This is a genomic window from Leisingera sp. ANG-DT (assembly GCF_000813785.1).
GTDB lineage: Bacteria > Pseudomonadota > Alphaproteobacteria > Rhodobacterales > Rhodobacteraceae > Leisingera.
This window is the reverse complement of sequence record NZ_JWLE01000013.1, coordinates 57,672-112,512: the sequence shown is the minus strand read 5'-3', so window position 1 is coordinate 112,512 and position 54,841 is coordinate 57,672. Positions and strand designations below refer to the sequence as shown.

Genomic DNA, 54,841 nt, shown 5'->3' with positions numbered 1-54,841 from the left:
CGCCTACCGATTTCTGATTAACGGAAAAACATGAACAGCGGAGCGGCGCCTCTGCTGTTCGTGCCCGCAGGCCGCCAAGGGGAAACCGCCGGAGCGGCGCAGCGGCGCATCTGCGGGTGTGTCTCTGCGGGGTGGCCCCTGCAGCTGGGCAACCAGAACCCTCCTTACAGCTGCAAGCGCGTTGATGCGAACCTGGCCGGTCCGTGCCAGAAGTGATTGGCCAGCGGGCCGGTTGGCATATAATGACCGGGCGGTATGCAATTGTGTTGGCTGACGCTGAGGGTGCAGGTTTCGTGCTAGGGGAAGAAAAAGCGGGAATAATGCGCGCTATTTACCCGGCGCGCGTGCTTTGTTGGGCCTTTATTAACCAGCTGGCGTCAAGACTGTGCCATGGGCAAAGAGGGGCCACTGCATGCACGGTCTGATCAACAGGGCGATTCAGGCTTTTGTGACGAGTACCTACGGGGCTGACCGCTGGGAAGAGGTCATGGAAGAGGCCGGACTCGGTTTTACCGAGTTCGAGGCGATGCTGTATTATACTGAAGAGCAATCGGGCCAGATGCTGGCTGCGATGGAGAGAGTCCTGGCCCGCCCGCTGCCGGAAATGCTGGAGGACATGGGCACTTTTCTGGTGTCCAATCCGCAGGTAGAGGCGTTGCGCCGGCTGTTGCGCTTTGGCGGTGTGAACTACGTTGAATTTCTGCATTCCCTGGATGATCTGCCGGACCGCGCGCGGCTTGCGGTATCGGATCTGCACCTTCCCGGGCTTGAATTGCTGGAACAGGCACCCGACCAGTTCGAACTTGTCTGCCAGCCAGGGCTGCCCGGCTATGCACATGTTCTGATGGGGGTTCTGCGGGCCATGGCGGACGATTACGGCGATCTGGTGTTTCTGGACCACAGCGGGACACTTGGTGGTTCGGAAGTGATTTCAATCACCCTGGTGGAAACCAAATTTGCTGCCGGCCGTGAATTTGACCTGGGGGCGCATTCATTATGATGACACTCCAGCAGCTGACCGGAATGGCAGATGTCGTCTGCCCCATGTTTGTGATTGTCGACAACAAGGGCCGGATCGTTTCGGCGGGTCCGACGCTGAAGAAGCTGCGCCCCAATCTGAAATGGGAGGGGCGCCGGTTTTTCCGCATCTTTGATCTTTCACGGCCGCGCTCGGTGCGTTCGGTGGAGGATCTGGTGGCCTCTGCCGGCAGCAAGCTTCACCTGCAGTTCCGTGACACGCCGCAGACCGGACTCAAAGGTGTGAGCACGCCGCTGCCCGACGGGCAGGGGGCGTTTGTAAATCTGTCATTCGGCATTTCCGTGCTGGAGGCAGTGCGTGACTACGATTTGACCAGCGCCGACTTTTCCCCGACCGATCTGACGATCGAAATGCTGTACCTTGTGGAAGCGAAATCTGCCGCGATGGAAGCCTCCCGTCAGCTGAACCTGCGTCTGCAGGGGGCCAAGATCGCCGCGGAGGAACAGGCCTTTACCGATACGCTGACCGGCCTGAAGAACCGCCGGGCGATGGATCATGTGCTGGCGCGGCTGATAAGCAGCGGCCGGGAATTTGCGCTGATGCACCTGGATCTGGATTTCTTCAAACAGGTCAATGATACGCTGGGCCATGCGGCAGGTGATGCGGTGCTGCAGCAGGCGGCGCGGCTCATGGTGGAATGCACCAGGCAGTCGGACACGGTTGCCCGTGTCGGCGGCGATGAATTCGTGATGATCCTTGAGGGGGTTCTGGACACGGGCAGGCTGGCAGCGATTGCAAAACGCCTGATCCAGCGGCTGGAAGAACCGATTCCCTTCGGCGGCCAGACCTGCCGGATTTCTGCCAGCGCCGGCACCACTCTGTCGACCTGGCAGAAAGTGCCTGATGCCCAGGAACTGCTGAACCAGGCGGACTTGGCGCTGTATGCGTCCAAACGTTCCGGACGGGCCCAGCATTGCTTCTACCGGGAAGGGATGGAGAAGGCGGGCGGCGCCTGTGATGGGGGGGCTGCGTCTTCCCATCCGGCAGCGGCGCAAGGCCCGGCCACCTGACAAATGCCTGCCGCACCGGCAGGCATTCACTTCCGGGGAAATTTCTTCCGCGAGCCGGCTGGCGCCTGCAGGCAAGCACATGCTGCCGCGCGGTATCTTGCGCCAGTCCGCTTGGTGTTCGTTTTTCGGGATAAGTGGCAGCCCGTAGGGGAATCGAACCCCTCTTTCCAGGTTGAAAACCTGGCGTCCTAACCGATAGACGAACGGGCCACGCTGTCTGTGAGGCGCTGTTTACTGATTGCGCCGTGCGGGCGCAAGAGGGATTTTTGCAGAAATTCAAAGTTTTTCTGCGATGGGCCAGTGACCATTAATCAGCTGATATTGAACGAAAAACCATCGCCTGTGTGGCATGTTTCCGGTTTCTGCGATGCTGGGAAAAGTGGCAGCCCGTAGGGGAATCGAACCCCTCTTTCCAGGTTGAAAACCTGGCGTCCTAACCGATAGACGAACGGGCCACTCTGTGCGTGAGCGGGTATTTAGTTGTAAGCGCCGGAACCCGCAAGAGAAAAAATACGCCTTTGTGAAATTTCTTATCCACAGGGGCCAAGTCCTTGAAAAGTCAGGCTTCGGCGGCGTCTTCCAGGCGCAGCTGCGCACTTTGGCGGCCACCCCAGGTGTTGATTTCCAGCCGGCCGGCGAAATGGAAGCGCGCACCGCCGTGCTCCAGCAGCCGCGGTCCCAGTGCGGTATCGAAGGCGCCAAAGCAGATTGCGTCAACTCCGCCGCCCATGCCGTCGCTGAGGGAGAGTTTCAGGTGGCTTTCGCCTACCTTCTTGGCGAACCGCACCTGCAGGTCCGGCAGTGCATAACGCGGGGCAGGGGCACCGGCGCCAAAGGGACCGGCCTGTTCGATCTGTTCGATAAGGTCGACGCTGGCAGCCCCCGGCATCAGGGCACCGTCCAGTTTCAGATCCGCGGGGCCACCCTGGCCTGCGCCCTGTTTGGCCAGCAGCTCGCTCAGGCGCGCCATGGCCGGTTCCAGCTTGTCGCGCATCACGGTGAGGCCCGCGGCCATCTTGTGGCCACCGCCCTTGACCAGCAGGCCCTCGGCGGCCAGTCGCTGGATCGAGGCACCGAGGTCGACGCCGGAGACCGAGCGGCCGGAGCCTTTGCCCTCTTCGCCGTCAAAGCCGATCACAACGGCGGGACGGTTGGCGGCTTCCTTGAGGCGGGATGCGACGATGCCAACCACGCCCGGGTGCCAGCCCTCGCCCGCAGCCCAGACCAGCGGGGCGTCCAGGCCGCGTTCCTCTGCCTGCTCCAGCGCGGCAGCGCGCACCGCGTTTTCGATGTCGCGGCGCTCTGTGTTCAGCTCGTCCAGCCGTTCCGCCAGGGCCGCGGCCTCATGCGGGTTGTCTGTCGACAACAGGCGTGCGCCGAGGTCGGCCTTGCCGATGCGGCCGCCTGCATTGACCCGCGGCCCCAGCAGAAAGCCGAGGTGATAGGTGGAGGGAGCCGAATCCATGCGGGAGACATCAGAGAGCGCCACCAGCCCCGGGCGGTTGCGGGCGCCCATCACCTTGAGCCCCTGGCGCACCAGCGCCCGGTTGGCGCCGATCAGCGGCGCCACATCGGCCACGGTGGCAAGTGCCACCAAATCCAGCAGCGCCATCAGGTCCGGCCCCTTGGTGCCGGCTTCGCGCAGTTGGCGGCCGGCCTCGACCAGCATCAGGAACACCACGCCTGCGGCACAGAAATAGCCCAGGTCGCCGCTTTCGTCCTGCCGGTTGGGGTTTACCACGGCCACGCAGTCCGGCAGTGTTTCGCCACCCAAGTGGTGGTCCAGCACGATCACGTCGGTGCCTTTGGCGGCGGCAATCGGCTCGTGGCTCAGCGTGCCGCAGTCGACGCAGATGATCAGATCATGGGCAGCGGCCAATTCCTGCATCGCCGGCACGTTGGGGCCATAGCCCTCGTCGATGCGGTCGGGGATATAGAGCGTTGCCTGCAAGCCCATTTGCCGCAGCCAGACCAGAAGCAGTGCGGCAGAGCTGCCGCCATCGACGTCATAGTCGGCAAAGACAGCGATCCGCTGCTTGCGCCGGACCGCTTCCAGGAACCGGGTCGCGGCGGCCTCCATGTCTTTCATCTCGCGCGGGTCGGGCAGCAGTTCCTTCAGCTTCGGTTCAAGAAACCCCTTGGCCTCCATCGCGGGCACGCCGCGCCGGGCCAGCACCTGGCAGACAGAGCGGGGCAGGCCGGTCTGCTGCGCCATCATCTCGGACGCGCGGTCCACCTCGACCCCGGGACCAACCCAGCGGCGGCCGGTCAGGGACTGCTCAACACCCAAAAAACTCATGCGTCTGCCCTCATATGCAAAGGCCGGACCCAAAACGGACCCGGCCCTTCTTCTGCTCTGAATATCCCCGCCGGAGGCAGCGGCGCAAGCCGCTTCGAGGCCAGGGGCCGGTTTACTGCTGGTGCGGTTCCAGCGGTGTGCGGTAGGACATGCGGCGTACGGAACCGGTTTTCGAACGCATCAGCAGGGTGGTGGTCTCGACCCAGCCCGGGGTGCGCTTGATGGCGGGCAGCAACGAGCCGCCGGTGACGCCGGTGGCGGCAAAGATCACGTCCTGGGTGACCATCTCGTCACGGGAATAGATGCGGTCCAGATCGGTGATGCCGGCCTTAGCGGCGCGGGACTTTTCGTCGTCGTTGCGGAACAGCAGACGGCCAAAGATCTGGCCGCCCATGCATTTCAGCGCCGCGGCAGCCAGCACGCCCTCAGGCGCGCCGCCCTGGCCCATATACATGTCGATGCCGGTCACATCGCTGTCGGCGCAATGCATGACGCCGGCCACGTCGCCGTCGGTGATCAGGCGGATGGCGGCGCCGGTTTCACGCACTTCGGCAATCATCGCCTCGTGGCGCGGGCGCTCCAGGATGCAGACGGTGATGTCGGAAGGGGCGCAGCCTTTGGCCTTGGCCAGCGCCTCGACACGTTCGCGCGGAGACATGTCCAGCGAGACCACGTTTTCGGGGTAGCCCGGGCCAACCGCCAGCTTGTCCATGTAGGTGTCCGGCGCGTGCAGCATGGAGCCGCGCGGGCCCATGGCAATCACGGTCAGCGCGTTCGGCATGTCCTTGGCGGTCAGGGTGGTGCCTTCCAGCGGGTCCAGCGCGATGTCAACGCCGGGGCCGTTGCCGGTGCCGACTTCCTCACCGATATACAGCATCGGCGCCTCGTCGCGCTCGCCCTCGCCGATCACCACCACGCCGGCGATGTCCAGCAGGTTCAGCTGCTCGCGCATGGCGTTGACGGCGGCCTGGTCGGCGGCTTTCTCGTCGCCGCGGCCGATCAGCGAGGCAGAGGCCAGCGCAGCCTGCTCGGCAACGCGGGCGAGGCCCAGCGACAGCATACGGTCATGAAAGGGCGCGTCAGAGGTGTTCGATGTCATACCGGAAATCCTGTCTCAACGGAAAAGATGTGAATGGGCGTTCCAAGCCGAATAGCGCGGGGCGGGGCAGGCTCGCAAGGGGCGATAGGGGCTGTGGCGGCAGGAAATCCCTGCCGCGGCGCCTAAATCAGCTCAATTTTGCCCCTTTGGCGCGGATCAGACCTCTTCGATGCGCAGGGCGACGGGGGTGCCGTCGACCACGTCGGTGGCAGAGAGGCCCTCAAGCGCGGTGTCCAGGGTGGCGCGGGTGCATTTGTGCGTCACGAACAGCACGGGCGCCACCGGCGCCTTATGGCTGTACTGGCGCATCCGGTCGATTGACACGCCGGCCTCGCCCAGAATGGCCGCGACTTTGGCGAGCGCGCCGGGTTTGTCCAGCAGCCCCATGCGCAGGTAGAACGGCGCCGGCAGGCCGGTCTGGGCGGCAGGCACGTCCTGCAGGGTGCTGGCAGGCTGGCCGAAGGTGGCAATGCGCAACCCGCGGGCGAGGTCAAGGATATCGCCCATCACCGCGCTGGCGGTCGGACCTTCGCCAGCGCCGGGGCCGCGCAGCACGACCTGCTCAATCGAGTCGCCTTCGATCACCACCATGTTGGTGCCGCCTTCCAGTTGGCCCAGCGGCGAGTCGGCCGGCACCAGGCACGGCGACATGCGCTGTTCCAGCCCGCGGGGCGAGCGCTGTGCCACGCCCAGGAGCTTGATGCGGTAGCCCATGTCGGCGGCGTCGCGGATATCTTCCAGCTGGATGCGCTGGATGCCTTCCAGTTCCACTTTTTCAAAGGCCGGTTTGGTGCCGAAGGCGATGGAGGCCAGCAGCGCCAGCTTGTGGCCCGCGTCGATGCCGCCAACGTCCAGGTTCGGGTCGGCTTCCAGATAGCCCAGGCGGCCGCATTCCTCGAACAGGGCGTTGTAGCCCTGGCCGGTGGCCTCCATCTGGGTCAGGATGTAGTTGCAGGTGCCGTTCATCACCCCCATGACGCGGGTGATTTCATTGCCGGCCAGGCCTTCGGTCAGGGACTTGATCACCGGGATGCCGCCGGCCACGGCAGCCTCAAAGCGGATCACCCGGCCTGCGGCCTCCGCCTGTTCCGCCAGTTCCTGGCCGTGGATGGCCAGCAGCGCCTTGTTGGCGGTGACCACGTCCTTGCCTGCGGCCAGCGCGGCCTCAGTTGCGGCCTTGGCGGCACCGTTATGGCCGCCCATCAGCTCGACGAACACATCGACGTCATCGCGCACGGCCAGCGCCACCGGATCGTTTTCCCAAGCATAGTCCTTGAGCGAAACGCCGCGGTTCTTGTTCGGATTGCGCGCTGAGACTGCGGAGATCACAACCTGGCGTCCGGTCCGCGCCTCCAGCATCGCCGCGTGGCGGCGGATGATTTTCACCACGCCGATGCCGACGGTGCCCAAGCCTGCAATCCCAAGGCGAAGCGGTTCTGTCATGGCTGCGGGTCCTTTGTCCGAAACTTGTCCGCCCCGCCTTAGCGGGTTCGGCGCAAGCGTGCAACGCCGCTGCGGAACAAGGCTGAAGGATGCGGGCAGGAATGCCGCGAAGCGGTCAGAGTTCGGCGTTTTTGACGGCTTCGGCGCGGCGTTTCAGGCGGTCGCTGCGAGCATCCAGTTCGTCCTGGAGCTCCTCGCTGGCCTGCTGCGGCGGGTCCAGCGGTTCCAGCGCGTCATCGAGCGGCAGCAGGCGGGGATAATCCGCGCCGCGCAGGTCCGGTGTCAGCCGGTCCTCCAGCTCAGGCACGCGGGTGCAGGCGGCGGCTGCCGTCAACGCCAGAAAAAGTGCGATCCGTGTCCACAGCTGCATTGCCCAAACCTCATGCTTTGCCAGACCGGTTCTAAGGGCTGCGGCGGGGTGGCACAATTGATTTCCCGCAGCTGTTGCGTGATGATCCTGCTGCAGGGTCTTGGCGGGGAAGCGAAGCGGCGGGATTCGCCCTTTTTTCTGAACAACTGTTCAGTTATTGTCGTGCCATGGCACGCACCCAAGGTTCCCATTCCGACATCACCGGCCCCCGCATCCGCGAGGCGGCTTTGCGGCTGTTTGCGCAGCATGGCTATGCCGCGGTTTCGATGCGCCAGATCGCCAAGGAGGTCGGCGTGCAGGCGGGAGCCTTGTATAATTACACGCCGGACAAGCAGAGCCTGCTGTTCAACCTGATGGCGGGCCATATGGCAGATTTGCAGGCGGCATGGGACGCGGTGCCGCAGGCGGGCAGCGCGCTGGAGCGGCTGCGCGCCTTCACCGGCTTTCACATCCGCTTTCACCTGGAGCGCCCGGATGCGGTGTTCATCGCCTATATGGAGCTGCGCAACCTGACGGAGGAGAACTTCACCGTCATCGAATCGCTGCGCCGTGACTATGAAAACGGTGTGGAGGGGATCCTGAAGCAAGGGGTGGAGCAGGGGGTGTTCGCCATTCCCGACACCAAGATCGCGACGCTGGCGGTGATTGCGATGCTGAACGGGGTCAACACCTGGTACCGCTCCGAGGGTCGGTTGTCGCTGGATGAGGTGGAGCGGGTCTATTGGGGCATGGTGCAGAAGGCGGTCAGCACATGAGCTTGCTGGATTTGAAGACAAGCCGCCTGCGGGCAGGGGCGTGGCAAGACCTGACCGCAGCAGAGCTAGAAGGTCTGTTTGCGCCCAAGGTGGTGCAATGGCTGCCGGCCGGTTTCCAGGCACAAGGCGGCGATCAGAGCCGCCGCGATTTCTTGGCCGCGGTGTCGCAGCAGGCAGAGGTGGTTGCCCTTCGCACTGCGTCAGGCGAGGGAGTCGGGCTGATCATCCTGTCCTTGACCGAAGACAGCAGCAGTACAAGGAACCTAGGCTACCTCTTTGCCGAAGCCGTTTGGGGGCAAGGGCTGGCGAGCGAGCTGATTGCAGGCCTGCAAGCGCATTTTCGCGGCAGCGGCGTCACCTTGTCGGGTGGGGTCATGCAGGAAAACGCGGCCTCGGCCCGGGTGCTGCAGAAAGCCGGTTTCACGCAGGCACCTGCGGGTGAAGAAACCGTCTACAGCTGGTATTCCGGGGCCTGACGGCCGGTCAGCTCAGCAGCCCGATCATGTCGTAGTGGTCAATCTGGCGGCTGAGCACCATCGGGTCCTCTTCGGGCAGCACATGCGGCTGTTCCCAGTCCTCACCCGCAAAGGCCTGCAGCGCCTCGACGCTTTCCCAAACCATCACCACGCAGAATGTGGCGGGGGATTCGGGCCGCGGCAGCCCTGCGGTGACCGACACAAGACCAGGCTGGCGCCGCACATGCGGCACAGCCGTATCGGTCAGAAAGGCCTTGAAGTCCTGGATCTTGTCGTCGCGGACGGTGGCACGGAACACCCGGATAATCATCACTCCCCCCATCGGTCTTTGGACGGGGGGAGTATAGCACATCAGGAGTGCGTTTGGCGTGCCGATGCGCTCAGTGCGCGGGCATGTTGCGCCGTGCACAGGGAAAAGTGGGCACCGGTTTTCCCGTTCAGTGCGCGGGCTTGATGAATGTGCCGTTGCGCAGGTCACGGAAGGCCTGGTGCAGTTCGGCCTGGGTGTTCATCACGATCGGTCCGTGCCAGGCCACCGGCTCATTGATCGGCGCGCCGGAGATCAGCAGGAAGCGCACGCCTTCGGGGCCTGCCTGCACGGTGATTTCATCGCCGGTGCCGAAACGGATCAGGGTGCGGTCGCCGGACAGGTCGCGAATGTTGACCTCCTGGCCTGCGACTTCCTTCTCCAGCAGCACGCCCTGGGGTGCGGAGGCATCTGCAAAGGCAGCTTCACCTTCGAACACATAGGCAAAGGCCCGGCGGTAGGTGTCGATCGGGAGGGTCTTTTTCACGCCTGCCGGGATGAAGACGTCCAGATACTGCGGGTCGGCGGCGATTCCATCGACCAGCCCGCGCTTGCCCCAGAAGTCGCCGGCAATCACTTTCACCCGGGTGCCGTCATCGTCGGTGATCTCGGGGATTTCAGTGCCCTTGATATCCTGGTAGCGCGGCGCGGTCATCTTCTGGCTGGCGGGCAAGTTGCCCCACAGCTGGAAGCCGTGCATCTGGCCCTTGGCATTGCCCGCGGGCATCTCCTGATGCAGGATGCCCGAGCCTGCGGTCATCCATTGCACGTCGCCGGCGCCCAGGGTGCCCTCGTTGCCCAGCGAGTCGCCGTGATCCACCGTGCCTGCCAGCACATAGGTGATGGTCTCGATGCCGCGGTGCGGATGCCAGGGGAAGCCGCGCAGATAGTCCTCCGGGTTTTCATTTCGGAAATCGTCAAACAGCAGAAACGGGTCCAGTTCCGACGGGTCCTGAAAGCCGAAGGCGCGGTGCAGTTTGACGCCCGCGCCCTCGGTATGGGGCTGGGCGGCGCGGGTTTCGAGAATGGGTCTGAGGGACATTTCCTGTCTCCTGTGAACGGTGTGTTCCGCTAAGATAGGGTGTGTGCAGCCCTGCGGAAACGGGCCGCAACTCACGCGCTTTGTGCGCAGGTGCACAGAGCTGTCAGCAGCCCGCAGGGCTGCCCGGCCCAACGGGACGCAGGTGCCGCAGGCGCCAAGGACGGGCGGGAGCTTCCCTGTTGCCGGGTGCCGGGCCGGCAAGATAGCCTTGCGGCATGACAGATGCCACGGATCTCATTCTGGGCCTGCGGCCGGACCGGCGCGACGCTGCGCTGCGCCTGATCAATTACATGCTGGGCGAGGGGCGGTCGGCTGCGGACCCCGATCAGGTGCTGGCACAGATGTGCAGCCTGATCCGTGCCGCAGGCCTTCCGCTGCAGCGGGCGGCCTCCATCGTCCAGCTGCTGCATGCCGAGGCGGTGGCAAGCGCACGGTTCTGGGAGCATGGCAAAGGCACCCGCAGCGAGCTGTTTCCCTTCAATGAGGACAGCGGCGATGGCTATGCGCGCTCCCCCGCTGCCGATGTGCACAGCACCGGGGAGTGGGTTGTGCTTTGGCTGCCGGACACACCGGACGAAAGGTACGGGATCGTTCCGGATCTGAAGGCGGAGGGGTATACCCATTACATCATGGCGCCGGTGTTCATGGCGATTGGCACTGCCGGCATTTTCAGCTTTGCGACCCAATCCCTTCAGGGGTTTTCGGAGGATGACCTGCTGTTCCTGCGCGCCGTGTTTCCGGCGCTGGCAGCTTGCCAGGAAGTGCTGGCCACTGCCCGCGCCATGCAGGAGGTGCTGCGGATTTACGTCGGCGAGGAGCCGCAGCGGCGGATCTTGTCCGGCGATGTGCACCGGGGCGAGGTGATGCGGATTCGCTCTGCCATCCTGTTTGCCGACATGCGCCGGTTCACGGAACTGACTGCAAGCATGAGCGCCGAGGAAGCCACCGGGCTGCTCAATGCCTATTACGACTGCATCGTGCCGCCGGTGGAGGCGGCGGGCGGAGAGGTGCTGAAATTGATCGGCGATGGCATCCTGGCGGTGTTTCGCGCCGGGGAGGACGGGGCGCAGACCTGTATTCAGGCGCTTGCCGCCGCCCGGGAAGGCCTTGCGCGGGTCGCCGCCCGTTCTGACCCGCCGCAGTTCGAGGTTGGCGCCGCATTGCACTTCGGCGAGGTGGCATTTGGCAACGTGGGATCGGGGATGCGGCTGGATTACACAGTGATCGGCCGCGACGTGAACCTGGCTGCGCGGGTGGCTGAGCTGTGCGGAGCAAAGGATGAGCGTTTGCTGGTGTCGTCCGAGTTCCGGGAGCGGGCGGGACTTGAGGGGCGGTCGCTGGGAGAACAGCGGCTGAAGGGGCTGCAGGCACCGGAGGAGGTGTTTGCGGTTGCGCTGGAGTGAGCGCGGTCTGGGAGTTCGTCAAAGGGCGTTGCCTGTCGGGCGGGCAGGCCAGCGCGGCCCGTGCAATGATTTCAGGCTTCGTTCCACCACTCCGCCGGTTTGCGCCGCTGCCCGTGTTTCCCTGCCAGCCGCAGTGCGAGCTTGCGCAGCGGGCCAAGCGCCAGTTTCAGCCACAGCCGGTTGCGCCGTTTGGAATAGTCGCGGTTGAACGGGCAGACCCGCATGCAGATGGCGCAGTCAGAAGCCATCTTGGCCCAGAAGGAAAAGCATTTCTCGGCATCCGAGGTCCATTTCCGGACCCCCTTAATCGCCGAGACATTGACAGTTTCCGTTGAGGGCGGACCGTAGGGCAGCGCCTTCACCGGGCAGGCGTCGGCGCATTTGGTGCAGATATCGCAGAACGCCCTCACCCCTAGCGGCTGCGGAGCGTCGTGCGCCAGCGGCAGGCTGGTAAAGATTTTTGAAAACCTGAGGCGCGGCCCGAACTCCGGGGTGATCACCATCTGGTTGCGGGCGTATTCGCCCAGCCCCGCCTTCACGGCGTAGGGGATCACCAGGCCGGTATCGTTCATCGACGGCACCGCCTCATAGCCCAGGTTGCGGATATAGGCGGCAAGCTGCATCACGATGGACGCCTCGTGGCTGTATTCCCGCCCCGTCGCAGCGCCTGCCAGCGCCGAGGGGTAGGTGGCAACCAGCTCCTTCTCCATCTCATGGCCCAGCACGATCACGCTGGTCAGCCCGTCTGGCAGATCATGCGGCGCTTCGGACATGTCGCGGGCATCGACGCGGGTGGTGTAAAGCCAGCGTTCATCCAGATCGGTGATACCGCAGAGGTTGGCACCGAAGAATTTGGCGATGCGCTTCACCTCGGCGGACATCTTTGCCGGGTCGTCGATCTCCAGGGCGTCCTTGGCCACCGGAGTGTCCGGGCGGATGGCGGCCTGGAACCCTTCGCGAATGCCATCCGGCGCCCGGCGGGAGGAGACCACGTCGGAAATCAGCCACGCCGCGTTGCGCAGGGCGAAGTCGCGCTGTGTAAACCCGTCGCCGCGCCGGGGCGCCGCTTCCATCCTGTAGGAGGAGAAGAATTTCGCCGTGTGCTTGGATTTCACGCGGTCATCCCAGAACGCACGGGTGAAGATGTCGTTGCGCTGCGTGAACCGTTCGAAATCATCGGTGACGTCGATTCCTGCGGCTGCGTCGCCATCGCGCTGGGGCGGGGTGTTCTGGGGCCAAGGCATGGGCGGACGCTAACGGGCTGTCCGCTTTCCGGCAAGGGCCGCGGCGCAGGCGATCAACTGAACAAGGAGACAACCCAATCGCGCACCATGGCGGCCTCAGCGCTGTTGGGGGCTTCGCCTGCGGCGGGCATCAGGTAGTGGCCCTGGCCCATCGGGATCTCCGCGCCGGCAACTGGCGCCAGCCGGCCCAGCGAAAGCGGCAGTTCGGCGTAGCGGCGCATCAGCATGGCTACACCGGCGCCAGAGGCGGCCATCTCAATCGCCGCCAATGAAGTATCGACATAGAGAGGTGCGGAGCGGTTCTTGAGCGGAACACCCGTCTGTTCGGACAGGCGCAGCCAGTGATCCTGGTAGCCGTGGATGTGAATCAGTGTCTGGCCGAACAGCTGGTCAACCGAGTGCAGTTCAGCCGCCAGCTGAGGCAGGGCGACCGGAATGACGCTTTCGGCGGAGAGCAAATGCGCGCGGCGGTCGAACCAGCCCGACGGCCCCAGCCGCAGGTCGATATCCACATCCTCATCCTGGGTGCTGTCTGCCCAGACTGCAGAGATCAGCCGGATGCGGATATGCGGGTGGGCGGCATGGAAGGCTCCCAGCCGCGGGGCCACCCACAGGACCGCGGTGGAAACCGGTGCCCGAAGGGTCACTGTCCGTGTCTGCGCATGCCCCAGCAGCCCGCGGGTGGAATAGGCGATATCGGTCAGCGCCTGCGCCACCGAAGGATAATAGGCATGGCCCAGCTGCGTCAGCTCCAGATGCCGGGCGCGGCGGAGGAACAGGGTGATGCCAAAGCTTTTCTCCAGGCTGCGCACCTGGTGGCTGACAGCGGCCTGGGTGAGACCCAGTTCTTCCGCCGCGGCAGTGAAGCTTTGCAGGCGGGCGGCGGCCTCAAAGGCGCGCAACCAGACCAGATTGGGCAGATCAGACATTAGCGTTGCAAAAATTCTTGGGGTCAGGTCGCGTTATTATTCGTTTTTGTTTTGGCTCTGGTCAAGCTAGCCCTTTTGCAAGCGATTACCCCGGGAGGAGATACGGGACATGAAAACGGATATGAAGATCGGCTTCATCGGCCTCGGCAATGTTGGCGGCAAACTGGCAGGCAGCCTGGTGCGCAACGGGCTGGATGTGGCAGTGCATGACCTGGATGCGGCGCTGGTTGAAACATTCGTGGCGCGCGGCGCCAAGGCAGGCGGCAGCCCGGCGCAGATGATGCAGGACTGTGATGCGGTGATCACCTGTCTGCCCAGCCCGGCGGCCTCGGATGCGGTGGTCTCCGAAATGCTGCCGCATGTGACCCCCGGTAAGATCTGGATGGAAATGTCGACCACCGATGTGGCAGAGGTGAAGCGCCTCGGAGCCCTGATCGTCGAGCGCGGCGGCGAGGCTGTTGACTGCCCGGTCTCCGGCGGCTGCCACCGGGCCGATACCGGCAATATCTCGATCTATGCGGGCTGCGAGCGTGCCACCTTCGACCGCATCCTGCCGATCCTGACCACCATGGGCCGCCGGATTCTGCATGTGGGGGAGATCGGCAATTCCTCGACCCTGAAAGTGATGACCAACTACCTGGCCAATCTGAACTTGCTGGCGGTTATGGAAGCGCTGACGGTGATGAAGGCCTGCGGCATGGATCTGGGCATGACGTTCGAGGCGATCTCGATGTCTTCCGGAACCTCCTTTGCGCATGAGACCGAAAGCCAGCTGATCCTGTCCGGCTCGCGCGATGTGAATTTCACCATGGATCTGGTGATGAAGGATATCGGGTTGTTCCAGACCCTGGCCGACCGGCACAACGTGCCGCTGGAACTGTCGCCCCTGATGATCGAGATGATGAAGGATGGCCAGCGCCGCTATGGCGAGCGGGCGCAGTCCGACCGGATGATCGAACGCCTGGAAGAAGCCACCGGCCTGTCGATCACCGCACCGGGCTTCCCGCAGGAGCTGATCGACGATGAACCGGAAGAGCCGGGCTATGAGGTAGTCGTGCGCCGCGCTGCTGCGGAATAAGTTTCCCCAAACGGCACGGCTGCAGTCAGTCCCCGGTGCGCCGGGGGCTGTTTTCTTTTGCCGATCCGGTCTATGCCCGGCTGAGCAGCATAGGGGAGCAGCGGATGAGCAAGGAAGTTCTGGCCACAATCGAGGCCTCGGCCAGCCGGCGTGTGATGGGAACGGTGATGCTGGGTTTGACCGGCTGCCTGCTGGTCTATGTCGCCTTTGCGGCCCCGCCGTCGCCGGCCTGGCTGGTGTTCCTGGTGGTGGTCGGCGCCGCTGCGCTCTGGCTGGCTGTGCGGATGTGGCAGGCAACCGTGCACCGGATCGAGCTGACGGCAGAGGAACTGCGCTGTTCTGACGGCCAGGTGATTGCGCGGGTGGCGGATATCGAAACCATCGACCGCGGCTTTTTTGCCTTCAAACCGTCCAACGGGTTCCTGATCCGCACCGGCACCCAAGGAAGCAGGGCCTGGATGCCCGGGTTGTGGTGGCGGTCCGGCCGCCGGATTGGCATCGGCGGGGTAACGCCCGGCTCGCAGGGCAAGGCGATGTCGGAAATTCTGGCCGCGATGCTGGTGCAGCGCGGCCAGGGGTGATTGTTCGGTCAAGGAGATGATCAGGCTGGCGGCGAGACCTTTTCGGCGTCGTCGTTGTGGTTGTTGCCATTGCCCTTGTCCTCGACAAAGACCACTTGCGGTGCAAAGCGCGGACGGGTGAAGACGAAGTTCTGCACGTCCAGTTTGGGCAGGCCGACGTTGAAGACCGGGTCGACCTCGTTCCAGGTCTCCACCAAGATCACGCGTTCCTGATCTGGCATGGTCGGCAGGTGTGCCTCGACATTGCTGATCGACCCGTCGTCCCATTCCGAAAAGGCGGACCCGCGGACCTTGGACCAGTCGACGTAGTAGCGCTGGTCATCTTCATCCCAACGGACCACCGAAATCCGTGTCGAGAACTGCGAGTCGGCACGGACCAGTTCGCCGGCAAGCATGTGCATGCTGTCGATGTAGGTCTCGTTCACATAGTTGGTCTCACGCGAGATGAGGTCCGAGATCGTGTAGGCCGCCTTCAGGTTGATGCTCTCCTGCCGGAAAGCGTCAAAGAAAGTATAAACGGCGGCAAACAGACCCAGCAGCAATGGTGCGTAGACGGCGAATTCAAGAGCGACGTTGCCTTGGGTGTCTTCGGCGAATTTGCGCAGCGGCCGGGGTGTGCGGCCGGGCAGGCGGCGGGACAGAAAGGTCAGCATGGCGTTACCTCGGTTCCTGGACAAATGCGGAAGATGCGATCAGCTGGACGCGGCCGTCTGCATCTTTGTGAAGGTTTTTCCCAAGTCCCCAGGTCGGGAACAGCGGATCAAACTTCATGCAGGCCCGGACGAACATCAGTTCATTGGACTGGCCGTTTTCGAAGGTGCGGACCGGCTGAACCTCTTCGACTAGGTTCGTGCAATCCGGCGTCTGGTCGATCGAAGCCATGTTGAACGGGTCGAGGCGGATCATTTCCAGGCGCAGGGACGTTGAACATTCCTGAATAAAGCCGGAGCGGTCGCAGATCGCATTGCGCAGCGCGTCGTGCTGCATGTCAGCGCCGGTGCTGAGACGGATGTCGCGGACGGTCTGGTCCAGCGCGCGTTCCAGCTGTGAGTGGCGCAGATTGATCATGCCCAGTTCGATGGTGGACATCAGGATCAGAAGGAAGCCGGGGATGACGAGGGCAAACTCCAGCGAAGCATTGCCATCCTCACGAAGCCGGAACCGGCGCAGGGCGGTTTGGATACGGTTTTTCATTGGGTGAGCCTCAGCTGACGGATAGAAGTCGCGATTGACGAGAAGGCGTCGGTGATCTCCAGGCCTTCCACATCAAAGAAGTGAGCGGGCGAGCTGGCGCAGTCCTCGAGCACCTTGATGCCGCCGGACGGAGCCTCAAAGCCGACCGAATACACGATCACGCCTTGGTCCTTGGTGATGTCGCACATGGTCTTGGTGTGCTGGTCCTTGGCGACGCGGTTGTGGAAATAACGGCCTGCGTTAAACCAGTCGGCCCAGGCGCTGTTGCTGAACTCGTAAATGTAGCGCGCAATCCAGGCCAGGGAGGCACGGGCGTGCAGCTCCGGATAGGTCAGGCGGACGGAGGACCCTTCTTCGCTATTAGTTGTGCAGCTGTAGTAGTCGCAGGTCTCATAGGTGCCTTCGCCGTAGGGGTGGTCTTCCCAGCGGTTCATATGCTCCCAGTAATAGTTCTTCTCGCCGTTGGAGTGGTAGACGGAATAGGCATCCGCCGTCGCGTTGTACCACACGTCGGAGTCGCCTTCCCGGCGCGACGGGTTCACCATATACTGGTTGGTGTTCTGGCCGTCGGACATCAGGACGATGATCTTCAGCGTGTCGCCGCTGCCGTAGTCGGTCGGCCGGTCGACAAAGGATGCGTCGATCACACCGTCGGCGATCAGGTCGTTCACAACGTCGCGTGCTGTCGGATCCAACAGGGCGCCGCCCCATTTCATGCCGATATCGATGGAGGTGTTGCCTCCCGCTGTCAGCTTGTCGATATGCGCGTGCAGCAGATCGGCATCGTTGGTCAGAGGCAGGATCTCAGAGCCTTCCCGGGTGGGGCAAACCGGCGAGGAGATCATGTTCTCCGAGTAGGTGAACGTATCGAAATGCGCGGTGCGCTCCAGGTTTTCATCCCGGTCCAGCGTGTGTTTGCTGAACTGGTCCTTGATGAAGTTCACACAGTAGGAATAGTCGTGCTCCTGCGTGACGTTGGTGTATTTGCTGAGCAGGGCCTGCCCCGCATTCACCTGCGTGGCGTAGGGAATGATCGAAATCGACAGGTTGCTGGTGTCCGTGTTCTGGGTGATCTGATCCACGAATGTATGTGCCGCCGACTTGAGGTTGGTCAGGCGGTTGTTGCGGGACATTGAACCGGAAATGTCGAGCACCATGGAGATTTCAACGGAGCCGATGGTCTCTTCGGCCCGCGAGTTGGCATAAACCGGGAGGTCGCCAACACCGGCAAACTTCAGCAGGTGCACTGGAAATGTTGCGTTGACCGTGCTTTCCACACTCTTGTAGCCCAAGGACTGCTGCACGTCCGGCGTCTGATAGTAGTCGGCCAGACCGGCTTTGGTGAGGTAGTCCTGAACCACAGCCGCGGGCTCCTGCTGCTGGTCAAGGTCGGCAGCAGCAAGCACCGCCCGGTCGAGGGTGTATTGCAGATTGGTGCGGTCGCGCTCCATCCGCATCAGGTCGACGCCGATGCCGCCGATGGCGAGCATAAGAAACAAGGTGCCGATCATCGGCTTTGCCAGAACGCCATCCTCTTCCCGCAGGAAGCCTTTAAGCTTGTCTCGACAGCGCAAAATGAGCGGATTGCTCAGCGCAGTGGAATTCTTATGGTGCATACTCATCTAAATACCCCCTTCCGGCTGGGGAACGTGCCAGCCCGGCTTCTGCAGCGGAATTCCATTAATTAATGCTTGGTAAAGTGGGCGGAATTGGGGCGGGAATTTGCCGAATTGCCTTCGATTGTAATGGTGGGGAATTCCAATCCCGCGTGATTCCGCGGGGTTGTGGCGCAGGGAGAGACAATCGCCTCCCCAGAAATAGCGAATCGACCGTCACATGCCGGTAAGCGATTCTTTTTGGCCGCAAATGGTCAAAAAGGTCGCACTCCTTAAGTAACTCTGCATAGAGTGAATCCATCATCGGCAGCGAGTCGATGTTTGATTACGGAGAAATTTTTCATGAGCAGCCGCACAGAGCCGAGCTTCCGCGAGAGCGTGGACCTGATGTTTAACCGGGCAGTGAAACTGATGGACCTGCCGCCGGGGCTGGAGGAGAAGATCAGGGTTTGCAACGCGACCTACACGGTGCGCTTTGGCGTGCGCCTGCGCGGCGCCATGCATACGTTCACTGGCTACCGGTCGGTGCATTCGGAGCATATGGAGCCAGTGAAGGGCGGTATCCGCTATGCTACTGGCGTGAACCAGGACGAGGTCGAAGCGCTGGCGGCGCTGATGACCTATAAATGCGCTCTGGTGGAGGCCCCGTTCGGGGGCTCGAAGGGCGGTTTGTGCATTGATCCGCGCGAGTATGAAGAACATGAGCTGGAGCTGATCACCCGCCGCTTTGCCTATGAGCTGGCCAAGCGCGACCTGATCAACCCGTCGCAAAACGTGCCCGCGCCTGACATGGGCACAGGCGAGCGCGAGATGGCCTGGATCGCAGACCAGTACGCGCGGATGAACACCACCGACATCAACGCCAAGGCTTGCGTCACCGGCAAGCCGCTGAATGCCGGCGGCATTTCCGGCCGGGTTGAGGCAACAGGCCGCGGCGTGCAATACGCCCTGCGCGAGTTCTTCCGGTATGAGGAAGACAAGGCCGCAGCAGGATTGTCCGGCAAGCTGGATGGCAAGCGGGTCATTGTTCAGGGCCTCGGCAACGTGGGCTATCACGCGGCCAAGTTCCTGTCGGAAGAGGATGGCTCGCTGATTACCGGCATTATCGAACGGGACGGTGGCTTGCACAGCGCTGATGGCCTGGACGTGGAGGCGGTGCGCAACTGGATTGTCAAACACGGCGGTGTGTCGGGTTACCCGGACGCGCAGTATGTCGAAGACGGCGCCGTGCTGCTGGAGGAAGAGTGCGATATCCTGATCCCGGCGGCACTGGAAGGGGTGATCAACCTCTCCAACGCCGAGCGCGTCAAGGCACCGCTGATCATTGAGGCTGCAAACGGTCCAGTGACCGCCGGTGCGGATGAGATTCTGCGCAAGAAGGGCTGCGTGATCATTCCGGACATGTATGCCAACGCGGGCGGTGTGACGGTGTCCTACTTCGAATGGGTCAAGAACCTCAGCCATATCCGCTTTGGCCGGATGCAGCGCCGTCAGGAGGAAGCGCGCCACCAGCTGGTGATCGATGAGCTGCAGCGTCTGGATGACGTGATGGGGAATACCTGGTCGATGTCGCCGGACTTCAAGGACAAGTACCTGAAGGGGGCGGGCGAGCTGGAGCTGGTGCGCTCCGGCCTGGATGACACCATGCGGGCGGCCTACCAGTCGATGCGCGAAGTCTGGCACAGCCGCGACGACGTGACCGATCTGCGTACCGCCGCCTATCTGGTGTCGATCGACAAGGTTGCCAAGAGCTATCACGCCAAGGGTCTCTGACCGCGCGCAAGGCCTGGCAAGGAGCAACGGGGCGGGGAGGAAACTCTCTGCCCCTTTTTTTGCGTCTAACCCGCATTGCGTCACCTGCCGTCGCAAATAGAACTAGACACAAGTGAATAGTTCGTGTGTTTTGCGGCAAAGCCATGCTGATGTGCAGCAACTTGAGCCTTGGGGCTAGGAGCAGCACGTGAAAGCGGGTAGCAATGCGGCCAAGGCCCGGACCAGATTTTGCCGGGCGGCGGAAGTGATTTGACGGGGAGGGACGACATGCGGTTTTCGGGCTGGCGTGTGCTTCGCGAGGGGCTCACCGGAAACAAGGGGTGGAAGCCCCATTGGCGGGATCCTGAACCCAAACCCGAATATGACGTGGTGATCATTGGCGGCGGCGGCCACGGGCTGGCAACGGCCTATTACCTCGCCAAGGAACACGGCATCACTAACGTTGCGGTGCTGGAGAAGGGCTATCTGGGCGGCGGCAACGTTGGTCGCAATACCACAATCGTGCGGGCGAATTACTATTTGCCGGGCAATTCCGAGTTCTATTCCCACTCGCTGAAACTTTGGGAAACCATGGAGCAGGACCTGAACTACAACGCGATGATGTCCCAGCGCGGCATCATCAACCTGTTCCACAACGACGGCCAGCGCGACGCGGCGGTGCGCCGGGGCAACTCGATCGTCAATCAGGGCGATGATGCCGAGATCCTGAGCCGGGAGCGGGTGCGCGAGCTGGCGCCGTTCCTGAATTTCGAGAGCAATCGCTTCCCGATCATGGGCGGGCTGATGCAGCGCCGGGCTGGGACTGCACGCCACGACGCTGTCGCCTGGGGTTATGCCCGCGGCGCGGACATGCGCGGAGTGGATCTGATCCAGAATTGCGAAGTCACAGGTATCGACGTCGAGAACGGCAAAGTGGTGGGGGTGCAGACTGCTCGCGGCCCGATCCGCGCCAAGAAGGTCGCGCTGGCCGCGGCTGGCCGCTCAGGCCAGGTTGCGGCCATGGCGGGGCTGACGCTGCCGATCGAAAGCCATGTGCTGCAGGCCTTTGTCTCCGAAGGGCTGAAGCCGATTGTTGACCATGTGATCACCTTTGCCGAAGGGCATCTCTATATCAGCCAGTCCGACAAGGGCGGCATGGTGTTCGGCAGCTACCTGGATTTCTACAGCTCCTACGCTGCACGGGGGAACCTGCCGATGGTGGAGCACACGATGGAGAGTTTCGTGGCGATGGTGCCGGCTCTCAGCAAGGCGCGGCTGTTGCGCAGCTGGGGCGGCATCATGGACATGACGCCAGATGGCTCGCCCATCATCGACCATTCACCGATTGATGGCCTCTACCTGAACTGCGGCTGGTGCTATGGCGGCTTCAAGGCAACGCCGGGATCGGGCAGCGTCTATGCGCACTTGATCGCCACGGACCGCCCGCATGGGGCCGCCACGAAACTGAAGCTCGACCGTTTCCGCAGCGGCGTTGGCCTGATGGACGAGGAGGGGACCGGTGCGCAGCATAACCTGCACTAAGCGTTTGGAGCACGCCGGGCATGCCTCCGGCGGGAGTATTTTTGCAAAGATGAAGGAGCGCCGGTCATGAGAATTACCTGTCCGCTCTGCGGTGAGAGGGACCGCCGCGAATTCTATTACAAGGGCGCTGCACTTGTGCGCCCGGCTGAAGGCGCGGATCTGGACGCCTGGCATGAGTATGTGAACCTGCGGGAAAACCCGGCGGGGCCGCTGGATGAGCTGTGGTATCACGAGATGGGCTGTAATGCCTGGCTGAAGGTCACCCGCAATACCGCGACCCATGAGATTCTGGACGTGCAATTGGCCTCCGAGGCCGGGCTGGGAGGGAAAAAATGAGACTTCCCGGAAAAGGCCTGAACCAGGGTGCGAAGCCGATCACATTCGCCTTCAATGGCCGCCACATGATGGGGTTGGAGGGTGACACGCTGGCGTCGGCGCTGCTGGCAAACAGCACGCATCTGGTGGGGCGGTCCTTCAAGTACCACCGCCCGCGCGGAGTGCTGACCGCGGGCAGCGAGGAGCCGAACGCGCTGGTGACCATCGGCACAGGCGGTCAGCAGGACCCGAACGTGCGCGCCACCCAGCAGGAACTGTTCGAAGGCCTGGAGGCGCGCAGCCAGAACTGCTGGCCCTCGGTTGAGCGCGACGTGATGGCGGTGAACGATCTGGCGGCGCCGTTCTTTGGCGCGGGGTTCTACTACAAGACCTTCATGTGGCCTGCGGCGTTCTGGGAAAAGATTTATGAGCCGATGATCCGCAATGCGGCAGGCCTTGGTGCGCTGTCGGGCGAGGCGGATCAGGACCGCTATGAGAAAGCCTTTGCCTTTTGCGACGTGCTGGTGATCGGCTCCGGTCCTGCGGGCCTGGTGGCGGCGCTGACGGCTGGCCGGGCCGGGGCGGATGTGATCCTGGCGGAGGAAGACAGCCGTATGGGCGGCCGCCTGCTGGCAGAGCGCGAAGAGATCGGCGGCAAACCGGGCCATGCGTGGGCAGCGGAGGTGCTGGCCGAACTGGAGGCGATGGACAATGTGCGGCTGATGAGCCGCACTGCCGTCACCGGTGCCTATGACCAGGGCACCTACGGTGCGCTGGAGCGGGTCTCGCACCACCTGCCACGGCGGCATTCGCTGAAGGGCAGCCACCTGCCGCGTGAATGCTTCTGGCGGATTGCGGCCAAACACGCGGTGCTGGCGGCGGGGGCCATCGAGCGCCCGGTGGCGTTCCGCAACAACGACCGTCCCGGCATCATGATGGCCGGCGCCGTGCGCGCCTATCTGAACCGCTGGGGTGTGGCGCCGGGCGAGAGGGTCACCGTCTTTGCCAACAACGATCAGGCGCACCGGACCGCGCGCGACCTGCATGACGCGGGTGTGCATATCGCGGCGGTGATCGACAGCCGCCACGAAGCACCGGATGGCGGCCCCTATCAGGTGATCAAGGGCGCACAGGTCTGTGACAGTGCCGGCCGCCAGCGGCTGGAGAGCATCACCGTGCGTTCGGTCAAGGGTGAGGAGAAGATCCAGACCGATTGTCTGGCGATGTCCGGCGGCTGGAACCCCTCGGTGCATCTGACCTGCCATTTGAACAGCCGTCCGGTGTGGAAGCGCGAGGCGCTGGCATTTGTGCCAACCGAAGGCGCGGTGCCGGGCATGGTCACAGCGGGTGCCTGCAACGGCACCTTCTCCACCGCAGGCGCATTGCGCGACGGCGCGGAGGCTGCCGCCAAGGTGCTGGAGGCGCTGGGCCTGAAACCCGCTGCCGCCGATCTTCCGCAAGCAGAGGACGATCCTTACCGCATCGCCGCCCTATGGGCGGTGCCGGGCAAGGGGCGCGCCTGGCTCGACTTTCAGAACGACGTGACCGTCAAGGATGTGAAGCAGGCGGCCACCGAAAACTTCCGCTCCGTCGAGCATATGAAGCGTTATACCACGCAGGGCATGGCGACCGATCAGGGCAAGAATTCCAACGTAGCGGCGCTGGCGGTGCTGGCGGATGCCACCGGGCGTACAATCCCGGAGACCGGCACCACCACCTTCCGCCCGCCGTTTGTGCCGGTGTCGCTGGGCGCGATGGGGGCAGGGGCCACGGATGAAGGCTTCAAGCCGCAGCGTTTCCTGACCTCGCATGGCGAGAGCGAAACCCGCGGGGCGCATCAGCTGGAGGTGGGCCTGTGGTACCGCGCGGCCTATTTTCCGAAGCAGGGAGAGACCAACTGGCGCCAGTCCTGCGACCGTGAGGTGACCCTGGTTCGCAAGGCTGTGGGCATCTGCGATGTCTCCACCCTGGGCAAGATTGACATTCAGGGGCCGGATGCTGGCAAGTTCCTCGATTTCCTCTACACCAACACCTTCAGCACGCTGAAGGTTGGCAAGGTCCGCTATGGGCTGATGCTGCGCGAAGATGGTTTTGTCATGGATGACGGCACCACCGCGCGGCTGGGCGAAAACCACTTTGTCATGACCACCACCACCGCTGCTGCAGGTCAGGTGATGGCGCATATGGAGTTCGTGTCCCAGGCGCTTTACCCGGAATGGGACGTGCGCTTTACCTCAGTGACGGAGCAATGGGCGCAGTTTGCCGTGGCCGGACCGAAGTCGCGGGAGCTGTTGAACGGTCTGCTGGACGAGGACGTGAACGGCGAGACCTGGCCCTTCATGGGCTGCGGCGAGGCGATCGTTCTGGGCGTGAAGGGGCGGCTGTTCCGGATCTCCTTCTCGGGCGAGCATGCCTATGAGGTGGCGGTGCCTGCGCGCTATGGTGAGGCCCTGTTCCGCGAACTGTTGAAGCGGGCCGAAGCCATGGGCGGCGGTGCCTATGGCATGGAGGCGCTCAATGTGCTTCGGATCGAAAAGGGACTGATCACCCATGCCGAGATCAACGGCACTGTGACCGCTTTTGACCTGGGGCTTCAGGGGATGATGTCCAAGAAGAAGGATTTTCTGGGCAAGGCCATGTCCACCCGCGAAGGCCTGATGGCAGAAGACCGGATGCGCCTTGTGGGCTTGAAACCTGTTGGTGCGGTCAAGGAAATCACCGCCGGTGCGCATCTGTTCACGCCGGGCGATCCGGTGGAGCGGATCTATGACCAGGGCTATGTGACCTCGGCCGGCTATTCGCCGACACTGGGGCACCCGATCGGGCTGGCTTTCCTCAAGGAAGGCCCGGACCGCATCGGCGAAACCGTGCGGCTGGTCGATCACATGCGCGGTGTGGATACGTTGTGCGAGGTTGTTTCGCCTGTGTTCTTTGACCCAGAGGGAGGGCGTGCCCGTGGCTGAACTGATAGCAAAAAGCCCCTGTGACAGGCTGCTGCCGATAACCCTCGGCGGCATGAGTCTGACTGAAGAGCAGCCCGGCAGCATGTGGGTCCTGGCACCGTTCAAAGGGCAGGAGAAGGCGTTGAGCAAAGCCTTGGAAGCGGCCCACGGAATGGCCTTCCCGGCAGCGAACCGCGCCACCGGCAAGGCGGGCAGCCGGGCTGTCTGGTTCGGCCGGGACATGGCGCTGCTTATGGGGGTGGAACCCGACGCCAAGCTGGCCAAACATGCCGCCCTGACGGATCAGAGCGACGCCTGGGCTGTTGTCCGGCTTGACGGGGCTGGCGCCGAGGACGTCCTGGCGCGGCTGGTGCCGGTGGATTTGCGCCCCCAGGTTTTCAAACGCGGCCATACCGCGCGGACGGAGTTGAAGCACATGATGGCCTCGGTCACCCGCATTGGGCCGCAGGCGTTTCAGGTCATGGTGTTCCGTTCGATGGCGAAAACGCTTGTGCATGATTTGAAAACAGCCATGGAAGCCGTCACGGCACGGGGGTAACCTGCGGGGATCACCAACTGATTCCCGGAGCGCATCTATGATCCGCATCGTCTTTGCAGCCGCCTTGCTGGCGGCGCCGGCTTATGCTTCTGAAAGCAAAGAAGAAAGCTGCAAATACCAAGGCCAAGTCATGGCCGCGGTGCAGCAGGCGCGGTTGGACCGGGTGAAGCAGGAAGAGGTGGAACAGGTGATTCTGGACAGCAATCCGGAATGGCCCGATGCCTATTCCAATGCGATCCCGCAGCTGTCGCAGCATGTGTACGCAATGAAGCGGCGCGACCTGAAGAGCACCGATCTCGGTGCGCTGTTCGAACAGCAGTGCCTGCAGAACTGGGATCAGATTCAGGCGATGCAGAAACAGCTGAAGTCGAACTGATATGTCCCTGCCGCCCGGCTTTCTGGATGAACTGCGCACCCGCATCAGCATATCTGATGTTGTCGGGCGCAAAGTCATGTGGGACCAGCGCAAATCGCAGCCGGGCAAGGGCGACTATTGGGGGCCGTGCCCGTTCCACCATGAAAAGACCGCCTCGTTTCACGTGGAAGACCGCAAGGGGTTTTATTACTGCTTCGGCTGCCACGCCAAGGGCGACGCACTGAAGTTTGTCCAGGAGACCGAGAACGTCGGCTTCATGGAGGCGGTGGAGATCCTGGCCGGTGAAGCGGGTATGGAGATGCCCAAGCGCGACCCGCGCGCGCAGGAAAAGCAGGACCGCCGCACGCTGCTGGCCGATGTCATGGAACAGGCGGTGCAGTTTTTCCGCCTGCAACTCAAGACCAGCGCCGCCCAGGACGCCCGCGCCTATCTGCAGCGGCGGGGCATGACAGCGCAGGCGCTGGACCGCTGGGAGATCGGCTTTGCCCCTGACGGCTGGCAGAACCTGTGGGATGCCTTGCGCGGCAAGAACGTGCCCGATGATCTGATCATCGGCGCCGGGCTGGCCAAACCCTCGAACAAGGGCGGCAAGCCTTATGACACCTTCCGCAACCGGATCATGTTTCCGATCCGCGATGCGCGCGGCAGGGCGATTGCCTTTGGCGGCCGGGCGATGGACCCGAATGACAACGCCAAGTACCTGAACTCGCCCGAGACTGAGCTGTTCGACAAGGGGCGCAGCCTTTACAATCACGGGCCCGCACGGGCGGCATCCGGGCGCGGTTCCACGCTGGTTGTGGCCGAGGGCTACATGGATGTGATTGCGCTGGCAGAGGGCGGCTTTCAGTCTTCCGTGGCACCGCTCGGCACCGCGATCACCGAAAATCAGCTGCAGATGCTGTGGCGGATGTCGGATGAGCCGATCATCGCGCTGGATGGCGATACTGCGGGTCTGCGTGCGGCCATGCGGCTGATCGATCTGGCGCTGCCCCTGCTGGAGGCGGGCAAATCTCTGCGCTTTGCCATCATGCCGGAGGGCAAGGACCCCGACGACATGATCCGCAGCGAAGGCCCGGAAGCGGTGCAGGCGGTGCTGGACCGGGCGATCCCGATGGTCAAGCTGCTGTGGCAGCGCGAGACCGAGGGTAAGGTCTTTGACAGCCCGGAGCGCAAGGCGGCGCTCGACAAGAGCTTGCGCGAAAAGATCAAGCTGATCCGCGATCCCTCGATCCGCAAGCATTACGGCGAGGACGTCAAAGAGATGCGCTGGCAGCTGTTCCGAGGCAACCGGGACAGCGGCAGCTATCAGCAGAGGACCGGCAAGGGCGGCGGCTTCCGCGATGGCGCCCGCGCGCCATGGAAGCCGGGCAAGGGCTTCGGCGCGATTCCGCAGCCGCGCGCCACCACCCGCGCCTCGCTGGTGGCGGGTGCCAATGATGAATCCTTTGCCGCGATGCGCGAGGCGGTGATCCTGGCAACCGCCATCACCACGCCGGAAGTGATCCCGGAATTCGAGACCAGCCTGGAGCGCCTGCAATGCGCCGATCCGGATCTGGCGGCGCTGCGGGACATGGTGCTGCGCCATGGCATCAGCGCACCGGAGCGGCTGAGCGAGGAAATTGACTGGTCTTTGGGGCCCCATGCCCTTGAAAACCTCTTTGCCCTTCGCCACGTTGCAATCATTCCCTGCCTGCGCAAACCCGGCGACACCGAACTGGCCAGCATGACCTTGGCCGAAGAACTCGCAAAACTCGAAACGCTGCGCGGGCTGGATGCGGAACTGGCAGAAGCCGAAGAGGATTTGCACGGCCTTGCGGATGAGGCACTGACCTGGCGGCTGCGGCAGGCGGCAGAAGCCAAGAACAAGGCCGTGCGCAGCGAAAACGAGGACAAGGCAACGTATGACGTGGGCAAGAACGGCGCGCGGCTCAACCGGGATGAGCGAGATGCCTTCGGGGCCCTTTTGGACCGGATCGGCTTCTCTGAGAAGTAACACGCGGGGGTGATTCTGCGTTTTGCTAAGGAAGAGCACAGGAAAATTGGGTAAACGGGGTGACGAATCAGATGATCGCGCTAATGATTCGCTCAGCGAATCATCCCGCAGCCCCTGAGTAGGAGCATTTAATGGCCGCCAAAGACACCGACGACCGCAAACCTGACGATCAGGACGCCGAAATCTCCCTTGATATGAGCCAGGCTCAGGTCAAGAAGATGATCGCGGAGGCCCGCGAGAAAGGCTACATCACCTACGATCAGCTCAATCAGGTTCTGCCGCCGGATCAGGTCAGCTCGGAACAGATCGAAGACGTGATGTCGATGCTCAGCGAAATGGGCATCAACATCATCGAGGACGAAGAGGCCGAGGAAGAAGAGAACAAGGGCACCACCGACCTTGTGACCACCGAAGGCCCGCGCGAGGTTGCGCTGGCAGGCGCTCAGACCGAGAAGCTGGACCGCACCGACGACCCGGTGCGCATGTACCTGCGCGAGATGGGCTCGGTCGAGCTGCTGAGCCGCGAAGGCGAGATTGCGATTGCGAAACGCATCGAGGCGGGCCGCAACACCATGATCGCGGGCCTGTGTGAAAGCCCGCTGACCTTCCAGGCGATCACCATCTGGCACGACGAACTTCTGTCCGAAGACATCCTGCTGCGTGACGTCATCGACCTGGAAGCCACCTTTGGCAATCAGCTCGACGAGGACGGCGAAGAAGAGCCGGTTGTCGACACCTCCGCGGTGGCAGCTGCTAAGCCGGCCAAGGAAGAAGGCCCGGAGCTGGACGCCGACGGCAACCCGATTGCCAGCGACGATGACGATGACGAGGACGATCAGGCCAACATGTCGCTGGCCGCGATGGAGGCTGCGCTCAAGGACCGGGTGCTGGTCACGCTGGAGCGGATCTCCACCGACTTTGCCGAGCTTAGCGAAATGCAGGACAGCCGGATTTCAGCAACTCTCAACGAGGACGGCTCCTTCAGCACCGAGGACGAGGCGCGCTACCAGTCGCTGCGTTCTGAAATCGTTGAGCTGGTGAACGGCCTGCACTTGCACAATAACCGTATCGAGGCGCTGATCGACCAGCTCTATGGCATCAACCGCCGCGTCATGCAGATCGACAGCTCTATGGTGAAGCTGGCCGACCAAGCGCGCATCAACCGCCGCGAGTTCGTGGACGCCTACCGTGGCCGCGAGCTGGATCCGAACTGGCTGGCCGACATGGGCGAAAAGCCGGGCCGCGGCTGGCAGATGTTCATTGAACGCTCTACCGAAAAGGTCGAGGAACTGCGCGCTGATATGGCCCAGGTGGGCCAGTATGTCGGTCTGGACATCTCCGAATTCCGCCGCATCGTACAGCAGGTTCAGAAGGGCGAAAAAGAAGCCCGCCAGGCCAAGAAGGAAATGGTCGAGGCCAACCTGCGCCTGGTGATTTCGATTGCCAAGAAATACACCAACCGCGGTCTGCAGTTCCTGGATTTGATCCAGGAGGGTAACATCGGCCTGATGAAGGCGGTGGACAAGTTCGAATACCGCCGCGGCTACAAGTTCTCGACTTATGCAACATGGTGGATCCGCCAGGCAATCACCCGTTCGATTGCCGACCAGGCCCGCACCATCCGGATCCCGGTCCACATGATCGAGACCATCAACAAGCTGGTCCGCACCGGCCGCCAGATGCTGCACGAGATCGGCCGCGAGCCGACCCCGGAGGAACTGGCCGACAAGCTGCAGATGCCGCTGGAGAAGGTCCGCAAGGTGATGAAGATCGCCAAGGAGCCGATCTCGCTCGAAACCCCGATTGGGGACGAGGAAGACAGCCAGCTGGGCGATTTCATCGAGGACAAGAATGCCGTGCTGCCGCTCGACAGCGCCATTCAGGAAAACCTCAAGGAAACCACCACCCGGGTGCTTGCTTCGCTCACCCCGCGTGAGGAGCGGGTTCTGCGGATGCGTTTCGGCATCGGCATGAACACCGACCACACGCTGGAGGAGGTTGGCCAACAGTTCAGCGTGACCCGCGAACGGATCCGCCAGATCGAGGCAAAAGCTTTGCGGAAACTGAAGCACCCCAGCCGCTCGCGCAAGCTGCGCAGTTTCCTGGATCAGTAAGGTTTGGGCTGGTAGTGTTTCAGGGCGTCCCTTTGGGGCGCCCTTTTCTGTTTGGTGATTCCATGCGCGCGTATTTGACTGGATGTTTTCTGCTTGCAGCCAACGCCCTTCAGGCGTGCCCTGATGGGGCGACCACTCTGGTATCCTGCACATTGACAGGCGGTGCAAATTACTTGGAAACCTGCCTGCTGGGCAATTATGCAACCTTCGCGTTTGGTGACGCCGGAAAGAGGCCCGAGCTGTCCTTGGCCCGGCATGTGCGGGATGTGGATATGACTCCATGGCCGGGAATCGGGAACTCTATCTGGGAGGCTTTTGCCTTTGAAACCGAAGGATTTTCTTACACAGTCCACTACACGCTTGTTAAGGACCCTGGAGCCAGGGTTCCGCTGAGCGGAGGTGTCATTACCGCTAAGGACGGCCAAGTAGTGGCTCATATGCAATGCGATATCGGCAGTGTTATAGGTGCCGGCTATTCCCTGCCTTTGTTTGAGGCGAAAGAAGCAGCGGGCCAAGTCTATTCACTTGAAACCCGGAGCTGGCAGTAGATGGCCAGGGTGGCGGCTGGGGCCGACCTCATCGTCTTCGACGGCGAATGCGTGCTGTGTTCCGGCTTCTTCCGCTTCATGCTGCGCCATGACCGGGCCGGGCGGTTCTCCTTTGCCACTGCGCAGTCGCCGCTGGGGCAGCGGCTGTACCGCGAACTGGGTCTGCCTGCGGATGACTTCGAGACCAATCTGGTGATCGTTAACGGCCGCCCCTATCAGCGCCTTGATGCCTTTGCCGCGGCGATGCGGGCGCTGCCGTGGCCCTGGCGGGTCTTGTCGGTGTGCCGGTTTCTGCCATGGCGCCTGAAGGACGCGCTGTATTTCAGCGTTGCCCGCAACCGGTACCGTCTGTTTGGCCGGCACGACGTTTGCATGATACCCGGTCCCGAAGTCCGCGCCCGCTTTGCCAGTGGGGGCTACGCCGGGTGAGGGACGCCTTCGGGGAAATCATCGCTGCACATAAGCTGCATGTGCCGCCGGTTTTGATGCGGTTTCACACCGAACCGCCGGCGCGCAGTTTTGGTGTGGTCAGAGTAGAAGGCGGCAATCGCTGGGCGCGGCTGCTGGCCCGGCTGGCTGGTTTCCCGCCGCCAATGCCGCAATCCCGGTTCCGGCTGGATGTTGCGCAGCAGGGCAAGGGCCATATCTGGCGGCGGGTGTTCGGCAGGCATCAGACCCGGTCCCATCTGCGGTTCGACCCGCGCCGGGGCAGGGTGGTTGAGCGGTTCGGGGTGGTTGAGCTGGAACTTTCAGTCCGCGTGCAGCAGGGCGCTATGATGGTCTCAGTTGAGCAAGCCCGCTTGTTCGGGCTGCCTTTGCCGCGTGCGCTTTGCCCGGAAAGCGCTGCAATGGAATTCGAAACATCGCAGGGGCATCTTGGCTTCGACATCTCCGCCAGCCTGCCGCGGATCGGTCTTCTGGTGCGCTACACCGGCCACATAGCCCTGCCGGAATTGAACCTCAGACGTTAACCATTTGCTAACCCTGCCGTTGCCCGGGCGCGGTGCAGGCCGTAAACTTGCAGCATCCGCATTTGATTTCCGGGGGGGAAGATGATGTCTGCACATTCTGATCTGAACGGGGCGCTGGAAGCGCTGCAAGGCAAGCTCCAGTCGCTGAATGATCTGGTGCGCGCCAACCAGTTCATGGTTGAGGCAATGGCCGGGCAGGGCGACGCGCTGAAGCAAATGAGCAGCGGCCGCACCAAGGACATGTTGCGCCGCCAGGCCCGCGCGCAGTTCCATCCCGACACCGGGGCCGCCCCTGATGCTGCAGTACTGGCCATACTGGAGGAAGTGCTGGGCCATCAGGAAGAGAGTGCAGAGATCATTCCCTTCCCTGTCCGGGCCTGACCCCTTCGCACACACATCTGCGAGAGGTTGCGGCCAAGGCTGCAGTCTCCCCTTGGAGGCGCTGCGGCGGGTCCCTATGTTGAGGCGAACAAAGGGATATCTCCGGATGAAAAACCTCATAACCGCCGCCGTGCTGGCCTGTTCCACGGCTGTTCCCGCAGCTGCAGATTCGTTCCTTGCCAATCGCGGCGTGCGGGTTCTGCCTGTTAATGACCTCGTTTATGAGGTCGTTCCCGGGCGCTCAGGCGGCACCTGGGATTATTGGTGTGCCGCCGCGCAGTATGCCCGCCGGGTTCTGGGAGCGAATTGGACGGACCGGTTCTATGTCGTGCGCGGACGGGACGTCAGCGTCACCACGGGCCGCCGGTCCTCTGTGCAGTTCACTCTGTATCCGGAACAGGCTGGTGTGCCGCCCAAAACCGGCTGGCTGTCGCTGGGATTCCGTCCGGGCGAAAGCCTGTCGGTGCAGCAGGGCTATGGTTACTGTGTGCAGGCTCCGGCGCTTTAATAGCCGGTGCGGAACCGGGATGTGCTCACATTCATCCACCGATTTGTAAGCTCTCTGGCAACTTCACAAGGAAATGATGCCTTCCTGCACCGCGCAGGCGCCTCCGCCGCAGCTGACTGAAGGACGTGCCGCAGGTACCACTTAAGTCGCTATGCTGTCTTGGATTTTGCCGCGTGCGCAGCGCCCGTACTGTGCCGCTGCTGTGAAAAGGCGCTGGTGGGCGCCGAACTGCACGGCAGTTTGAATGGCATGTGTTCCAGTTCTTTCTACCCTTATAGCGGGACGCAGCATCTTGCGGCCCGCTGAAAGAAAGGGAACTGCCATGAGACCCATTGCCGCCGCCGCTGTCACCGCCTCAATCCTGACAATGGCACTGCCCGGAATCTCGCTTGCCAATGCCAGCAGCCACAATGTTCGCGTTAATTCAATGTCTGACGGCATCTTCGAAGCCGTCCTCAGGACCGGTAATGGCCACCTGTTCTGGTGCGGGGCTGCTGACTATGCCCATCGCGTCATCGGGGCACCTTGGCATGCCAAACTGCATATCACCCGCGGGCTGGGGCCAAGCGAAACCACGGGTCGCCGGTCTGCAGTGCAGTTCACGCTGGATGCCAAATTGGCCCAAACGCCGCCGCCCGGCGGATACGGGTCTGTTAACAGCCTGCAAGCTGGTGATACAATGAGTGTTCAGAGAGCTTTGGATTATTGCTTTGTGCCACTCGGGCGGCCGTGAGTGTATTCAGGCCCGCGGACTTCCCGGAATTGCGGAGAAGGAGGTTGAGAGATGACCAGCAAGAGAATTTGGCTGTCAGGGATGCTGGCTGTGGTTCTGTCCGTTCCGGTGCCTGCTTCCGCTTGGCGCGCGATCAACAGGAATGAAGTGCTGCCGGTATCGGAAGGCGTCTGGGAAGTGGTGGCCCGAAGCCGGTCCGGCGCGCAGGATTACTGGTGCAGCATCGCGGACTATGCCATCCGTCAGCTGCGGGCGCCTGTGAATCAGCGGATCTATGTCTGGCGCGGCGAGGGTCCGTCTGTGAACCGCCCCGGCCGCAAGGCGGTGCAATTTGCCTTTGGCCTGCCGCCGGGAGTTCCTGACCGCTCCGGCAGCCTGTCGCTGAATATTCGTGAAGCAGGGGACAGCCTGCGGGTGACCTCGGCGCAGAACTACTGCTACGACCGGCTGCCCGGACGTGACCGTTGGCTGCCGTAGCTGCCCAGCCGCGGCTTCTGGTTGCCTGAACGCGGTGCTTGCGCCAGAAAGGCCCTATGCAGCATGACTTCTCAATTCCGACGCGCGGGCAGGGTCTCTATGAGTTTACCCGCGACGTGCAGGCCTGGGTGGCCGCCAGCGGCGTTCGGGGCGGGCTGCTGACCCTGTTTGTCCGCCATACCTCCTGCTCCCTGTTGATACAGGAAAATGCCGACCCGGAGGTGCAGGGGGATTTGCACGCGTTCTTTGCCCGCCTGGTGCCGCCTTCATCGGATCCGTCAATGACCTATCTGCGCCACACATATGAGGGGCCGGATGATATGCCTGCGCATATCAAGGCAGCAATGATGCCCGTCAGCTTGTCGGTCCCGGTGCGCAGCGGTGCACCTGTTCTGGGCACCTGGCAGGGCATCTACCTGTTCGAACACCGCGACGCGCCGCACGAGCGGAAGGTGGCAGCGCACCTAAGCTGAACCTCTTTATCTAGCGGCGTCAAATGCCCCCTACCCAAATTCTGGAGGGTCGCCTATAGTTGTGGATAACCGGGCAGGCCCGGGCACAATAAACAGGCTGACAGGATTGAGGGAGCAGGCGGATGCGCTGCCCATTTTGCGGAAATATCGACACTCAGGTCAAGGATTCACGCCCCGCCGAGGATCATGTTTCGATCAGGCGGCGCCGGTTCTGCCCGGCCTGCGGCGGCCGTTTCACAACGTATGAACGGGTGCAGCTGCGCGATCTGGTGGTGATCAAGACCAACGGCAAGCGAGAGGATTTCGACCGCGACAAGCTGGAGCGTTCTATCCGCATCTCGATGCAGAAGCGCCCGATTGAGCCGGAACGGATCGACCAGATGATTTCCGGCATCGTGCGGCGGCTGGAGAGCATGGGTGAGACCGATATTCCCTCCAAGAAAATCGGCGAGATCGTGATGGAGGCGCTGGCCCGGATCGACACTGTGGCCTATGTGCGTTTTGCCAGTGTTTACAAAAACTTCCAGGCTGCAGATGATTTCGAGGACTTTGTCCACGAACTGCGCCCGCCGGTGGCGCCGGAAGAATAATGGACACAGATCACCGTTACATGGCGCTGGCGCTGTCTCTGGGGCGGCGCGGGCAGGGAAATTGCTGGCCGAACCCGGCCGTAGGCTGCGTCATTGTGCAGGGCAGCCGTGTGGTTGGCCGCGGCTGGACCAAACCGGGCGGTCGTCCGCATGCGGAAACCGAGGCGCTGGCGCAGGCCGGAGAAGCGGCACGCGGTGCCACTGCCTATGTGACGCTGGAGCCTTGTGCCCATCAGGGGAAAACGCCGCCCTGTGCTCAGGCACTGATTGACGCAGGGGTTGCGCGGGTTGTTGCCGCGATCGGGGACAGTGATCCGCGGGTCTCCGGTCAGGGGTTCCGGATGCTGCGGGATGCAGGCATCAGAGTGGACACCGGCGTCTGGGGTGCCCAGGCAGCACGGGATCACGCAGGGTTTTTCCTGAGGACCGAGCAGGGCCGCCCGCTGGTGACGCTGAAACTGGCCAGCAGTTTTGACGGCCGCATTGCCACCGGGTCGGGCCAGAGCAAATGGATCACCGGGCCGGACGCACGCCGGGCGGTGCACGCGATGCGCGCCCGCCACGATGCGGTGATGGTCGGCGGCGGCACCGCACGGGCGGATGACCCTTCGCTGACGGTGCGCGACCTGGGGGTGGAGCATCAACCTGTGCGAGTAGTGATCTCGCGCCACCTGGACCTGCCGCTGATGGGCCAGCTGGCCCGCACCGCCAAGGACGTGCCGGTCTGGCTGTGCCACGGCCATGGAGCTGATCAGGAACGCATCCGCGCCTGGGAGGGGCTGGGGGCCAGACTGATCCCTTGCGCTTCGCATGGCGTGCAACTGGATGCGGCAGATATTCTGCAGCAGCTTGGTGATGCCGGTCTCACTCGCGTGTTCTGTGAGGGCGGCAGTGCGTTGGCGGCTTCACTGCTGGCATTTGATCTGGTGGATGAGCTGATCGGCTTTACCGCCGGTCTGGGGATTGGTGCCGAGGGGCTGCCTTCTATCGGTGCGCTGGGGATCGGCAGGCTGGAGGAAGCACCGCGGTTCGAGCTGGTCGAGGCGCGCCCTGTTGGCAAGGATATTTTGCACCGTTGGACCCGGGCGCTGCGCTGAGCGCAGATCTTCTGGTGTCAGCCGGGCGCGATTTAGCGCCACAGATGGGCGTATGTGGCAAACAGCCCCTGCAGCTTGGACAGCAGCCGGTTGCTGAGGCCCGGATACGGCAAGTGTCCCTCGCGCAGGCGCATCACGGCAACTTCGGCCGGGCAGGGCTGGCCGGTCACTGGGTCGAAGTAGCGCGGATAGTCGATCAGCGCTGCGTGGGCGAGCCCCATCAGCGTCACCTGCGCCTGCCGCCAGGACGGTACCGGCGCCAGGTCGGTTGTCAGCCCCCAGCCGGCATAGAAAGGGGTGCCAAGCGTGGTAACCTTAACCCCGCGCAGCAGTGCCTCGAACCCCAGAAGAGAGGTTATCGTCCAGACTTCCTGCACGTTGCTGAGCAGCGCCATTGGATCGGCCTGGCTGGCGACAACATCGGCCAACTCCGCTGCCGCGACCTGGCCCTTGCGCAGGCCTGCCTCCACATCCGGATGCGGCTTGTAGATGATAACGGCTTCTGGATTGGCCGTCCGCACAGAGCGCAGCAGGTCAAGGTTTGTCCGCACCTCGTCAGCGCCGCATAGGATCGAGGCGTCGTCCTCAACCTGGCCCGGAACCAATATGCGGCGGCCTTCGGGCAGGGCAGGGGTACCGCCGCCTAGGTTGTACTTTGAAACACCGTCCCTGATCAGGGACTGCACAAGGCGCTCTGCCCGCCGCTCCTCGGCCTGGGTCATCTCCACACGGCGGGCAATCAGAGCATCCAGATCCGATGGCTGGCGCGGGTCGTAGTAGATCCCTTGCCGGTCAGTTACCAGCGACAGAGGGGGCACCAGCTCCGCCCCCAGTCCTCGGGAGCGCAGAAAACCGTCCTCCACCCGCACTGCGCCTGCATGGGCCTCTTGGGCTTTGCCAGCCCAGACCATTTGCTTGCGGCCGCTGGCCTGTGCCTCAGCAGGATCTTCCGTAAACAGCACCCGCTTTTCGGCACCAAAGAACTTCTGCAGCGGTTTGCGCTTCCACAGCCTCATGCCGGAGGCGGCCCAACCCTGATGGTCCTGCCGCCAGGCCCGCGCTTTAGCTTCCAGATTGTCCAGTACCGTTTCCAATTCGCACAGCTCATCCCGGAACGGGTCGTGCCATTTGGGGTAAAGGATCATCGCGGCGGCGAACAGCTGCGCGCGGGTCAGCTGCCGCCGGCGCCGGGGCGGAGCGTTGTCGTCGATGCTCAAGCCCCAGCCCGCATAAAACGGCTGACCGAACACCCGTGGTTTGTGACCCGCCAGGATTGCCTCGAAACCCAGTTGCGATGAGACCGTGTAAACCCCGATGGCCCCGTCCAGCAGCGCCCACGGGGAGACACTGCCTGTAAACAGTTGCACACGCCCATTCGCATCATCCGCGTCGTAGTATCCCGCCCGGTATCCGCGCAGCGTCTCGGGATGGGTCTTGATCAGAACCCGCGCGCCAGGGTGCTCTTCCTGTGCAAACGCCAGCATTTCCAGAAACCGCGCCCGGTCCGCACGTGAGGCTGTAACGGAGGCATCGTCACGCGCCTGATCAGCAACCAGCACATAGCCAGGATCGGGCACTGATGCGCTGGGATCAAACGCGTTGTACTTACTGAGATGCGCTGACTTGAGGCGGGCAATGGAGTCGCGCGCCCGTTGCATCAGATGCGCGTCATCCAGAGGGTGGGCTGCAAGCAGCTGTTCCAGATCCGACGGTTCCGCCGCATCGAAATGCACGCCGGAGCGGTCCAGCATCAGGCCCGCAGGCGGCTCACCGGCGCGGCCGGGGTGAAGCGAGCGCAGGAAGGCATCCTCTACCCGCAGCAGCCCGCAGCCGCGTTTCGCGGCCACTGCCAGCCCCCGGTGCGCGGTGGGGGAGGCGCCCCAGATACCCACCAGGTCTTCCGGCTGCGGCAGGCCCAGCCGGATGGAGTATCCGGACAGTTCCAGAATCCGCCGCACCCGCCGCTGGGTCAGAAATCCGCCGTTGTAAACAAAAAGCCGGGACGCGCTGCTCCCGGCTTCCTGGCGGCCTGCAGTCAGATGCATCAGGCCTTAGCCGCTAACCGCGGAAGAGGTGCTGGCCAGTGAGCCCACCGGCGCCAGCAGCAGCGAGATGGTTTTGGTCCACTGGGCGTATGGTGCTTCGGTAACATACAGGGTGTCGTCGTCGCGGATCACAAAGTCACGTGCCATGAACAGCCCGTTCGGCTGGGTCAGATTCAGCACATAGACCATCCGCTGTGCGCCGATCAGATCGTCCCGGCCCAGCACCTGGTTGGCGATCTCGGCGGGTTCGTTGCGCAGCACAAAGACGCCGGTCGGGTCTGCAGCAGTAGAGATCAGGCCGCCGACCTGGGCAATCGCTTCCAGCGCCGACAGGTCCTGGCTTTCAAACGGCACCCGCGCCTGAGCGGAAGTGGCGCCTAATGCGGTGAAGGAGCGGGTGTCTTCTTCCACCAGAATGCGGTCGCCACCGCGCAGGGCTACGTCCAGCTCCGGATGGTCAAAGAGGTCCTGGAACCAGATCTTTCCCTTTTCCTGACCGCGGATCACGGTGACTTGGGCAATTTCCGGCTGGATCGTAACGCCGCCGGCCTGTGCCAGCATCGCTGACAGGGTCCGGGTTGGGCGTTCGATCGGGTAAACACCCTGGCCGCCAACGGCGCCTGTCAGGCTGACAGTGGCACCGTCGCCTGCAAGGCGGCGCACCTGCACCTGCGGGTCAGGTGTCTGGTCTTCCAGCTTTTTGGTGATGGTTTCACGCAGCTGGTCCGGAGTGTTGCCAGACGCGCGCAGGCGGCCGGCATAGGGCACAAAGATAAAGCCGGCGCTGTCGACCTGCACCTCTTCCAGCACTGTGGCGTTGGTGGCCTCGGCCGCCAGCAGCCCGTCATCGACGTTTTCCCAGACAGTCAGCCCCAGCACGTCGCCGGGACGGATCGTGTCAGAGGTCAGCTTGCCTGCGGAGGTGAACCCGGAAGAAAAGCCCAGAGCGGGGACCACGGCGGTTGCCCGTGCGACGCGGTCATTGACCGATACGATGAAAGCATCGCCTTCGCGCTGCACCGAGCCGGCAAATATCTGGCGCTTGTTGGGGCCGACTTTCGGCAGCCCGCAGGACGCAGCAAGGGTCAATGCTGCCAGCATTGCCACGGGGCGCGCCCAGCGAAGGGGAACGGATTTCACTGCTCGGTCTCCTCGACCTGTTATTGTTTGCCTCAAGTTTTACCGGCAACCTAACCGGCTGGCAGTAAAAAATCCAGTCTTTGGGAAAAGCCGGGTCAGGTCACCAGGCGCAACTGTTGCCGCGGTGCCGCTGTCCCCAGGCGCAACGCGTCATAAGGATCTTCATCTGCAAGCATCATGTCTGCAACCTGGCGCAGCAGCTGGCGGCGGCCTTCACGGGAGTAATAGCCGCCCGGCACCTGCGAGGTTTCCAGGAGGAACCGGCGGTAATCCTTGTAGGCGCGGCTGTCGGGACGGCAGGGGGCGGCAAAGAACTGGGCCAGCGGCTGTTCCGATACGAACTCCGGTTTGCCGTAGACCGCGCGCCCGAAGACCCGCAAAGGTATGCCGCGCCACAGCACCTGCTGCCCCGCGGTGGAGTTGACAGTCACTGCAGTGCGGGCCTCGTTCAACAGCTGCGCCAGCTTGCCGCCACGGACATAGTGCACCCGGCCCGAGATGCCCTGCTCCCGCGCCAGGCGGCGCAGCGTGCGGCGCACCTGTGCCCGTCCGTCCTCCAGCGGATGCGCCTTGATCACCAGGTGATGGTGGCGCGGCGCCCCCTCGGCAAATCCGCGGATCACTTCATCCAGGAAATCGCGCATGCTGTTGAAAGGCGAATGTTTCTGGAAGGAGCTGTCATGCTCCAGCTGCAACAGCGCAAGGTGATAGGGAAAGCCGCCATTGCGGATGCGCTGCTCCGCCAGCCGCCGTTCCAGGGCCTGCACGGGCATCAGCAGCAACCGCTTGAGGTACAGCTGAAATTCCTTGGTCACCGGCAGCGCCCGGTGCGGACGGAAGTTGCGGTACTTGCGGTTCCGGAACATCACGAACCAGTGGTAAAGCGCGCCATAAAACACATGCTGGCGCATGTCGCCCCAGTGTGCAGGGGGCAGCGGTGCCTCCATGTCTGACAGTGCCAGCGCTTCCTGCATCCCGGGCACTGTCATGTCCATCAGCCGCGAATGCCCATTGGCGCCACCGCGCTCATAGGTGACCCAATAGGGCCGCAGGTAACCTTCCTCGAACACATGCACTGTGATCCCGCGTTGCCGTGCGGCCTCAACTGCGGCCGCATGAATGGGGCGGGTGTCCCCGTACAGGACGATGTCCGTGACACTGCGGCTGTCCAGCAGGCCGGTCAGAAATCCGGGCCACTCCTGAGGGCGTCCGGTAAAGGGAATATAACTGTCCCTGCCACGCCAGAATGCCTGGTCGCCTGCATTGAACCCGACCCGCGCAACCTCGCACTCAGCGGTGCGCAGCATCCGGCCAAGCGCCGCAAAGAATGGACCATGCGGGCCTTGCAGGAAAAGGAAGCTGCGGTGTTTCACAGGGGCGTTTGGCATCACGAGAAAGGTTTTACAGGAGCATTTTCAGGATTTGATTATCATTTGACTGGGGCGAAACTATGGCTGTGCGCACCGCAAACACAAGCCGGGGCTTGTGAAGGCTGCGCCGCTTGGCTACCTCTGCGGCAGGAATGACATATGACCTGCGGGGAGCGCACCCATGTTTACTGGCATCATCACCGATGTGGGCACCATTGCCGAACTGGAACAGCAGGGCGACTTGCGCGCCCGCATCCGCACCGCCTATGACACTGCCACTATCGACCTCGGCGCCTCGATTGCCTCTGATGGCGTTTGCCTCACCGTGATTGCGCTGGGCGACGATTGGTACGACGTGCAGATCTCGGCAGAGACCGTGTCCAAGACCAACCTGGACAGCTGGATCGTCGGCAAGCGTGTGAACCTGGAGCGCGCCCTGAAAGTCGGCGATGAGCTTGGCGGCCACATTGTCTCTGGCCATGTGGATGGTGTCGCCGAAGTGGTGGAGATGAAAGACGAGGGCGACAGCACCCGCGTCACCCTGCGCGCGCCGCAGGCTCTGGCCCGCTTTATCGCGCCCAAGGGCTCCGTCGCGCTGAACGGCACCTCGCTGACGGTGAATGATGTGGATGGCTGCGATTTCGGCATCAATTTCATTCCGCACACCAAGGAAGTCACCACCTGGGGTGACGTGAAGCTGGGCGACCGCATCAACCTGGAAATCGACACCCTGGCCCGCTACGTCGCCCGGCTCCACGAGGCAGGCTGAACGAGCCCGCCCCTTCATCTTTCCTAAAATACTCCGGGGTGAGGCCGGAGGCCGAGGGGCAGCGCCCCTCAGCAACCTGTGCATCCATGCACAGGACGCGTCCGGACGTCCGGTTGCCGTTTGCAGGACTGGCATTTGCCGCCGGCCTGGGCTATCTGGCTGGGAAAGAACCCGCAGTGCCAGGCGTGCTGCCCATGCGCATTGAAAGGCTGCCATATGAGCTTTGAAACACCGGGGCCGGTTGAGTCGCAATTGCGCGATGCCATCAGCCCGATTGAAGAGATCATCGAAGAGGCCCGCCAGGGCCGCATGTTCATCCTTGTCGACCACGAGGACCGGGAAAATGAAGGCGACCTGGTGATCCCCGCGCAGCACGCTGATGCCGCTGCGATCAACTTCATGGCGACCCACGGCCGCGGACTGATCTGCCTGACCATGCCAGCCGAGCGGATCGAGGAACTGGGCCTGCCGATGATGGCGCTGCACAACTCCTCGCGTCACGAGACCGCCTTCACCGTCTCGATCGAAGCGCGCGAAGGTGTGTCTACCGGCATTTCTGCTGCTGACCGGGCGCTGACCGTGGCCACTGCCATTGATCCTGAGAAGACCGCCGCCGACATTGCGACCCCCGGCCATGTGTTCCCGTTGCGCGCGCGCCGGGGCGGGGTGCTGGTCCGTGCGGGCCACACCGAGGCCGGCTGCGATGTCGCCCGTCTGGCGGGCCACTACCCGTCCTCCGTGATCTGCGAGATCATGAAGGAAGACGGCACCATGGCGCGTCTGCCTGACCTGGTGGAATATGCGCAGAAGCACGGGTTGAAGATCGGCACCATCTCCGACTTGATCACCTACCGCGCCCGCAACGACAACCTGGTGGTGGAAACCTCGCGCGAAACCGTCAACTCCGAAATCGGCGGCGAGTGGGAAATGCGGCTGTTTACTGACCAGACCCACGGCATCGAGCATGTGGTGATGATCAAGGGCGACATTACCGCGCCGGAACCAGTGCTGGTGCGCACCCACGCGCTGCATGAGGCGACCGACATTCTGGGCCTCGGCCCCAAGTCCGCCCGCCAGCTGCCCCGCGCGATGGAGATCATTGCCGAGGAGGGCCGCGGTGTCGTGACCCTGTTCCGCCAGCCGCGCAATGCGCTTTATGCTAATGAGGACGAAGGACCGCGCACGGTAACCATCAAGCAGACCGGTATCGGTGCCCAAATCCTGTCGAGCCTGGGCCTGCACGAACTGGTCCTGCTGACCGACTCGCCCTCGACCAAATATGTCGGGCTGGACGCCTATGGGCTGTCCATCACCGGCAGCCGCCCCATTCTGAAGGACGCTTGAAATGGCTGGACATGAAACCCACTACACCCTGCCGCGCGCGGAATTCGACAAGCCGGTGAAACTGCTGATCGTTGTCGCACCCTATTACAAGGATATCGCCGACAACCTGGTTGCGGGCGCCGCGGCGGAGATCGAAGCCGCAGGCGGCACGTTTGAAATCGTTGAAGTGCCCGGTGCGCTGGAAGTGCCGACCGCCATTGCGATTGCCGACCGCACGTCCAACTTCGACGGCTACGTGGCGCTGGGCTGCGTGATCCGCGGCGAGACCACCCACTATGAGACCGTCTGCAATGACAGCTCCCGCGCGATCCAACTGATGGGGCTGCAGGGCCTTTGCATCGGGAATGGCATTCTGACCGTGGAAAACCGCAAGCAGGCAGAAGTGCGCGCCGATACTGCCGATCAGAACAAAGGCGGCGGCGCGGCTGCTGCGGCCTTGCATCTGATCGCACTCACGCGTAAGTGGGGCGCCCAGACCAAAGGCATCGGCTTCAAGGCGCCCGCAGGGGCCTACCAGGTTGCCGGTACAGACAACGGATCCACCAGCGCATGAGCACCCAGGACAGCCGCCCCAAGGGCAACGGCAAGAATCAGATGAGATCGGCAGCGCGGCTATACGCCGTGCAGGCGCTGTTCCAGATGGAACACAGCGGCCTCACCTTCGACAAGGTGATCGTCGAGTTTGAGGACCACCGTTTCGGCGCTGTCTATGAGGGCGACGAGATGGCGGAAGGCGACACTAAGGTGTTCCGCCAACTGGTGCGCGAGGCGGTAAACCATCAGGCGAAGATCGACCAGATGACCGACCGGGCGCTGGTGGCGAAATGGCCGATCGCCCGCATCGATCCGACGCTGCGGGCGCTGTTCCGCGCCGCCGGTGCGGAGCTGACCCAGTCCGACACCCCGCCCAAGGTGGTGATCAACGAGTTTGTCGATATCGCCCGCGCCTTCTTCCCTGAAGGCAAGGAGGCGAAGTTTGTCAACGCCGTGCTCGACCACATGGCGCGCGAGGCCCGGCCGGAAGCCTTCTGATTTCCTTCAGACCGCCGCGGACCGGCGGGCCTTGTCCTTTTTGCTCCGTGTGCCGCTCAGGCTGCGGGTCACCGGTGCTTCCACAATCTTGTGAAACAGGACACCTGCGGCTGCTGCGGCAATGATTGAGGCTGCAAAGGCAATCAGGGCCACGCCCGGGCCTGCGTCAAGGCCTTTGATGATCTTGGCGAAGAGTTGGGTCACGAAGAAATGCGTCAGGTAGATGGAATATGACGCGTCGCCCAGGAGAGCCAGGATCCTGTTGTGCCTGATGCTGCCTTCAAGCAGGAGCACGCCAGCCGTAAGGGCCAAATAGGGCAGGCCGTAGAGCAGGCTGCGGTGCAATCCCGGGATTTGAGCCAGCAGAATGACGGCTCCGATGCCAGCGCACACTAACAAGACACCGGTCCGGCGGTTGCGGCGGCCTCGCCATATCAGGGCAAGGATCATACCGGCGGCAAACTCCAGAAGGATCGGCGAGGTATAAAACGCGGCCAGCGTTCCATTGGAAAACGGATGCAGGCAGACCGCGGCCGCAAGAACGGCCAGAACAAAGGCAGTCCGGTGCGCAGGCAGCAGCAGGCTGGCTGCAAACAATGCGTAAAAAGCCATTTCATAGTTTAAGGTCCAGCCGACAAAGACGATTGGCTGAACCAGCCCGTTGGACTTCTCAAACGGTATGAACAAAAGCGATTTGATCAGTTGGACCGGATCCGAAGTGGTTGCCTGCAGTAGTGATGGCGCTGCGATGGAAATCGCGAAGACCAAGAGGGTAATCAGGTAATATACCGGAACGACGCGGATCATTCTCTTGGCGGCAAACTCTCGGGCGGTCATTTGGTCATGGGTCGTGTAGACCATGACGAAACCGGAAATAATAAAGAACAGGTCTACGCCGCTTGCTCCGAACGCCAGAGGTTCAAAACTGATGTTCCCAGCCCTCAGGACAGAGCCTGCGTGGAAAACAACTACGCCCATTGCCGCGATTGCGCGAAGATACTGGATGTTGTGAACCTGAGGTTTTCCACGAACGGAAGGCGTGCCTGCGTTTTTGCCTTTGGCTAAGGCGGTGGAAAATTCTGTCATTTTGAATTTCCTGAACTGGTTCAAATCATGAAATTAGGAAATGGCTTCCCTTCGGCTTACAACCTATGGTGTGTTTGCCGCAAGCCGGATCGCCACGCAGATAGGCGTGAAAAGGCAAAGTTTCGCCTGCTCTTCAATTTTGTGCTGATGCGGCAAACAAGCGCTGGACGCCGCCGCAAAGGCTGATAACCTCCTCTTGCTTATCTGGGGGACTTGAGATGCCTGAACTGGTGAAAATGTATATCCGCAACGTGGTGATCGGCTTTGGGATCGCTGCGGCTTTTGTGGCAATGCTTCTGTGGTTCAACGTAATGAACCTCTGGGCGCTGGTCTCCGCCTCTGACGTCGGGCTGCTGGCGGTGTTCCTGCTGTGGTTCATGAATGGCATCGTGTTTGCAGGCGTTCAGTTCGCTTGGGCAGTGATGGCCATGGCAGAGAAAAACGATGGCCCCCGCGGTGGCACCCCGGTGGCGCATGATTTCCAGCCAGTGCGCGTCCCGGCAGAGGAAACCTCGCGCCAGCAGCGCCAACTGCGCCGCCGCTGAACCGCTCTCAAGCACACATTCCGCCGCGCTTTCCACCTGGAAGGCGCGGTTTTTGTTTGTGCTGAGGGGAAAAGCGGCGGGACCACCAGTCAACCGTGCGGCTTTGATTCCCGAGGACCTGTATATACAGGTGGGCGCCAGGTAAACGGACCAGGATCCGGACAGAGCCAGCTCCCTCGGAATTGCTTAAGGCCACCGGAATGCTGCCTGTCACGAGAAGGGCAGAACCCGCCAAGCCCGTAAGTAAGCTGCCAGAGGCGCCGATACAAGGGGGCAGGCCGCATCCGGCAGCGTTTCGCGGCAAAAGCGCGGCATTGCATTTTGTTCCCCAATTGTTCACATTTGCCCGCATGATGGAAGATCTGCAACCAGGACAGAAACTCGCCCGCGGCGTGTCGCGCTATCTGCGGTCGCTTGGCTATGCGCCGCTGGAGGAATTCGTGCCGGCCCGCGGGTTGCGAGTTGATGTGATGGCGCTTGGCCCCAAGGGCGAGCTTTGGGTGATCGAATGCAAGTCCAGCCGCGCCGATTTCCAGTCCGACAGCAAGTGGGAGGGGTATTTGGAATGGTGCGACCGCTACTTTTGGGCGGTGGACATGGATTTCCCAACAGAGCTGCTGCCCGACGGCACCGGGCTGATCATTGCCGATCCATACGATGCAGAAATCATCCGCATGGCGCCGGAGGATAAGCTGGCGCCGGCCCGGCGCAAGAAACTGGTTCAGAAGTTCGCCATGGACGCTGCCCGCCGCCTGCAGGTCCTGCGCGATCCGCGTCCGGGCAAGGATGGGCTGCTGATAGGCGGCGCAGCAGAGGAACAGCCGGACTGGTGATCCGGGCTGCGGGCGCCTTGGGCCAGGCAGCGCACCTGCGGCGCGCTGCGGGCGGCTCTGCCGGTTCAGGCCCTTGCGTTCAGCGCGGCGGGCTGGTGCAGCAGCGCTATGGGGGCGTTCGGGTCAGTGGCGACACCAATCGCTCCGCCTTGGGCGACATTGGTGAAGGTAATGCTGCCGCCGGTATCAAAACTCAGTGTCAGTGTGTCGCCGTCGCGGCTGGTGCTATAGGCGGAGGCCCCCATCTCACGCAGCTGCACGACAGCATTTGCGCCCTCTGTCAGCTCGACAGTGTCGTGGCCGTCGCCATGGCTGTACTGCAGAGCCACGGTGCCGCCCTGCAGGGTGAAACGGTCGTCGCCGCTGCCGCCGCGCGCGGCCAGGGTCTCGCCCACCTGCAGAGTGATCTGGTCATCACCGCTGCCGCCGCTGACCTGAGCATAGTTGCTGAGCGCCTGGCGCATCTTTTCCGCTGCCGGTGCGCCGGGATTGAACGCTGGTGCCGGCCCCTCTTGCCAATCACGCAGGGCGCGTTGCGCCGCGACTGAAATCATGTCGTTGCCCGCACCGCCGCGGATGCGCGACACAAGTGTAGCCGCCACCGCAATGCTGTCATTGCCATCTCCCGCTCGGACCCCGCGAAGTGTGCCCGCCTGGATGGCGATTGCGTCATCGCCGCCGCCAGTGCTGATGTTGCGGGCGTGGCGGGCACGGATCGAGACCGAATCCGCATTGGCAAACTGCGCCTGCCAGCGGCCACGGCCCGGGGCGTTCTGGTGCCCGAAGGCGTTGCCCTGCATGCGTCCGAACCTGCGCCCATAACCAAAGCCCCGGCCTTCAAAAGGCTGGGCGGACGCGCGGTCTGTGTGAATGCCCTGCACAATGCGCCCTTCCAGCGCCACGGCATCAGCCCCGTCGCCGGTGGCAACCTGCCGGATGACATCGGCGCGCAGTTCCACGCTGTCATCGCCTGCGGTTGCCGCCGTACCCGCCACGGTGGCGGGAATGTCCTGCGGCGGGGATTGCGGCTGCTCTGCTGCTGGCTGCACCGGGGCTTCACCCTGTTCTTCGGGCAGTCCGGTCAGCAGGATCAGTGCGACAGAATTTTCCGGCCAGGGCTGAGAGGCCAGTGCATGCAGCGCCTTGGCCATTTCAACAATGCGCTTCTCATAATAGCTGGCTTCCGGGCTGGCCACGCTGGCCTGAGTCACCTCCTGAGGCGGCAGGACCTCCACTTCGGGCACGGGAGCGGGCTGCAGCGCGACGGTCGCCTCCGGTGCAGCGGGTGCCGCTATGGCGCCAGGCTGCGCTGCGGCTTCAGGAGCGGGCGCAGGGGGGGGGACAGGGGCAGGGCTTGCCGGTGCACCGCCCAGTTTCACAACTGCGGTTTGCACCTGCGGTTTCTCCCAGCCGTGCGCCGCCGGCGGCAGTCCTTCCGGTCCGCGGCGGCCCTGGCTGCCGAACAGCCCGTTGGCCTCCTGCTGCAATTCATCGGCGCTCACGCCGAGGGCAGGGTTTATCCCGCCCAGAGAGGCGCTCGCGCCGCTGGTCACGGCGGTCAGCTGCGCCGAATAGAAGAAGGGGGTTGCTGCGCTGCTCGTCAGGTTCACCATTGTACTCACTCCGATAACTGGCTGAGCACAAGGGTGAGCCTTGGGGCTTTAGATAGATATAATAGCTAAAATTGCAGTTCAGAAAATTCGCGTGAAAACAGCGTCGGATTTTCCGAAAGCTTGCCTTATTTGACTGTGCGGGCCGCCTGCGCCGCAGCGCGAAGCTCGTCGGCAATCTCTTCTGCTTCTTCCGGGTCAAAGTCCATCGGGATCTCGACGCCGCCCGCCTCGATGAAGATCCGCACCATGCCCTGGTCGGTCGGCCCGATCTGCATGTTTGCTTCCACGTCGCGTTCGGTATTGATGCCCATTTTGCACTCCACTGGCGGCCAGCTGCTTGAATGCTGGTGCTAGCCGGGTACAGGCTGAAACACAAGCCGGGTTTGCGCTACACTGTCAGCATGATGGATGTAACGCTGCGCCGATTCGCCCCTACTGACATGCAATGGCTGGTGGCCCGCCACCAGGATATCTATGCCCAAGAGGCCGGTTTCGACGGCAGTTTCGGAACGCAGGTCGCGGATATCGTGCACAGCTTCTGCGCAAGTCATGACCCGGTTTGCGAACGCGGCTGGATGGCGGTCAGCGGCAAGGAACGGCTGGGCACGGTGTTCTGCATGAAAAAGACCGAAGATACCGCGCAGCTGCGGCTGTTCCTCCTGACGCCCAAGGCGCGCGGCAAGGGGCTGGGCAAGCGGCTCCTGCGCGACTGCATGGAGTTTGCCCGGGGTGCGGGCTACCGCGGCATGATGCTGAAAACGCACGAAAGCCACCGCACGGCCTGTGCTCTGTACCAAGCCTTCGGCTGGCAGTTGCAGGACAGCCGCGCAGTGCGCAATTACGGTCAGGATCTGGTTGAACAAACCTGGAGCCTGTCGTTTCAGGACGCAGTGGCCTGAGCAGGGGCGGGCGGAAAATTAGGTTTGAATGCAAGCGGTTGTGGACAACTTTCCGCGGTCTCGCCTGTGCCGCCCGGGAACTGGAGAATGTGCAATCTGGTACAGCGGATTTCTGAAACAGAAAGGCGAAAAACCTCTTGCACGCCTCTGGAGCGTGCTATAAACGGCCCCTCAGTGCCGCCTTAGCTCAGTTGGTTAGAGCGCTGGATTGTGGATCCAGAGGTCCCCCGTTCAAGCCGGGGAGGCGGTACCATCTCCCCAAAAAAGAATACTGTTCCAGTTCGCCAGACACCGCTTGCTGCTGTCGGTGAGCGGCGCTGTCTGATCGCGTCGGGTGTTGTTTCCTCGGCAGGATGCCTGCTCCGGTCTGGAGGTATGCATACAAGAAGAGGGCCGCCGCACAGAGATGCGGCGGCCCCATCTGGTCCCGGCAGTTATCAGAGCGGAAGTGCCGATTCTTTGCTCAACCGGCAGGAGGGCTTAGTTGCTTCCGGTCGAGGTGGTCGTGGTAGTGGCCGTGCCGTCATCGCCATCGGCAATCAGCGCAATGAACAGGACGCCGCCGATGGCTGCGGCTGCTGTACCTTCCGTCAGTCCGGTGTTCGGCAGGCCGCTGGTATTGGTCTGTGCCACGGCTTCTGCGCCAGGTGCCTGGCAAGTCACTTGAAGCGAACCGTCCGGCAAGTAGCTGGCGGAGACGGGCACACCGGCGCCACAGGCCAAACGGCGCTTGGCTTCCTCCAGTGCGGGGTCGGCCTGGGCCAGGGCCGCTTGTCCCGCGAGAGTAAGCGGAAGGATGAGTGAAGCTGCCTGCAAGATACTGGTGCGCATGGAAAAACAACCTTATGCTTTACGATGTGTAAAAGTTAACCGGCGGCTTGGCTCCGGGCAATATAGCTGCCTGGCAGCGGCATTGCTCCGGCGGGATGCTGCCAAGATGCGCCGTAGAATGAGCGGTTTCAGACCGTAGCGAGGGTATCAATATGTTTCAAACAGCCATCAGAAGCTTGGTTGCAGGCATGACCTGTCTGGCAGTGGGGAGCGTTCCGGCACTGGCTCAGGCCCCGGTGACCTATTCAGTGGTAATTCCTGCTGGCGAGTACGGTTCAGCAGCGTTTCTGGGGGAGCTTTTGGCCACATTGGCTGCCGCCAAGGCGTTTTGCCGGGCCACTGGTGATTCGGCGCTTCAAGTGGACTGCCTGTCGGAACGGCTGGAAACCGCCGCCGGTGGAATCCCGGAAGGCACCGATTATGATGAGGTGCGCGAAGTGCTGAAGGACACTTCCCAGCGGCTCAAGCGGCTGGCACGCCAGAACAGCGATCCGGCCCGGGGCCGGGTCTCTGTGACCAGCACAGCAAACCCGGCGGAACGCACCAGCCGTCCGCTGATCCCAGTCAATTCTGCGGCGCAGGCGGCAGTGAATCTGGAAGCAACCCGCATTCTGGATGAGGCTGCCACAATTCTTTTGCGCAGTGCAGAAGCTGCGCAGGAGCGGCAAACCCAATACGCCCAGATCGCCGCAGCGATCGATTCCAACAAGGTGCTGCTGAGGTCCTGACCGGTCCCGGCTCAGTCGGTGATCTGAACTTCCTGACGCAACGCGCCGCTCTCGCGGTCAAAGATCAGGATACGGTTGTCCTGGCTGACGACGGCGATCCAGTCGCGCCCAAGTGTCACCGCTTCGGCCTCCACGCCCTCGGGCAGGGTGATTTCTGCGGGCAGCGGCGCGTCAGTGTCTTGCAGGCGGATGACAAGCAGCGAGATAATCACTACAAGCCCGCCAATCATCACCACGGTCAGCGTGGTCACCAGCCGCCGCAGGAACCGGATCTGCGGCGGCTCCGTTTGGATTTCGGTCTCGGAAGGATCAGTCATGGGCAGCCGCCGGATTGAGTTTGTCATCGCGGAAAACCCGCCTAAGCGGCTTGATAAAGCGGTTTCGCGCGATGTGCCAGAGGAGGCGTCGCTGTCGCGTACCCGCCTGGCCCGGCTGATCGAGGAGGGCGCGCTGATGGTTGACGGCGCCGTCGTGCAGGACCCAAAGGCCAAAATCGCCGAGGGCGCGCAGATTGCTATCCAGGTGGAAGAGGCCGAGGACAGCCACATCGGCCCAGAGGATATTCCGCTGGAAATCGTGCATGAGGACGACGACCTGATTGTCATCAACAAGCCCGCAGGCATGGTGGTGCATCCGGCGCCGGGGTCGCCTTCCGGCACTTTGGTTAACGCACTGCTGCATCACTTCGGCGGCAACCTTTCCGGCGTCGGCGGGGTCAAACGCCCCGGCATCGTGCACCGGATCGACAAGGAAACCTCAGGTCTCCTCGTGGTGGCCAAATCTGACGCTGCCCACCAGGGGCTGGCGGCGCAGTTCGAGAAGCACACGGTGGAGCGCTACTATCAGGCCGTCTGCTATGGCGTGCCGGACGGCAACGATCCCCGCCTGCGCGGCGTGAAGGGCGCCAGTTTCGAGCCGGGCAACATCCTCAAGCTCACCACCCAGCTGGCCCGCCACAAGACCGACCGCCAGCGCCAGGCGGTGCTGTTTCAGGGCGGCCGCCACGCGGTGACCCGCGCCCGCATCGTCGAAAGTTTCGGCACACCGCCCAGTCTGGCGCTGATCGAATGCTGGCTGGAAACCGGCCGCACCCACCAGATCCGGGTGCATATGGCCCATGCCGGCCACGGGCTGATCGGCGACCCCACCTATGGCGGCCGCCGCAAGCTGGCTGCCAAGACGCTCAGCGAGGCCGGGCAGGCGGCGGTGCAGGCCTTCCCGCGCCAGGCTTTGCATGCGGCGGTTCTGGGGTTTGATCACCCGGTGAGCGGGGAGGCTCTCAGGTTCGAGGCGCCGCTGCCCCCGGATATGGCCGCATTGCTGGACGCCTTGCGCCAGTAAACTGACAGCAAATAAGCGTGTTCCCTCCTGTGACGCAATTCACAGACGAAAAGACTCGGGCTACCATAGAAGAATTCCTTAAGCGGTCCTTGAAAAGGGCTTAGCGCTATCACATATGCGCTAATGTTAAGTCCTTATACATTTTGGGAGGGACACTTTATATGGCGAATTATGCAAACCTGCCTGCCCCGACGCCCGAAGGCGGCCTGAACCGGTATCTCCAGGAAATCCGTAAGTTTCCACTGCTGGAGCCGGAAGAGGAATACATGCTGGCCAAGCGCTGGGTTGAGGAGCAGGATGCGGCTTCGGCCCACAAGATGGTCACGTCCCATCTGCGGCTGGCGGCCAAGATCGCCATGGGCTACCGCGGCTATGGCCTGCCGCAGGCCGAAGTGATCTCTGAGGCGAACGTCGGCCTGATGCAGGCGGTGAAACGCTTTGATCCGGAAAAGGGTTTCCGCCTGGCAACCTATGCCATGTGGTGGATCCGTGCCTCGATCCAGGAATATATCCTGCGCTCCTGGTCGCTGGTGAAGCTCGGCACCACCTCGGCGCAGAAGAAGCTGTTTTTTAACCTGCGCAAGGCAAAGGCCCGCATCGGCGCGCTTGAGGAGGGCGACTTGCGCCCCGAGAATGTCGCGCAGATTGCTCATGACCTTGGCGTAACAGAGGACGAGGTTATCTCGATGAACCGCCGCATGTCCGGCGGCGATGCGTCCTTGAATGCCACTGTCGGCTCTGAGGGCGAAGGCACCATGCAGTGGCAGGACTGGCTGGAGGATGAAGACGCCGACCAGGCCGGCGATTATGAGGCCCGTGATGAGCTGGAAGCCCGCCGCGAGTTGCTGGCCGAGGCGCTGGACGTGCTGAACGACCGGGAGAAAGACATCCTGACCCAGCGCCGGCTGATGGATCAGGCCGTCACGCTGGAGGACTTGAGCACGCAGTATAATGTCAGCCGCGAACGAATCCGCCAGATTGAAGTGCGCGCGTTTGAAAAGCTGCAGAAGAAGATGCGCGACCTGGCGATGGAAAAAGGCATGCTGAACGGCGCCTGATCCGGAACGCAATAGAACGAATGAAAGGCGGTGCAGTGCACCGCCTTTTTTGTCATCTGACAATGATGCTGGCTTTACGGCAGTGGTTCTGCCGTAATGTTTCGCGCGCGAAACATTTGGTCATATGTGCTGACCTGTCTTGCTGGCAAATGCTGGCGGGGAAACCTGTCTGGCACGGGCCTGGCGAACTGCTGGGTGCGCGGCTGAATGGGCGTGGGCTGGCAGAATTGCTGGCTGAGATGTCTAGACGCGGCTGGCTGAAATCACGCTGGTTGCTGGCGAGGCTTGCTGTCTGGCTGCCCTGACGGGTGGCTGGAGCGCTGGCTGCTTGCGGCCTGGTGATTCTGGCTTGCTTGCAATTTCTGTATTCTGTGTAGCCGGGAGGGGCAGGGAGGTCAACGGAAAATGCAATGAAATCAAATAGTTGATAGATTTACTCGGAAATTGGCGGCAGCCGCCTCTGGTCAGGCAGACCTAGTACGCCTAAATTTACGCCTCTGGCACAGGAGGAAGGGTCATGGCAGGCGGCTGGGCGCAAGACGGCGCGGTGAATGAGCAGATCGAAGCCTCGATCAATGACGAACTGGCACGGATGAAGGCGCAGAAACGCCCCGTTGGTGAAAGCCTGACCCATTGCGCCGAATGTGAGGAGCCGATTCCGGAGAAACGCCGCATCGCCATCCCCGGCGTCAAGCTGTGCATCGAGTGCCAGCAGGAGCGCGACGGCGCCCAGCAGGCCCGCGGCGGCATCAACCGGCGCGGCTCCAAGGACAGCCAGCTGAAGTAATCATACCTGGCGTCAGCGCCCGAGGGGTCTACCGGGCAGGGGCGGTTTCGGGCGGCGAATACCGCAGCGCCGGCAGAACGCGGCCCAGCCAGCGCAGCTTGCCGTGCTGCTCAATCCACATGGCATAGGCCACATAGGCCGGGTCCTCGGACAGGTGCCGCTCCTCCGCCTTGGCGCGTAGCAGGTAGATGCCGTTGATCCCAAGAAGCAGCAGCGACAGGCGCAGCGCTTCGCCTGCCCCTTCAGTGGTGAAGAACGGCACTGACAACAGCCACCAGGAGATGTTCTTGAACAGATAGGACGGGTGGCGGGTCCAGCGGTAAGGGCCGTTGGTGATGATGCCGCGGTGCGTCAGGTTGGAAAACCGGATGCCGAATGAGGCATTGGCCCAGGCCCACAGCAGCTTGGCCGCAATGATGACGCTGCCCCACAGTGCAACTCCAGGACCCCAGCCGCCCAGCATGTCCAGCCAGCCCAATCCATCGTTGTAGTCCAGGTACTTGCGCCCGATGATCGAGAAGAACGGCACATACATTGCCAGCGTCACCGCCCAGCCCCAGAACAGCGGGTTGCAGGAGCGGATGTGGGAATTGGTAAGCCTGAGCGTCAGAACATAGCCGATGCTGACAAAGGCCAGGTCGATGCCAACTGTCAGGCGTCCCATGTAGTGGACGAAGGCGGGGAAGGAATCCACCGCGGCGGCCAGCGGGGTTTTCAGCAGATAGGCGGCGTTGCCGCTGAAATAGACAAACATCAGCGGCAGGAAGAACCCTTTGATAAGCCAGCCTAGGGCATAGTCCCGCAGAACCTCCCAATCCACCTTGTCCAGCTGCCCAAGAAACAGATAGCCCGCATGCTGGTAACCGTCGCCGGGGGCCTCCATCCGCAAATCCACCACGATGAAATAGGGCACTGCCAGAGCCAGAAGAACCGGCAGAGCGATGCGGCAGGCCTCCCAGAACGGTGTATAGAAACTCCGGTGGTATTCCGGAAACAGCCAATAGGCGGCAGCGATCACGGCCAGCGTGCCGCAAAGCCCGGCCAGCTTCTGCAGGATCCGCGGCCAGTTGATCTGCTTCTGCCCAAGACGGCCAAGCCCGGTCGCCGGGTCTGAACATGTCCTTAGCCAAAGCAGCTCATGCCCCAGCATCGGCAATGCGGTTGCCAGCATTGCAATTATCCCCGCCTCAACCCTCGCGGTACCGCTGCCGTGCAGCAGGACCAAAGCAGAGACATAGCCCGCCAGCCCAAGCAGCATTGTAAACTGGCTGGTGGCCGAGGGCGGCGGTGCTGACGCGGGCCTGTCACTCATTCTGCTGAAACCGGTTCCTGGTATCACTGTCTCCTGACCCTAGCCCGTTCTGCGGCAGTTTCATCCCTCGCCGCCGCGAACGGCCAAAGCCTCTTCCCCGCTTGCCCTGCCAGTGTTATATCCTGCGCCGGGCTCACAGGCGATGGCGTCGCCGCAGGCAGATCGCTCTGGCCCAAAACCACGCTCCTGTACGCCGGGACTTTCAATCGGGAGATTGAAGGCCCCGCCTTTGCCTCCCAAGACAAGGGAGGCATTCATGGCCTGGTCGCCGGAAAAAACTGAAGTCAAAAGCTGGAATGAATGGGACACGCTGCGCCATGTGATTGTGGGCCGTGCCGATGATTGCCACATCCCGCCGGAAGAGCCCGCGCTGGATGCCAAGGTGCCGGAAGACAGCGACATGCGCGGCCAGTGGGGCCGCCGCCCGCAGGAGACCATAGACCGCGCCAACGAACTGCTGAACAACTTCGCCGATCAGCTGCGCGGCCGCGGCATCCGGGTGGACCGCCCGGTCTCCATCGACCATTCCCAGCCGGTGACCACCCCGGATTTCCACACCGACAGCCAGTTCGGCTGCATGCCGCCGCGCGACGTGCTGCTGACCGTCGGCCATGAGATGCTCGAAGCCACCATGTCCTACCGCTGCCGCTGGTTCGAATACCTGAACTACAGGCCGCTGCTGAAGCAGTACTGGGAGGAAGACCCGAACTTCCGCCACGAGGCCGCGCCCAAGCCGCGCCTCACGGACGCGGACTACCACCCGGATTACCTCAGCGACAAAATCGGGGTGGCCAAGCGGCTGGAATGGGCAGCGGAGAAGTTCTTTGTCACCACCGAGGAAGAGCCCTTGTT

General features: G+C 62.7%; 58 protein-coding genes and 3 tRNA genes (2 of these 61 only partly in view). 39 read left to right on the top strand and 22 right to left on the bottom strand.

Features of this window, described 5'->3' with window-relative positions:
- The 3 genes from RA21_RS14265 to RA21_RS14250 all read left to right on the top strand — a co-directional run.
- Positions 1-17, top strand: partial view of a trimethylamine methyltransferase family protein gene (locus RA21_RS14265; RefSeq protein ID WP_039149992.1) — the end only. Its footprint begins 1,543 nt before the window's first position; only the last 17 of its 1,560 coding nucleotides appear in the window; the start codon falls outside the window, past its left edge; its stop codon occupies positions 15-17.
- A gap of 395 nt (positions 18-412) precedes the next feature.
- A complete protein-coding gene (locus tag RA21_RS14255; RefSeq protein ID WP_019296567.1) occupies positions 413-1,000 on the top strand; it encodes a heme NO-binding domain-containing protein in 588 nt (195 codons plus the stop codon).
- Positions 997-2,049, top strand: coding sequence for a GGDEF domain-containing protein (locus RA21_RS14250; protein WP_039149987.1), 1,053 nt, complete (start codon positions 997-999; stop codon positions 2,047-2,049). Before RA21_RS14255 ends, RA21_RS14250 begins: the two co-directional genes overlap by 4 nt.
- A 135-nt stretch (positions 2,050-2,184) precedes the next feature.
- On the opposite strand, the gene RA21_RS14245 is transcribed toward RA21_RS14250, so the two are convergent.
- The 6 genes from RA21_RS14245 to RA21_RS14220 form a co-directional block, all read right to left on the bottom strand.
- A tRNA-Glu gene (locus RA21_RS14245) sits at positions 2,185-2,259 on the bottom strand.
- Between the two features lie 170 nt (positions 2,260-2,429).
- Positions 2,430-2,504, bottom strand: a tRNA-Glu gene (locus RA21_RS14240).
- Between the two features lie 104 nt (positions 2,505-2,608).
- Entirely contained in the window at positions 2,609-4,348 is a 1,740-nt protein-coding gene (recJ, locus tag RA21_RS14235) for a single-stranded-DNA-specific exonuclease RecJ (protein WP_039149983.1), read from the bottom strand.
- 112 nt (positions 4,349-4,460) lie between these two features.
- Complete coding sequence (gene glpX / locus RA21_RS14230) at positions 4,461-5,447, bottom strand: class II fructose-bisphosphatase (RefSeq protein ID WP_039149981.1); 987 nt, start codon at positions 5,445-5,447, stop codon at positions 4,461-4,463.
- Positions 5,448-5,603: 156 nt separating this feature from the next.
- Positions 5,604-6,890 carry a homoserine dehydrogenase gene (locus RA21_RS14225; protein WP_019294757.1) on the bottom strand — a complete coding sequence of 429 codons (1,287 nt, stop codon included), beginning with the start codon at positions 6,888-6,890 and terminating at the stop codon, positions 5,604-5,606.
- A gap of 115 nt (positions 6,891-7,005) precedes the next feature.
- Positions 7,006-7,260, bottom strand: a complete 255-nt coding sequence (locus tag RA21_RS14220) for a hypothetical protein (protein ID WP_019294756.1) — start codon at positions 7,258-7,260, stop codon at positions 7,006-7,008.
- A gap of 167 nt (positions 7,261-7,427) precedes the next feature.
- Here RA21_RS14220 and RA21_RS14215 point away from each other — a divergent pair, with 167 nt between their 5' ends.
- A complete protein-coding gene (locus RA21_RS14215) occupies positions 7,428-8,015 on the top strand; it encodes a TetR/AcrR family transcriptional regulator (protein WP_039149979.1) in 588 nt (195 codons plus the stop codon).
- A complete protein-coding gene (locus RA21_RS14210) occupies positions 8,012-8,491 on the top strand; it encodes a GNAT family N-acetyltransferase (RefSeq protein ID WP_039149977.1) in 480 nt (159 codons plus the stop codon). Before RA21_RS14215 ends, RA21_RS14210 begins: the two co-directional genes overlap by 4 nt.
- A 7-nt stretch (positions 8,492-8,498) precedes the next feature.
- On the opposite strand, the gene RA21_RS14205 is transcribed toward RA21_RS14210, so the two are convergent.
- Together RA21_RS14205 and RA21_RS14200 are read right to left on the bottom strand one after the other, a co-directional pair.
- Positions 8,499-8,801 (bottom strand): antibiotic biosynthesis monooxygenase family protein, encoded by a 303-nt coding sequence (locus tag RA21_RS14205; RefSeq protein ID WP_029204658.1) that lies wholly within the window; start codon positions 8,799-8,801, stop codon positions 8,499-8,501.
- 127 nt (positions 8,802-8,928) lie between these two features.
- Entirely contained in the window at positions 8,929-9,840 is a 912-nt protein-coding gene (locus tag RA21_RS14200; RefSeq protein ID WP_019294752.1) for a pirin family protein, read from the bottom strand.
- Between the two features lie 215 nt (positions 9,841-10,055).
- Between RA21_RS14200 and RA21_RS14195 the strand changes: the two genes are divergently transcribed.
- A complete protein-coding gene (locus RA21_RS14195) occupies positions 10,056-11,243 on the top strand; it encodes an adenylate/guanylate cyclase domain-containing protein (protein ID WP_039149975.1) in 1,188 nt (395 codons plus the stop codon).
- A 71-nt stretch (positions 11,244-11,314) separates the two neighbouring features.
- Here RA21_RS14195 and RA21_RS14190 read toward each other — a convergent pair whose 3' ends face one another.
- Both RA21_RS14190 and RA21_RS14185 read right to left on the bottom strand, forming a co-directional pair.
- On the bottom strand, positions 11,315-12,487 hold the full coding sequence (locus RA21_RS14190) for a 4Fe-4S double cluster binding domain-containing protein (protein WP_039149972.1): 1,173 nt from the start codon (positions 12,485-12,487) through the stop codon (positions 11,315-11,317).
- Positions 12,488-12,540: 53 nt separating this feature from the next.
- Positions 12,541-13,416, bottom strand: a complete 876-nt coding sequence (locus RA21_RS14185; RefSeq protein WP_019294749.1) for a LysR family transcriptional regulator — start codon at positions 13,414-13,416, stop codon at positions 12,541-12,543.
- Between the two features lie 121 nt (positions 13,417-13,537).
- Between RA21_RS14185 and RA21_RS14180 the strand changes: the two genes are divergently transcribed.
- Together RA21_RS14180 and RA21_RS14175 are read left to right on the top strand one after the other, a co-directional pair.
- On the top strand, positions 13,538-14,494 hold the full coding sequence (locus tag RA21_RS14180) for an NAD(P)-dependent oxidoreductase (RefSeq protein ID WP_029204657.1): 957 nt from the start codon (positions 13,538-13,540) through the stop codon (positions 14,492-14,494).
- A 104-nt stretch (positions 14,495-14,598) separates the two neighbouring features.
- Positions 14,599-15,075, top strand: coding sequence for a hypothetical protein (locus RA21_RS14175; RefSeq protein ID WP_029204656.1), 477 nt, complete (start codon positions 14,599-14,601; stop codon positions 15,073-15,075).
- A gap of 20 nt (positions 15,076-15,095) precedes the next feature.
- Here the strand turns inward: RA21_RS14175 and RA21_RS14170 are convergent, their stop codons facing one another.
- The 3 genes from RA21_RS14170 to RA21_RS14160 are packed head-to-tail and all read right to left on the bottom strand — an operon-like array spanning position 15,096 to position 17,885.
- Complete coding sequence (locus RA21_RS14170) at positions 15,096-15,728, bottom strand: TadE/TadG family type IV pilus assembly protein (RefSeq protein ID WP_019294746.1); 633 nt, start codon at positions 15,726-15,728, stop codon at positions 15,096-15,098.
- A 4-nt stretch (positions 15,729-15,732) separates the two neighbouring features.
- Positions 15,733-16,269 (bottom strand): TadE/TadG family type IV pilus assembly protein, encoded by a 537-nt coding sequence (locus tag RA21_RS14165; RefSeq protein ID WP_019294745.1) that lies wholly within the window; start codon positions 16,267-16,269, stop codon positions 15,733-15,735.
- Complete coding sequence (locus RA21_RS14160; RefSeq protein WP_082008957.1) at positions 16,266-17,885, bottom strand: TadE/TadG family type IV pilus assembly protein; 1,620 nt, start codon at positions 17,883-17,885, stop codon at positions 16,266-16,268. Before RA21_RS14160 ends, RA21_RS14165 begins: the two co-directional genes overlap by 4 nt.
- Before the next feature lie 342 nt (positions 17,886-18,227).
- Here RA21_RS14160 and RA21_RS14155 point away from each other — a divergent pair, with 342 nt between their 5' ends.
- The 18 genes from RA21_RS14155 to ribD all read left to right on the top strand — a co-directional run bounded on the left by RA21_RS14155 (position 18,228) and on the right by ribD (position 35,256).
- Positions 18,228-19,658, top strand: coding sequence for a Glu/Leu/Phe/Val family dehydrogenase (locus RA21_RS14155; RefSeq protein ID WP_019294743.1), 1,431 nt, complete (start codon positions 18,228-18,230; stop codon positions 19,656-19,658).
- Between the two features lie 267 nt (positions 19,659-19,925).
- Positions 19,926-21,179, top strand: a complete 1,254-nt coding sequence (locus tag RA21_RS14150) for a sarcosine oxidase subunit beta family protein (RefSeq protein ID WP_039149966.1) — start codon at positions 19,926-19,928, stop codon at positions 21,177-21,179.
- Positions 21,180-21,245: 66 nt separating this feature from the next.
- Positions 21,246-21,515 (top strand): sarcosine oxidase subunit delta, encoded by a 270-nt coding sequence (locus RA21_RS14145; RefSeq protein ID WP_039149963.1) that lies wholly within the window; start codon positions 21,246-21,248, stop codon positions 21,513-21,515.
- A complete protein-coding gene (locus RA21_RS14140; RefSeq protein ID WP_039149960.1) occupies positions 21,512-24,457 on the top strand; it encodes a sarcosine oxidase subunit alpha family protein in 2,946 nt (981 codons plus the stop codon). The genes RA21_RS14145 and RA21_RS14140 overlap by 4 nt, the downstream gene beginning before the upstream one ends.
- Positions 24,450-24,995 carry a sarcosine oxidase subunit gamma gene (locus RA21_RS14135; protein ID WP_039149957.1) on the top strand — a complete coding sequence of 182 codons (546 nt, stop codon included), beginning with the start codon at positions 24,450-24,452 and terminating at the stop codon, positions 24,993-24,995. Before RA21_RS14140 ends, RA21_RS14135 begins: the two co-directional genes overlap by 8 nt.
- Positions 24,996-25,032: 37 nt before the next feature.
- Positions 25,033-25,371: a hypothetical protein gene (locus tag RA21_RS14130; protein ID WP_039149954.1), complete on the top strand. Its 339-nt coding sequence runs from the start codon at positions 25,033-25,035 to the stop codon at positions 25,369-25,371.
- Position 25,372: 1 nt separating this feature from the next.
- A complete protein-coding gene (dnaG, locus tag RA21_RS14125) occupies positions 25,373-27,364 on the top strand; it encodes a DNA primase (protein ID WP_039149951.1) in 1,992 nt (663 codons plus the stop codon).
- A gap of 131 nt (positions 27,365-27,495) precedes the next feature.
- Positions 27,496-29,478 carry an RNA polymerase sigma factor RpoD gene (gene rpoD, locus RA21_RS14120; protein ID WP_039149948.1) on the top strand — a complete coding sequence of 661 codons (1,983 nt, stop codon included), beginning with the start codon at positions 27,496-27,498 and terminating at the stop codon, positions 29,476-29,478.
- A gap of 62 nt (positions 29,479-29,540) precedes the next feature.
- Positions 29,541-30,026 (top strand): hypothetical protein, encoded by a 486-nt coding sequence (locus tag RA21_RS14115; RefSeq protein WP_039149945.1) that lies wholly within the window; start codon positions 29,541-29,543, stop codon positions 30,024-30,026.
- Entirely contained in the window at positions 30,027-30,455 is a 429-nt protein-coding gene (locus RA21_RS14110) for a thiol-disulfide oxidoreductase DCC family protein (protein WP_039149943.1), read from the top strand.
- A 56-nt stretch (positions 30,456-30,511) separates the two neighbouring features.
- Entirely contained in the window at positions 30,512-30,997 is a 486-nt protein-coding gene (locus tag RA21_RS14105; protein WP_241477420.1) for a DUF4166 domain-containing protein, read from the top strand.
- 84 nt (positions 30,998-31,081) lie between these two features.
- Entirely contained in the window at positions 31,082-31,378 is a 297-nt protein-coding gene (locus RA21_RS14100) for a hypothetical protein (protein ID WP_019294732.1), read from the top strand.
- A gap of 106 nt (positions 31,379-31,484) precedes the next feature.
- The gene (locus RA21_RS14095; protein ID WP_039149938.1) at positions 31,485-31,886 is read left to right on the top strand and encodes a hypothetical protein; all 402 of its coding nucleotides are present in this window, start codon (positions 31,485-31,487) and stop codon (positions 31,884-31,886) included.
- Positions 31,887-32,208: 322 nt separating this feature from the next.
- A complete protein-coding gene (locus RA21_RS22660) occupies positions 32,209-32,619 on the top strand; it encodes a hypothetical protein (RefSeq protein WP_152610553.1) in 411 nt (136 codons plus the stop codon).
- A 51-nt stretch (positions 32,620-32,670) separates the two neighbouring features.
- Positions 32,671-33,096 (top strand): hypothetical protein, encoded by a 426-nt coding sequence (locus RA21_RS14085; protein ID WP_019294730.1) that lies wholly within the window; start codon positions 32,671-32,673, stop codon positions 33,094-33,096.
- A 56-nt stretch (positions 33,097-33,152) separates the two neighbouring features.
- On the top strand, positions 33,153-33,569 hold the full coding sequence (locus tag RA21_RS14080) for a secondary thiamine-phosphate synthase enzyme YjbQ (protein WP_039149933.1): 417 nt from the start codon (positions 33,153-33,155) through the stop codon (positions 33,567-33,569).
- A 122-nt stretch (positions 33,570-33,691) separates the two neighbouring features.
- Positions 33,692-34,159 (top strand): transcriptional regulator NrdR, encoded by a 468-nt coding sequence (nrdR, locus tag RA21_RS14075; RefSeq protein ID WP_019294728.1) that lies wholly within the window; start codon positions 33,692-33,694, stop codon positions 34,157-34,159.
- A complete protein-coding gene (ribD, locus tag RA21_RS14070; RefSeq protein WP_082008956.1) occupies positions 34,159-35,256 on the top strand; it encodes a bifunctional diaminohydroxyphosphoribosylaminopyrimidine deaminase/5-amino-6-(5-phosphoribosylamino)uracil reductase RibD in 1,098 nt (365 codons plus the stop codon). Before nrdR ends, ribD begins: the two co-directional genes overlap by 1 nt.
- 32 nt (positions 35,257-35,288) lie before the next feature.
- Here ribD and RA21_RS14065 read toward each other — a convergent pair whose 3' ends face one another.
- From RA21_RS14065 to RA21_RS14055, 3 genes are all read right to left on the bottom strand, one after another.
- Positions 35,289-37,301: a capsular polysaccharide biosynthesis protein gene (locus tag RA21_RS14065; protein WP_039149931.1), complete on the bottom strand. Its 2,013-nt coding sequence runs from the start codon at positions 37,299-37,301 to the stop codon at positions 35,289-35,291.
- A gap of 6 nt (positions 37,302-37,307) precedes the next feature.
- Positions 37,308-38,441 carry a polysaccharide biosynthesis/export family protein gene (locus RA21_RS14060; protein ID WP_019294725.1) on the bottom strand — a complete coding sequence of 378 codons (1,134 nt, stop codon included), beginning with the start codon at positions 38,439-38,441 and terminating at the stop codon, positions 37,308-37,310.
- A 95-nt stretch (positions 38,442-38,536) separates the two neighbouring features.
- The gene (locus tag RA21_RS14055) at positions 38,537-39,829 is read right to left on the bottom strand and encodes a capsule biosynthesis protein (protein ID WP_039149929.1); all 1,293 of its coding nucleotides are present in this window, start codon (positions 39,827-39,829) and stop codon (positions 38,537-38,539) included.
- A gap of 163 nt (positions 39,830-39,992) precedes the next feature.
- On the opposite strand from RA21_RS14055, the gene RA21_RS14050 reads away from it, so the two are divergent.
- From RA21_RS14050 to nusB, 4 genes are all read left to right on the top strand, one after another.
- A complete protein-coding gene (locus RA21_RS14050) occupies positions 39,993-40,580 on the top strand; it encodes a riboflavin synthase (protein ID WP_039149927.1) in 588 nt (195 codons plus the stop codon).
- A gap of 216 nt (positions 40,581-40,796) precedes the next feature.
- Positions 40,797-41,924 carry a 3,4-dihydroxy-2-butanone-4-phosphate synthase gene (gene ribB / locus RA21_RS14045; protein ID WP_039149924.1) on the top strand — a complete coding sequence of 376 codons (1,128 nt, stop codon included), beginning with the start codon at positions 40,797-40,799 and terminating at the stop codon, positions 41,922-41,924.
- A gap of 1 nt (position 41,925) precedes the next feature.
- The gene (locus RA21_RS14040; RefSeq protein ID WP_019294720.1) at positions 41,926-42,477 is read left to right on the top strand and encodes a 6,7-dimethyl-8-ribityllumazine synthase; all 552 of its coding nucleotides are present in this window, start codon (positions 41,926-41,928) and stop codon (positions 42,475-42,477) included.
- Positions 42,474-42,956 (top strand): transcription antitermination factor NusB, encoded by a 483-nt coding sequence (gene nusB / locus RA21_RS14035; protein ID WP_019294719.1) that lies wholly within the window; start codon positions 42,474-42,476, stop codon positions 42,954-42,956. Before RA21_RS14040 ends, nusB begins: the two co-directional genes overlap by 4 nt.
- A 6-nt stretch (positions 42,957-42,962) precedes the next feature.
- Here the strand turns inward: nusB and RA21_RS14030 are convergent, their stop codons facing one another.
- The gene (locus RA21_RS14030; RefSeq protein ID WP_152610552.1) at positions 42,963-44,042 is read right to left on the bottom strand and encodes an acyltransferase family protein; all 1,080 of its coding nucleotides are present in this window, start codon (positions 44,040-44,042) and stop codon (positions 42,963-42,965) included.
- Between the two features lie 218 nt (positions 44,043-44,260).
- Here RA21_RS14030 and RA21_RS14025 point away from each other — a divergent pair, with 218 nt between their 5' ends.
- Together RA21_RS14025 and RA21_RS14020 are read left to right on the top strand one after the other, a co-directional pair.
- Positions 44,261-44,587 (top strand): hypothetical protein, encoded by a 327-nt coding sequence (locus RA21_RS14025; RefSeq protein WP_019294717.1) that lies wholly within the window; start codon positions 44,261-44,263, stop codon positions 44,585-44,587.
- Between the two features lie 350 nt (positions 44,588-44,937).
- The gene (locus tag RA21_RS14020; protein WP_036761719.1) at positions 44,938-45,420 is read left to right on the top strand and encodes an MmcB family DNA repair protein; all 483 of its coding nucleotides are present in this window, start codon (positions 44,938-44,940) and stop codon (positions 45,418-45,420) included.
- Positions 45,421-45,485: 65 nt separating this feature from the next.
- Here the strand turns inward: RA21_RS14020 and RA21_RS14015 are convergent, their stop codons facing one another.
- Together RA21_RS14015 and RA21_RS14010 are read right to left on the bottom strand one after the other, a co-directional pair.
- The gene (locus RA21_RS14015; protein WP_039149918.1) at positions 45,486-47,033 is read right to left on the bottom strand and encodes a hypothetical protein; all 1,548 of its coding nucleotides are present in this window, start codon (positions 47,031-47,033) and stop codon (positions 45,486-45,488) included.
- A gap of 125 nt (positions 47,034-47,158) precedes the next feature.
- Entirely contained in the window at positions 47,159-47,344 is a 186-nt protein-coding gene (locus RA21_RS14010) for a DUF6324 family protein (protein ID WP_019294714.1), read from the bottom strand.
- A gap of 90 nt (positions 47,345-47,434) precedes the next feature.
- Between RA21_RS14010 and RA21_RS14005 the strand changes: the two genes are divergently transcribed.
- Both RA21_RS14005 and RA21_RS14000 read left to right on the top strand, forming a co-directional pair.
- On the top strand, positions 47,435-47,932 hold the full coding sequence (locus RA21_RS14005) for a GNAT family N-acetyltransferase (protein ID WP_039150078.1): 498 nt from the start codon (positions 47,435-47,437) through the stop codon (positions 47,930-47,932).
- 176 nt (positions 47,933-48,108) lie between these two features.
- Positions 48,109-48,185, top strand: a tRNA-His gene (locus RA21_RS14000).
- Between the two features lie 227 nt (positions 48,186-48,412).
- On the opposite strand, the gene RA21_RS13995 is transcribed toward RA21_RS14000, so the two are convergent.
- Positions 48,413-48,763: a hypothetical protein gene (locus tag RA21_RS13995; protein WP_019294712.1), complete on the bottom strand. Its 351-nt coding sequence runs from the start codon at positions 48,761-48,763 to the stop codon at positions 48,413-48,415.
- A gap of 188 nt (positions 48,764-48,951) precedes the next feature.
- Here RA21_RS13995 and RA21_RS13990 point away from each other — a divergent pair, with 188 nt between their 5' ends.
- Positions 48,952-49,491, top strand: coding sequence for a hypothetical protein (locus RA21_RS13990; RefSeq protein WP_241481991.1), 540 nt, complete (start codon positions 48,952-48,954; stop codon positions 49,489-49,491).
- Positions 49,492-49,502: 11 nt separating this feature from the next.
- On the opposite strand, the gene RA21_RS13985 is transcribed toward RA21_RS13990, so the two are convergent.
- Positions 49,503-49,808 (bottom strand): DUF6476 family protein, encoded by a 306-nt coding sequence (locus RA21_RS13985; protein WP_019294710.1) that lies wholly within the window; start codon positions 49,806-49,808, stop codon positions 49,503-49,505.
- Between RA21_RS13985 and RA21_RS13980 the strand changes: the two genes are divergently transcribed.
- The 3 genes from RA21_RS13980 to RA21_RS13970 all read left to right on the top strand — a co-directional run bounded on the left by RA21_RS13980 (position 49,807) and on the right by RA21_RS13970 (position 52,677).
- Positions 49,807-50,832: an RluA family pseudouridine synthase gene (locus RA21_RS13980; RefSeq protein ID WP_039149912.1), complete on the top strand. Its 1,026-nt coding sequence runs from the start codon at positions 49,807-49,809 to the stop codon at positions 50,830-50,832. The genes RA21_RS13985 and RA21_RS13980 overlap by 2 nt on opposite strands.
- 161 nt (positions 50,833-50,993) lie before the next feature.
- The gene (gene rpoH, locus RA21_RS13975) at positions 50,994-51,890 is read left to right on the top strand and encodes an RNA polymerase sigma factor RpoH (protein WP_019294708.1); all 897 of its coding nucleotides are present in this window, start codon (positions 50,994-50,996) and stop codon (positions 51,888-51,890) included.
- Positions 51,891-52,407: 517 nt separating this feature from the next.
- Entirely contained in the window at positions 52,408-52,677 is a 270-nt protein-coding gene (locus RA21_RS13970; protein ID WP_019294707.1) for a DksA/TraR family C4-type zinc finger protein, read from the top strand.
- A 28-nt stretch (positions 52,678-52,705) separates the two neighbouring features.
- Here the strand turns inward: RA21_RS13970 and RA21_RS13965 are convergent, their stop codons facing one another.
- Positions 52,706-53,989 (bottom strand): methyltransferase family protein, encoded by a 1,284-nt coding sequence (locus RA21_RS13965; RefSeq protein WP_082008954.1) that lies wholly within the window; start codon positions 53,987-53,989, stop codon positions 52,706-52,708.
- 256 nt (positions 53,990-54,245) lie between these two features.
- Between RA21_RS13965 and RA21_RS13960 the strand changes: the two genes are divergently transcribed.
- On the top strand, positions 54,246-54,841 hold the 5' portion of the coding sequence (locus RA21_RS13960) for a serine/threonine protein kinase (RefSeq protein ID WP_039149909.1). Its footprint extends 526 nt past the window's final position; only the first 596 of its 1,122 coding nucleotides appear in the window; it begins with the start codon at positions 54,246-54,248; its stop codon lies beyond the right edge, outside the window.

Coding starts and splice junctions, on each gene's coding strand:
- RA21_RS14255 (WP_019296567.1), top strand. CDS start 413: ATGCACGGTCTGATCAACAGGGCGATTCAGGCTTTTGTGACGAGTACC.
- RA21_RS14250 (WP_039149987.1), top strand. CDS start 997: ATGATGACACTCCAGCAGCTGACCGGAATGGCAGATGTCGTCTGCCCC.
- recJ (WP_039149983.1), bottom strand. CDS start 4,348: ATGAGTTTTTTGGGTGTTGAGCAGTCCCTGACCGGCCGCCGCTGGGTT.
- glpX (WP_039149981.1), bottom strand. CDS start 5,447: ATGACATCGAACACCTCTGACGCGCCCTTTCATGACCGTATGCTGTCG.
- RA21_RS14225 (WP_019294757.1), bottom strand. CDS start 6,890: ATGACAGAACCGCTTCGCCTTGGGATTGCAGGCTTGGGCACCGTCGGC.
- RA21_RS14220 (WP_019294756.1), bottom strand. CDS start 7,260: ATGCAGCTGTGGACACGGATCGCACTTTTTCTGGCGTTGACGGCAGCC.
- RA21_RS14215 (WP_039149979.1), top strand. CDS start 7,428: ATGGCACGCACCCAAGGTTCCCATTCCGACATCACCGGCCCCCGCATC.
- RA21_RS14210 (WP_039149977.1), top strand. CDS start 8,012: ATGAGCTTGCTGGATTTGAAGACAAGCCGCCTGCGGGCAGGGGCGTGG.
- RA21_RS14205 (WP_029204658.1), bottom strand. CDS start 8,801: ATGATTATCCGGGTGTTCCGTGCCACCGTCCGCGACGACAAGATCCAG.
- RA21_RS14200 (WP_019294752.1), bottom strand. CDS start 9,840: ATGTCCCTCAGACCCATTCTCGAAACCCGCGCCGCCCAGCCCCATACC.
- RA21_RS14195 (WP_039149975.1), top strand. CDS start 10,056: ATGACAGATGCCACGGATCTCATTCTGGGCCTGCGGCCGGACCGGCGC.
- RA21_RS14190 (WP_039149972.1), bottom strand. CDS start 12,487: ATGCCTTGGCCCCAGAACACCCCGCCCCAGCGCGATGGCGACGCAGCC.
- RA21_RS14185 (WP_019294749.1), bottom strand. CDS start 13,416: ATGTCTGATCTGCCCAATCTGGTCTGGTTGCGCGCCTTTGAGGCCGCC.
- RA21_RS14180 (WP_029204657.1), top strand. CDS start 13,538: ATGAAGATCGGCTTCATCGGCCTCGGCAATGTTGGCGGCAAACTGGCA.
- RA21_RS14175 (WP_029204656.1), top strand. CDS start 14,599: ATGAGCAAGGAAGTTCTGGCCACAATCGAGGCCTCGGCCAGCCGGCGT.
- RA21_RS14170 (WP_019294746.1), bottom strand. CDS start 15,728: ATGCTGACCTTTCTGTCCCGCCGCCTGCCCGGCCGCACACCCCGGCCG.
- RA21_RS14165 (WP_019294745.1), bottom strand. CDS start 16,269: ATGAAAAACCGTATCCAAACCGCCCTGCGCCGGTTCCGGCTTCGTGAG.
- RA21_RS14160 (WP_082008957.1), bottom strand. CDS start 17,885: ATGCACCATAAGAATTCCACTGCGCTGAGCAATCCGCTCATTTTGCGC.
- RA21_RS14155 (WP_019294743.1), top strand. CDS start 18,228: ATGAGCAGCCGCACAGAGCCGAGCTTCCGCGAGAGCGTGGACCTGATG.
- RA21_RS14150 (WP_039149966.1), top strand. CDS start 19,926: ATGCGGTTTTCGGGCTGGCGTGTGCTTCGCGAGGGGCTCACCGGAAAC.
- RA21_RS14145 (WP_039149963.1), top strand. CDS start 21,246: ATGAGAATTACCTGTCCGCTCTGCGGTGAGAGGGACCGCCGCGAATTC.
- RA21_RS14140 (WP_039149960.1), top strand. CDS start 21,512: ATGAGACTTCCCGGAAAAGGCCTGAACCAGGGTGCGAAGCCGATCACA.
- RA21_RS14130 (WP_039149954.1), top strand. CDS start 25,033: ATGATCCGCATCGTCTTTGCAGCCGCCTTGCTGGCGGCGCCGGCTTAT.
- dnaG (WP_039149951.1), top strand. CDS start 25,373: ATGTCCCTGCCGCCCGGCTTTCTGGATGAACTGCGCACCCGCATCAGC.
- rpoD (WP_039149948.1), top strand. CDS start 27,496: ATGGCCGCCAAAGACACCGACGACCGCAAACCTGACGATCAGGACGCC.
- RA21_RS14115 (WP_039149945.1), top strand. CDS start 29,541: ATGCGCGCGTATTTGACTGGATGTTTTCTGCTTGCAGCCAACGCCCTT.
- RA21_RS14110 (WP_039149943.1), top strand. CDS start 30,027: ATGGCCAGGGTGGCGGCTGGGGCCGACCTCATCGTCTTCGACGGCGAA.
- RA21_RS14105 (WP_241477420.1), top strand. CDS start 30,512: ATGCGGTTTCACACCGAACCGCCGGCGCGCAGTTTTGGTGTGGTCAGA.
- RA21_RS14100 (WP_019294732.1), top strand. CDS start 31,082: ATGTCTGCACATTCTGATCTGAACGGGGCGCTGGAAGCGCTGCAAGGC.
- RA21_RS14095 (WP_039149938.1), top strand. CDS start 31,485: ATGAAAAACCTCATAACCGCCGCCGTGCTGGCCTGTTCCACGGCTGTT.
- RA21_RS22660 (WP_152610553.1), top strand. CDS start 32,209: ATGAGACCCATTGCCGCCGCCGCTGTCACCGCCTCAATCCTGACAATG.
- RA21_RS14085 (WP_019294730.1), top strand. CDS start 32,671: ATGACCAGCAAGAGAATTTGGCTGTCAGGGATGCTGGCTGTGGTTCTG.
- RA21_RS14080 (WP_039149933.1), top strand. CDS start 33,153: ATGCAGCATGACTTCTCAATTCCGACGCGCGGGCAGGGTCTCTATGAG.
- nrdR (WP_019294728.1), top strand. CDS start 33,692: ATGCGCTGCCCATTTTGCGGAAATATCGACACTCAGGTCAAGGATTCA.
- ribD (WP_082008956.1), top strand. CDS start 34,159: ATGGACACAGATCACCGTTACATGGCGCTGGCGCTGTCTCTGGGGCGG.
- RA21_RS14065 (WP_039149931.1), bottom strand. CDS start 37,301: ATGCATCTGACTGCAGGCCGCCAGGAAGCCGGGAGCAGCGCGTCCCGG.
- RA21_RS14055 (WP_039149929.1), bottom strand. CDS start 39,829: ATGCCAAACGCCCCTGTGAAACACCGCAGCTTCCTTTTCCTGCAAGGC.
- RA21_RS14050 (WP_039149927.1), top strand. CDS start 39,993: ATGTTTACTGGCATCATCACCGATGTGGGCACCATTGCCGAACTGGAA.
- ribB (WP_039149924.1), top strand. CDS start 40,797: ATGAGCTTTGAAACACCGGGGCCGGTTGAGTCGCAATTGCGCGATGCC.
- RA21_RS14040 (WP_019294720.1), top strand. CDS start 41,926: ATGGCTGGACATGAAACCCACTACACCCTGCCGCGCGCGGAATTCGAC.
- nusB (WP_019294719.1), top strand. CDS start 42,474: ATGAGCACCCAGGACAGCCGCCCCAAGGGCAACGGCAAGAATCAGATG.
- RA21_RS14030 (WP_152610552.1), bottom strand. CDS start 44,042: ATGACAGAATTTTCCACCGCCTTAGCCAAAGGCAAAAACGCAGGCACG.
- RA21_RS14025 (WP_019294717.1), top strand. CDS start 44,261: ATGCCTGAACTGGTGAAAATGTATATCCGCAACGTGGTGATCGGCTTT.
- RA21_RS14020 (WP_036761719.1), top strand. CDS start 44,938: ATGATGGAAGATCTGCAACCAGGACAGAAACTCGCCCGCGGCGTGTCG.
- RA21_RS14015 (WP_039149918.1), bottom strand. CDS start 47,033: ATGGTGAACCTGACGAGCAGCGCAGCAACCCCCTTCTTCTATTCGGCG.
- RA21_RS14010 (WP_019294714.1), bottom strand. CDS start 47,344: ATGGGCATCAATACCGAACGCGACGTGGAAGCAAACATGCAGATCGGG.
- RA21_RS14005 (WP_039150078.1), top strand. CDS start 47,435: ATGATGGATGTAACGCTGCGCCGATTCGCCCCTACTGACATGCAATGG.
- RA21_RS13995 (WP_019294712.1), bottom strand. CDS start 48,763: ATGCGCACCAGTATCTTGCAGGCAGCTTCACTCATCCTTCCGCTTACT.
- RA21_RS13990 (WP_241481991.1), top strand. CDS start 48,952: ATGACCTGTCTGGCAGTGGGGAGCGTTCCGGCACTGGCTCAGGCCCCG.
- RA21_RS13980 (WP_039149912.1), top strand. CDS start 49,807: ATGGGCAGCCGCCGGATTGAGTTTGTCATCGCGGAAAACCCGCCTAAG.
- RA21_RS13985 (WP_019294710.1), bottom strand. CDS start 49,808: ATGACTGATCCTTCCGAGACCGAAATCCAAACGGAGCCGCCGCAGATC.
- rpoH (WP_019294708.1), top strand. CDS start 50,994: ATGGCGAATTATGCAAACCTGCCTGCCCCGACGCCCGAAGGCGGCCTG.
- RA21_RS13970 (WP_019294707.1), top strand. CDS start 52,408: ATGGCAGGCGGCTGGGCGCAAGACGGCGCGGTGAATGAGCAGATCGAA.
- RA21_RS13965 (WP_082008954.1), bottom strand. CDS start 53,989: ATGAGTGACAGGCCCGCGTCAGCACCGCCGCCCTCGGCCACCAGCCAG.